The organism is Microbacterium sp. NPDC064584 (assembly GCF_040687315.1).
Taxonomy (GTDB): domain Bacteria; phylum Actinomycetota; class Actinomycetes; order Actinomycetales; family Microbacteriaceae; genus Microbacterium; species Microbacterium lacus.
Genome location: NZ_JBFBMZ010000009.1, coordinates 1 through 55,968 on the forward strand (window position 1 = coordinate 1; position 55,968 = coordinate 55,968).

The 55,968-nt window shown below is 69.3% G+C and carries 57 protein-coding genes (1 of these 57 only partly in view); 36 read left to right on the forward strand and 21 right to left on the reverse strand.

Features of this window, described 5'->3' with window-relative positions; translation table 11 throughout:
• A partial coding sequence (locus tag AB0P18_RS12830) for a hypothetical protein (RefSeq protein ID WP_363360341.1) occupies positions 1-197 on the reverse strand: 197 nt, incomplete at its 3' end.
• Positions 198-423: 226 nt separating this feature from the next.
• On the opposite strand from AB0P18_RS12830, the gene AB0P18_RS12835 reads away from it, so the two are divergent.
• The 12 genes from AB0P18_RS12835 (at position 424) to AB0P18_RS12890 (ending at position 11,777) form a co-directional block, all read left to right on the forward strand.
• The gene (locus AB0P18_RS12835) at positions 424-1,455 is read left to right on the forward strand and encodes a zinc-dependent alcohol dehydrogenase family protein (protein WP_363360342.1); all 1,032 of its coding nucleotides are present in this window, start codon (positions 424-426) and stop codon (positions 1,453-1,455) included.
• On the forward strand, positions 1,452-2,111 hold the full coding sequence (locus tag AB0P18_RS12840; protein ID WP_363360343.1) for a DUF2291 family protein: 660 nt from the start codon (positions 1,452-1,454) through the stop codon (positions 2,109-2,111). Before AB0P18_RS12835 ends, AB0P18_RS12840 begins: the two co-directional genes overlap by 4 nt.
• On the forward strand, positions 2,108-3,637 hold the full coding sequence (locus tag AB0P18_RS12845) for a sugar ABC transporter ATP-binding protein (RefSeq protein WP_363360344.1): 1,530 nt from the start codon (positions 2,108-2,110) through the stop codon (positions 3,635-3,637). The genes AB0P18_RS12840 and AB0P18_RS12845 overlap by 4 nt, the downstream gene beginning before the upstream one ends.
• 19 nt (positions 3,638-3,656) lie before the next feature.
• The gene (locus AB0P18_RS12850) at positions 3,657-4,778 is read left to right on the forward strand and encodes an ABC transporter permease (RefSeq protein ID WP_363360345.1); all 1,122 of its coding nucleotides are present in this window, start codon (positions 3,657-3,659) and stop codon (positions 4,776-4,778) included.
• Positions 4,779-4,835: 57 nt separating this feature from the next.
• A complete protein-coding gene (locus AB0P18_RS12855; protein ID WP_363360346.1) occupies positions 4,836-5,840 on the forward strand; it encodes a D-ribose ABC transporter substrate-binding protein in 1,005 nt (334 codons plus the stop codon).
• A gap of 103 nt (positions 5,841-5,943) precedes the next feature.
• Complete coding sequence (locus tag AB0P18_RS12860) at positions 5,944-7,683, forward strand: dihydroxyacetone kinase family protein (protein WP_363360347.1); 1,740 nt, start codon at positions 5,944-5,946, stop codon at positions 7,681-7,683.
• Positions 7,680-8,153: a ribose-5-phosphate isomerase gene (locus AB0P18_RS12865; protein WP_363360348.1), complete on the forward strand. Its 474-nt coding sequence runs from the start codon at positions 7,680-7,682 to the stop codon at positions 8,151-8,153. Before AB0P18_RS12860 ends, AB0P18_RS12865 begins: the two co-directional genes overlap by 4 nt.
• On the forward strand, positions 8,146-8,946 hold the full coding sequence (locus AB0P18_RS12870) for a triose-phosphate isomerase family protein (RefSeq protein ID WP_363360349.1): 801 nt from the start codon (positions 8,146-8,148) through the stop codon (positions 8,944-8,946). Before AB0P18_RS12865 ends, AB0P18_RS12870 begins: the two co-directional genes overlap by 8 nt.
• A gap of 16 nt (positions 8,947-8,962) precedes the next feature.
• Complete coding sequence (locus tag AB0P18_RS12875) at positions 8,963-9,787, forward strand: DeoR/GlpR family DNA-binding transcription regulator (protein WP_363360350.1); 825 nt, start codon at positions 8,963-8,965, stop codon at positions 9,785-9,787.
• Positions 9,784-10,626, forward strand: a complete 843-nt coding sequence (locus AB0P18_RS12880) for a PfkB family carbohydrate kinase (RefSeq protein ID WP_363360351.1) — start codon at positions 9,784-9,786, stop codon at positions 10,624-10,626. The genes AB0P18_RS12875 and AB0P18_RS12880 overlap by 4 nt, the downstream gene beginning before the upstream one ends.
• A 180-nt stretch (positions 10,627-10,806) precedes the next feature.
• Positions 10,807-11,424 carry an LLM class flavin-dependent oxidoreductase gene (locus AB0P18_RS12885; RefSeq protein ID WP_363360482.1) on the forward strand — a complete coding sequence of 206 codons (618 nt, stop codon included), beginning with the start codon at positions 10,807-10,809 and terminating at the stop codon, positions 11,422-11,424.
• Between the two features lie 209 nt (positions 11,425-11,633).
• Positions 11,634-11,777, forward strand: a complete 144-nt coding sequence (locus AB0P18_RS12890) for a hypothetical protein (protein ID WP_363360352.1) — start codon at positions 11,634-11,636, stop codon at positions 11,775-11,777.
• Positions 11,778-11,831: 54 nt separating this feature from the next.
• On the opposite strand, the gene AB0P18_RS12895 is transcribed toward AB0P18_RS12890, so the two are convergent.
• Positions 11,832-12,773: a LysR family transcriptional regulator gene (locus AB0P18_RS12895; RefSeq protein ID WP_363360353.1), complete on the reverse strand. Its 942-nt coding sequence runs from the start codon at positions 12,771-12,773 to the stop codon at positions 11,832-11,834.
• 126 nt (positions 12,774-12,899) lie between these two features.
• Between AB0P18_RS12895 and AB0P18_RS12900 the strand changes: the two genes are divergently transcribed.
• Both AB0P18_RS12900 and AB0P18_RS12905 read left to right on the forward strand, forming a co-directional pair.
• Complete coding sequence (locus AB0P18_RS12900) at positions 12,900-13,892, forward strand: putative oxygenase MesX (RefSeq protein ID WP_363360354.1); 993 nt, start codon at positions 12,900-12,902, stop codon at positions 13,890-13,892.
• 20 nt (positions 13,893-13,912) lie between these two features.
• The gene (locus tag AB0P18_RS12905; RefSeq protein ID WP_363360355.1) at positions 13,913-14,950 is read left to right on the forward strand and encodes a methionine synthase; all 1,038 of its coding nucleotides are present in this window, start codon (positions 13,913-13,915) and stop codon (positions 14,948-14,950) included.
• Between the two features lie 17 nt (positions 14,951-14,967).
• On the opposite strand, the gene AB0P18_RS12910 is transcribed toward AB0P18_RS12905, so the two are convergent.
• On the reverse strand, positions 14,968-15,288 hold the full coding sequence (locus tag AB0P18_RS12910) for a hypothetical protein (RefSeq protein ID WP_363360356.1): 321 nt from the start codon (positions 15,286-15,288) through the stop codon (positions 14,968-14,970).
• Positions 15,289-15,374: 86 nt separating this feature from the next.
• Here AB0P18_RS12910 and treS point away from each other — a divergent pair, with 86 nt between their 5' ends.
• Complete coding sequence (gene treS, locus AB0P18_RS12915; protein WP_363360357.1) at positions 15,375-17,663, forward strand: maltose alpha-D-glucosyltransferase; 2,289 nt, start codon at positions 15,375-15,377, stop codon at positions 17,661-17,663.
• Position 17,664: 1 nt separating this feature from the next.
• On the opposite strand, the gene AB0P18_RS12920 is transcribed toward treS, so the two are convergent.
• From AB0P18_RS12920 to AB0P18_RS12945, 6 genes are all read right to left on the reverse strand, one after another.
• Entirely contained in the window at positions 17,665-18,903 is a 1,239-nt protein-coding gene (locus AB0P18_RS12920; RefSeq protein WP_363360358.1) for a hypothetical protein, read from the reverse strand.
• A gap of 2 nt (positions 18,904-18,905) precedes the next feature.
• The gene (locus AB0P18_RS12925) at positions 18,906-19,367 is read right to left on the reverse strand and encodes a BLUF domain-containing protein (protein ID WP_344055738.1); all 462 of its coding nucleotides are present in this window, start codon (positions 19,365-19,367) and stop codon (positions 18,906-18,908) included.
• Positions 19,364-19,582 carry a hypothetical protein gene (locus AB0P18_RS12930; protein ID WP_344055737.1) on the reverse strand — a complete coding sequence of 73 codons (219 nt, stop codon included), beginning with the start codon at positions 19,580-19,582 and terminating at the stop codon, positions 19,364-19,366. Before AB0P18_RS12930 ends, AB0P18_RS12925 begins: the two co-directional genes overlap by 4 nt.
• A complete protein-coding gene (locus AB0P18_RS12935; protein ID WP_363360359.1) occupies positions 19,582-20,778 on the reverse strand; it encodes an FAD/NAD(P)-binding oxidoreductase in 1,197 nt (398 codons plus the stop codon). Before AB0P18_RS12935 ends, AB0P18_RS12930 begins: the two co-directional genes overlap by 1 nt.
• Before the next feature lie 224 nt (positions 20,779-21,002).
• Positions 21,003-22,109, reverse strand: coding sequence for an alcohol dehydrogenase catalytic domain-containing protein (locus AB0P18_RS12940; protein ID WP_363360360.1), 1,107 nt, complete (start codon positions 22,107-22,109; stop codon positions 21,003-21,005).
• 34 nt (positions 22,110-22,143) lie between these two features.
• Positions 22,144-22,749 (reverse strand): TetR family transcriptional regulator, encoded by a 606-nt coding sequence (locus AB0P18_RS12945; RefSeq protein ID WP_344055734.1) that lies wholly within the window; start codon positions 22,747-22,749, stop codon positions 22,144-22,146.
• Positions 22,750-22,842: 93 nt separating this feature from the next.
• On the opposite strand from AB0P18_RS12945, the gene AB0P18_RS12950 reads away from it, so the two are divergent.
• From AB0P18_RS12950 to AB0P18_RS12970, 5 genes are all read left to right on the forward strand, one after another.
• On the forward strand, positions 22,843-23,616 hold the full coding sequence (locus AB0P18_RS12950) for an APC family permease (RefSeq protein ID WP_363360361.1): 774 nt from the start codon (positions 22,843-22,845) through the stop codon (positions 23,614-23,616).
• An 81-nt stretch (positions 23,617-23,697) separates the two neighbouring features.
• Positions 23,698-24,285, forward strand: a complete 588-nt coding sequence (locus AB0P18_RS12955) for an amino acid permease (RefSeq protein WP_363360483.1) — start codon at positions 23,698-23,700, stop codon at positions 24,283-24,285.
• Positions 24,285-25,994: an amidohydrolase gene (locus tag AB0P18_RS12960; RefSeq protein WP_363360362.1), complete on the forward strand. Its 1,710-nt coding sequence runs from the start codon at positions 24,285-24,287 to the stop codon at positions 25,992-25,994. Before AB0P18_RS12955 ends, AB0P18_RS12960 begins: the two co-directional genes overlap by 1 nt.
• Before the next feature lie 92 nt (positions 25,995-26,086).
• The gene (locus AB0P18_RS12965) at positions 26,087-26,893 is read left to right on the forward strand and encodes an MTAP family purine nucleoside phosphorylase (RefSeq protein WP_363360363.1); all 807 of its coding nucleotides are present in this window, start codon (positions 26,087-26,089) and stop codon (positions 26,891-26,893) included.
• Positions 26,890-27,936 (forward strand): NAD-dependent epimerase/dehydratase family protein, encoded by a 1,047-nt coding sequence (locus AB0P18_RS12970; protein ID WP_363360364.1) that lies wholly within the window; start codon positions 26,890-26,892, stop codon positions 27,934-27,936. The genes AB0P18_RS12965 and AB0P18_RS12970 overlap by 4 nt, the downstream gene beginning before the upstream one ends.
• 1 nt (position 27,937) lies before the next feature.
• Here AB0P18_RS12970 and AB0P18_RS12975 read toward each other — a convergent pair whose 3' ends face one another.
• On the reverse strand, positions 27,938-29,113 hold the full coding sequence (locus AB0P18_RS12975) for a HAMP domain-containing sensor histidine kinase (protein ID WP_344055729.1): 1,176 nt from the start codon (positions 29,111-29,113) through the stop codon (positions 27,938-27,940).
• A complete protein-coding gene (locus AB0P18_RS12980) occupies positions 29,110-29,844 on the reverse strand; it encodes a response regulator transcription factor (protein ID WP_363360365.1) in 735 nt (244 codons plus the stop codon). The genes AB0P18_RS12975 and AB0P18_RS12980 overlap by 4 nt, the downstream gene beginning before the upstream one ends.
• A 111-nt stretch (positions 29,845-29,955) precedes the next feature.
• Here AB0P18_RS12980 and AB0P18_RS12985 point away from each other — a divergent pair, with 111 nt between their 5' ends.
• Genes AB0P18_RS12985 through AB0P18_RS12995 form a run of 3 tightly spaced genes read left to right on the forward strand, consistent with a single transcriptional unit; the run spans position 29,956 to position 31,900 of the window.
• Positions 29,956-30,615: a glycosyltransferase family 2 protein gene (locus AB0P18_RS12985; RefSeq protein ID WP_344055727.1), complete on the forward strand. Its 660-nt coding sequence runs from the start codon at positions 29,956-29,958 to the stop codon at positions 30,613-30,615.
• A complete protein-coding gene (locus AB0P18_RS12990) occupies positions 30,612-31,226 on the forward strand; it encodes a DUF2064 domain-containing protein (protein ID WP_363360366.1) in 615 nt (204 codons plus the stop codon). The genes AB0P18_RS12985 and AB0P18_RS12990 overlap by 4 nt, the downstream gene beginning before the upstream one ends.
• The gene (locus AB0P18_RS12995) at positions 31,223-31,900 is read left to right on the forward strand and encodes a methyltransferase domain-containing protein (RefSeq protein WP_344055725.1); all 678 of its coding nucleotides are present in this window, start codon (positions 31,223-31,225) and stop codon (positions 31,898-31,900) included. The genes AB0P18_RS12990 and AB0P18_RS12995 overlap by 4 nt, the downstream gene beginning before the upstream one ends.
• A gap of 41 nt (positions 31,901-31,941) precedes the next feature.
• Here AB0P18_RS12995 and AB0P18_RS13000 read toward each other — a convergent pair whose 3' ends face one another.
• Complete coding sequence (locus AB0P18_RS13000) at positions 31,942-32,367, reverse strand: hypothetical protein (RefSeq protein WP_363360368.1); 426 nt, start codon at positions 32,365-32,367, stop codon at positions 31,942-31,944.
• Between the two features lie 47 nt (positions 32,368-32,414).
• Positions 32,415-33,656, reverse strand: coding sequence for a molybdopterin-dependent oxidoreductase (locus tag AB0P18_RS13005; RefSeq protein WP_363360369.1), 1,242 nt, complete (start codon positions 33,654-33,656; stop codon positions 32,415-32,417).
• Between the two features lie 196 nt (positions 33,657-33,852).
• Here AB0P18_RS13005 and AB0P18_RS13010 point away from each other — a divergent pair, with 196 nt between their 5' ends.
• From AB0P18_RS13010 to AB0P18_RS13030, 5 genes are all read left to right on the forward strand, one after another.
• Complete coding sequence (locus AB0P18_RS13010) at positions 33,853-35,214, forward strand: hypothetical protein (protein ID WP_363360370.1); 1,362 nt, start codon at positions 33,853-33,855, stop codon at positions 35,212-35,214.
• Positions 35,215-35,303: 89 nt separating this feature from the next.
• Positions 35,304-36,020 (forward strand): flavodoxin family protein, encoded by a 717-nt coding sequence (locus tag AB0P18_RS13015; protein WP_363360371.1) that lies wholly within the window; start codon positions 35,304-35,306, stop codon positions 36,018-36,020.
• Positions 36,021-36,098: 78 nt separating this feature from the next.
• Positions 36,099-36,638 (forward strand): DNA starvation/stationary phase protection protein, encoded by a 540-nt coding sequence (locus AB0P18_RS13020; RefSeq protein ID WP_363360372.1) that lies wholly within the window; start codon positions 36,099-36,101, stop codon positions 36,636-36,638.
• Between the two features lie 78 nt (positions 36,639-36,716).
• Complete coding sequence (locus tag AB0P18_RS13025; RefSeq protein WP_363360373.1) at positions 36,717-37,607, forward strand: SDR family oxidoreductase; 891 nt, start codon at positions 36,717-36,719, stop codon at positions 37,605-37,607.
• A 7-nt stretch (positions 37,608-37,614) separates the two neighbouring features.
• Positions 37,615-39,444 carry a glycoside hydrolase family 15 protein gene (locus AB0P18_RS13030; protein ID WP_363360374.1) on the forward strand — a complete coding sequence of 610 codons (1,830 nt, stop codon included), beginning with the start codon at positions 37,615-37,617 and terminating at the stop codon, positions 39,442-39,444.
• 12 nt (positions 39,445-39,456) lie between these two features.
• On the opposite strand, the gene AB0P18_RS13035 is transcribed toward AB0P18_RS13030, so the two are convergent.
• From AB0P18_RS13035 to AB0P18_RS13070, 8 genes are all read right to left on the reverse strand, one after another.
• Complete coding sequence (locus AB0P18_RS13035) at positions 39,457-40,587, reverse strand: GMC oxidoreductase (protein ID WP_363360375.1); 1,131 nt, start codon at positions 40,585-40,587, stop codon at positions 39,457-39,459.
• Entirely contained in the window at positions 40,584-41,021 is a 438-nt protein-coding gene (locus AB0P18_RS13040; protein ID WP_363360376.1) for a hypothetical protein, read from the reverse strand. Before AB0P18_RS13040 ends, AB0P18_RS13035 begins: the two co-directional genes overlap by 4 nt.
• On the reverse strand, positions 41,018-42,400 hold the full coding sequence (locus AB0P18_RS13045) for an alpha/beta hydrolase (RefSeq protein WP_363360377.1): 1,383 nt from the start codon (positions 42,398-42,400) through the stop codon (positions 41,018-41,020). Before AB0P18_RS13045 ends, AB0P18_RS13040 begins: the two co-directional genes overlap by 4 nt.
• Positions 42,397-43,293: an SDR family oxidoreductase gene (locus AB0P18_RS13050; protein WP_363360378.1), complete on the reverse strand. Its 897-nt coding sequence runs from the start codon at positions 43,291-43,293 to the stop codon at positions 42,397-42,399. The genes AB0P18_RS13045 and AB0P18_RS13050 overlap by 4 nt, the downstream gene beginning before the upstream one ends.
• A gap of 138 nt (positions 43,294-43,431) precedes the next feature.
• The gene (locus AB0P18_RS13055; protein ID WP_363360379.1) at positions 43,432-44,847 is read right to left on the reverse strand and encodes an MFS transporter; all 1,416 of its coding nucleotides are present in this window, start codon (positions 44,845-44,847) and stop codon (positions 43,432-43,434) included.
• Between the two features lie 74 nt (positions 44,848-44,921).
• Complete coding sequence (locus AB0P18_RS13060; RefSeq protein WP_363360380.1) at positions 44,922-45,470, reverse strand: TetR/AcrR family transcriptional regulator; 549 nt, start codon at positions 45,468-45,470, stop codon at positions 44,922-44,924.
• A gap of 83 nt (positions 45,471-45,553) precedes the next feature.
• Entirely contained in the window at positions 45,554-46,393 is an 840-nt protein-coding gene (locus AB0P18_RS13065) for a hypothetical protein (RefSeq protein ID WP_363360381.1), read from the reverse strand.
• 86 nt (positions 46,394-46,479) lie between these two features.
• Positions 46,480-47,865 (reverse strand): HNH endonuclease, encoded by a 1,386-nt coding sequence (locus tag AB0P18_RS13070; RefSeq protein ID WP_363360382.1) that lies wholly within the window; start codon positions 47,863-47,865, stop codon positions 46,480-46,482.
• A 262-nt stretch (positions 47,866-48,127) separates the two neighbouring features.
• Here AB0P18_RS13070 and AB0P18_RS13075 point away from each other — a divergent pair, with 262 nt between their 5' ends.
• The 8 genes from AB0P18_RS13075 to AB0P18_RS13110 form a co-directional block, all read left to right on the forward strand.
• A complete protein-coding gene (locus AB0P18_RS13075) occupies positions 48,128-48,400 on the forward strand; it encodes a Rho termination factor N-terminal domain-containing protein (RefSeq protein ID WP_363360383.1) in 273 nt (90 codons plus the stop codon).
• Positions 48,401-48,602: 202 nt separating this feature from the next.
• Entirely contained in the window at positions 48,603-50,078 is a 1,476-nt protein-coding gene (locus tag AB0P18_RS13080; protein WP_363360384.1) for a glycoside hydrolase family 32 protein, read from the forward strand.
• 67 nt (positions 50,079-50,145) lie between these two features.
• On the forward strand, positions 50,146-51,483 hold the full coding sequence (locus tag AB0P18_RS13085) for an extracellular solute-binding protein (protein ID WP_363360385.1): 1,338 nt from the start codon (positions 50,146-50,148) through the stop codon (positions 51,481-51,483).
• A 70-nt stretch (positions 51,484-51,553) separates the two neighbouring features.
• Positions 51,554-52,435 carry a sugar ABC transporter permease gene (locus AB0P18_RS13090; protein WP_363360484.1) on the forward strand — a complete coding sequence of 294 codons (882 nt, stop codon included), beginning with the start codon at positions 51,554-51,556 and terminating at the stop codon, positions 52,433-52,435.
• A gap of 26 nt (positions 52,436-52,461) precedes the next feature.
• The gene (locus AB0P18_RS13095; RefSeq protein ID WP_363360485.1) at positions 52,462-53,343 is read left to right on the forward strand and encodes a carbohydrate ABC transporter permease; all 882 of its coding nucleotides are present in this window, start codon (positions 52,462-52,464) and stop codon (positions 53,341-53,343) included.
• A complete protein-coding gene (locus AB0P18_RS13100) occupies positions 53,340-54,359 on the forward strand; it encodes a LacI family DNA-binding transcriptional regulator (RefSeq protein WP_363360386.1) in 1,020 nt (339 codons plus the stop codon). The genes AB0P18_RS13095 and AB0P18_RS13100 overlap by 4 nt, the downstream gene beginning before the upstream one ends.
• A gap of 40 nt (positions 54,360-54,399) precedes the next feature.
• On the forward strand, positions 54,400-55,629 hold the full coding sequence (locus AB0P18_RS13105) for a glycoside hydrolase family 32 protein (RefSeq protein WP_363360387.1): 1,230 nt from the start codon (positions 54,400-54,402) through the stop codon (positions 55,627-55,629).
• Positions 55,630-55,638: 9 nt separating this feature from the next.
• Positions 55,639-55,968: the 5' portion of a carbohydrate kinase gene (locus tag AB0P18_RS13110; RefSeq protein WP_363360388.1), read on the forward strand. 657 nt of this gene lie beyond the right edge of the window; only the first 330 of its 987 coding nucleotides appear in the window; it begins with the start codon at positions 55,639-55,641; the stop codon falls past the right edge of the window.

The following is a 55,968-nucleotide window of genomic DNA, read 5'->3' on the forward strand; positions in this document are numbered from 1 at the left end:
AACCGGTCGCGCCCGGGCCAATGCACGTCGTTCGGGTCGTGCCGCAGCACGCGCTGGTAGAGCAGGTAGGCGGCCGGGGCGAGGCTCATCGCCGTACCCGGGTGACCGTTGCCGACCTTCTCGACCGCGTCCGCCGCCAGCACGCGAGCGGTGTCCACCGCGCGCCGATCGATTTCATCCCAACGCAGATCCGACACCGGGCCGCCTCTCCTTCGAAGTTCCGCAATGAGTCTGTTGACATCGCTGCGCCATGTACTTATGGTGAATCTAACGTGATCAGAATGCAAGATCACATAAAGATAACATGAGGGTCTACCTCGACATCGGGCCACGGACTCGCGCGACGCCGCGCGACGACGACGGATCCGAGAGCTGAGACTTGAGATCGATGCCGCCGACGACGCGGCGCGAAGGGATGCAACGATGCGCGCAGTGGTATTCACATCCGAGGGCGAACTCGCCCTGGAGGAGCGGCCCACCCCTGTCCCGGGATACAAGGAGATCCTGATCGAGACTGCGGCCGTGGGCATCTGCGGCACCGACACGCACGTCTTCGACGGCGAGTTCGAAGGCACCATCTTCCCGCTCGTTCCCGGCCACGAGGCCACCGGAACGATCATCGCCCTCGGCGAGGGCGTGAACAGCGGGGTGTTCGACTTCGCGGTCGGCGATCACGTCGCGGTGAACCCGAGCACCACGTGCGGCGAGTGCGAGTTCTGTCTCAACGGCCACGCGAACCTGTGCCGCTTCTGGAACGGTCTGGGCGTCGTCGCGTCGGACGGCGCGTCGCAGCAGTACTTCACCGCCCCCGCCGCCAACGTCTACAAGCTCAAGCCGGAGACCGACCTGTACGAGGCGGCGCTCATCGAGCCCCTCGCCTGCGCGATCCGCGGTTGGGACGTGCTGCCCCGACGGCTGGGCGACCACGTGCTCGTCTACGGCGCCGGAACGATGGGCCTTCTGATGGCGCAGCTCGCATCTCGCGCCGGAGCGTCGACCGTCACGATCGTCGACCTCAACGCCGAGCGGCTCAAGACGGCAGAAGAGTGCGGAATCGCGTTCCGCCACACCTCCGCCGATGACGCCGCGCGTGAGAAGTGGGATGTCGTGATCGACTGCACCGGCAACATCCGTGCCATCGAAGACGCCCTGACCCGTGTCAAGCCGGCAGGCTTCTTCCAGGACTTCGGCGTCGCTCCCTCGGACCGGACCGCTCAGTTCTCCCCCTTCCGGGTCTACCGCGACGAGATCTCGATCGTCGGCACCATGGCTGTGCTCAACTCGTTCGGTCGGGCCGTAGAGCTGTTCGAAGCCGGCGCGATCAACGCGAAGGCCATGATCAGCCACTCGTTCACCCTCGATGACTACTCGCAGGCGCTCGAAATGTTCCGTCGCGGCGAGGGGCGCAAGCTGCAGATCCGTCCGAACGACGCCGAATCCAAGGTGCTCCTGTGACCGCGGCGGCAGCGACGAAGCCTCGTGGCAAGAAGCTCGGCCGGGGCGCCAAGCGCGGTATCTGGATCGGGGTCATCGCGCTCGTCGTGCTGGGCGTCGTGCTGGGCACCAAGGTCGTCCCGAGCGGCGATCCGCTTGCCCAGGGCAACGTCGAGTTCGACCCGGCCACCTTCGGGGCCGAGAACTTCCCGACGGTGCAGGAAGGCATCATCGACCGTGCGGTCGACGCCGCCACTCTCGCGGACGCCATCGCTGCCGACCCCGAAGCCGCGGCTGCCGAGTACGCCAGTGAGAGCTCGGGCGGCCCGGTCTACAGCGTCACCTTCACCGGCGTCGTCGGCGAAGGGCAGTCGGGCATCTACGAAGTACAGGTCGACGGTGTTCCCGATGATCTCCTCATCCGCGTCCAGACCGGCCCTGCCATCAACGGCACCGAGTTGCGCGACGCCACGGGAGAGATCGTGTTCGGCCAGTTCACGAACCAGATCGAATATCAGAACGCTGCAGCAGCCCTCAATGAGGAACTCAAGACGCAGGTTCTCGCCGACGTGGACACGGCGTCGCTCACTGGTCGCACGATCGAGGTCACGGGCGCGTTCACCCTCGTGAATCCGGCGGCGTGGCTCGTCACTCCCGTGGAGCTGTCGGTCCGATGAGCGGCGACGGAAACTTTGACGAGGTGGTGCTCGAGGCGCGCAACATCGTCAAGACCTACGGCGGCACGCGCGCCCTCAAAGGTGTGAACTTCGAGATCCGAAAGGGCACCGTCACGACTTTGTTCGGCGAGAACGGCGCCGGCAAGTCGACGCTCATGAAGATCCTGTCGGGAGTTGAGCAGCCGACCTCGGGTGAGATCGTGCTCGACGGCGAACCGGTTGTCTTCGCCTCGACGAACGATGCCCGCGATCGCGGGATCTCGATCATCCACCAGGAGCTGAGTCTCGCGCCGAACCTGTCGGTGAGGGACAACATCTTCATGGGACGCGAGCTCACAGGCGCGTTCGGCGTGGACTACGCCGAAGAGGCCCGGCAGGCGCGGTCGCTCCTCGCCGAGCTGCAGCTCCCGATCGATCCGGACACGCTCGTGGCCGACCTGCGGGTCGGACAGCAGCAGATCATCGAGATCGCCCGCGCGCTGTCGGCGAACTCGCGGATCCTCATCATGGACGAGCCGACGTCGGCCCTGGCGGCGGCCGAGGTCGAAGTGCTGTTCGGCGTCATTCGCGACCTCCTGGCTCGTGGCGTCGCGATCGTCTACATCTCGCACCACCTCGAGGAGGCGCTCGAAGTCACCGACCACGCGGTCGTTCTGCGGGACGGCACCATGACTGCGCGCGGTGAGCGCAGCGGGATCGACCTGGAGTGGATCGTGCGGAACATGGTCGGGGAGAACTTCGACCTGGGCTCGCCACCCGGGGGATACGAGTTCGGCGAGGTAGCCCTGCGTGTGAAGGAGCTCACCGTGCTCGACCCCGAGAACCCCGAACGGGCGATCGTGAGCGGGCTGAACCTCGATGTGCGCGCCGGCGAGATCGTGTGCATCTACGGTCTTATGGGCGCGGGACGCACCGAGCTGCTGGAGGCGATCGCCGGCAAGGAGGTCGTCGCCTCGGGAGACATCCTCCTCGAGGGACGTTCGATCCTCGGCGACTCCATCGCTGAGCGCATCTCGTCCGGTGTCGGCCTCGTTCCCGAGGACCGCCAGCGTGACGGGCTTGTGCAGACCTTCGACGTCGGAACGAACCTCACGCTCGCGAGTCTCGACGAAAGCCTCGTGCGCGGAGTCATTTCCCGTCGGCTCGAGAAGGCGCGGTCCAGGGAACTCATCACGTCCGTCACGGTCAAGACGCCGGGACCGGAACTCCCGATCGGCGCGCTGTCGGGAGGCAACCAGCAGAAGGTCGTGATCGGCAAGATCGTCGCGACCAATCCGCGCGTCATGCTGCTGGACGAACCGAGCCGCGGCATCGACGTCGGGGCCAAAGGCGAGGTGTTCCGGCTCCTCGCCGAGCGGGCCCGGCAGGGTCTCGCGGTCGTGTACTCGACCTCCGAGGTCGGCGAATGCCTGAGCATCGCCCACCGCATCATCGTGATGCGTCGCGGCCGGATCTCGGCCGAGTTCACTCCCGATGCCACCAAAGACATGATCATGGCCGCCTCTGGCGAGGCCGTGGCCGCCTGACTCCAGAACGGATCGGACAATGACGACGACCACCACCAACACCATCATCGAGAACAAGAAGCAGTTCTCGATCGCGAAGCTCCTCCTCGAAGGACGTGCGTTCCTCGCGCTGATCCTCATCGTCGTGGTGTTCTCGCTGCTCTCGCCCAACTACCTGACGGTCGAGAACGTTCTAATCATGGCCTCGCACGTGGCGATCTATGCGCTCCTGGGGCTCGGCATGCTCATGGTGATCCTCAATGGAGGCATCGACCTGTCGGTCGGGTCCACGCTCGGGTTCTCCGCGGTGATCGCCGGCTTCCTTCTGCAGGGCGTGCCGATCAACATCTTCGGCATCACGCTCTTCCCGAGCGTGCCGGTGGTGGTGCTGCTCTCTTGCGGGGTCGGCGCGGCGGTCGGGTTGGTCAACGGCATCCTGATCTCCAAGTTCAAAGTCGCACCGTTCGTCGCGACGCTCGGCATGCTCTACGTCGTGCGCGGCCTCGCACTGCTGATGACGAACGGCCTCACGATCAACGACCTCGCCGGCGACCCCGAGCTCGGCAACACCGGCTTCGACTGGCTCGGGTTCAACCGCATCCTCGGCATCCCGATCGGCGTGATCATCATGGGGATCGTGGCGCTGATCCTCGGCTTCGTGCTCGGTCGCACCAAGTTCGGTCGCTGGCTGTACGCGTCGGGCGGCAACGAGCGAGCAGCCGAGCTGTCAGGTGTGCCGGTGCGCAAGGTCAAGGTCTGGGTCTACGTGATCTCGGGCATCTGCGCCTCGATCGCGGGACTGATCCTCGCATCGACCCTCACCAGCGCGAGCCCCACTGCCGGAAACACGTACGAGCTCACGGCGATCGCCGCGGTCGTCATCGGCGGTGCGGCCCTCACGGGTGGGCGGGGCAACGTGCGCGGGACTCTGCTCGGGGCGTTCGTCATCGGATTCCTCGGGGACGGACTGGTCATCGTCGGAGTGTCTGCCTATTGGCAGATGGTGCTCATCGGCTCGGTCATCGTCCTCGCGGTCCTGCTGAACACGCTCCAGTACGGGCGGCGCCGCAAGGCACCCGCCCCCTCCGCTCCCGCGCCGAAAGCAGGGGCACCCACCCAGACGTCGGGACAGGACGCGACGGCTCCGGCCGCCTCCTCCTGACCGCGAAACTCGGCATCGAAGAACGCTGCCGAACACCCAAGAAAGGACACACATCACATGGTGCGCAAGAAGGCTCTGGCTGCTATCGCAGCAACAGGCGCGCTGGTCCTCGCTCTCACGGCGTGCGCCGGCGGCGCGGGCAGCGGATCCGAGTCCAGCGACAGTGGCGATGGCGGCGGCAGCGGTGAGGCCGGCGGGCTCATCACGATCATCGTCAACGACCCGGCGAACCCCTACTGGAAGACCGAAGGCGACGTCGCCGAGGCGGCGGCGAAGGAACTCGGCTACGACGCCGTAGTCGGAGCCCACAAGGGCGACACGAACACCGAGAACACGCTGATCGACACCGCTATCTCGAACAACTCCGTCGCCATCATCCTCGACCCGGCCAACGCCGACGGCTCGATCGCGGCAGTGAAGAAGGCGAACGCCGCGAACATCCCGGTGTTCCTGGTCAACGCCGAGATCAACGAGTCCGGACTCGCCAAGGCGCAGCTGGTGTCGAACAATGCGCAGGGCGCGGCGATCGGTGCGCAGGAATGGGTCACGCAGATGGCCGAGGCGGGCAACTACATCGAGCTCTTCGGTGCCCCGTCGGACAACAATGCGCAGACGCGCTCGAACGGGTTCTCGACCGTGATCAGCCAGTACCCCGATCTCGTCGAGGTCGGCGAGGAGGTCGCGAACTGGGACCGCACCGAAGGCCGCAACAAGACACAGGCCCTCATGCAGGCCAACCCCGACATCAAGGGTGTGATCTCGGGCAACGACGAGATGGCGCTCGGTGCCATCGCAGCTCTGAAGGAAGCCGGCAAGCTCGAGGGCGTCATCGTGGGTGGGTTCGACGGAAACCCCGACGCGGTCGAGGCCGTGACCAATGGAGAGATGGCGTACACGGTCCTGCAGCCGGTCGCGGTCTTCTCGAAGGAAGCCGTCGTGCTCGCCGACGAATTCATCCGTACGGGGAAGGCGCCCGAGACCGAGAAGCAGTCGTTCGACTGCATTCTCATCACCAAGGAGAACGTCGCGCAGATGACGGGCCCCTTCACCTACTCCGGCTGAGCACCGGAGCACACAGGCGGCGCCTCGCGCCGCGATGACGGGGGCGGATGCCCAACGGCGTCCGCCCCCGTCCCACCCACCCCAGACTTCGGAGAGAACTCCCATGAGCTACGTCCTCAACGATCCCGCCGACTTCGCAGACGAATCGGCCGACGGCTTCGTCGCGGTCCATAGGTCCCTCGTCCGACGCGTGCCGGGCGGGGTCGCCCGCTCGACGGCGACCGCCGCAGGGCAGGTCGCGGTGGTCATCGGCGGCGGTTCGGGCCACTATCCGGCCTTCGCCGGCCTCGTCGGTCAGGGCCTGGCCCACGGTGCGGCCATGGGCAATGTCTTCGCTTCGCCCAGCGCCCAGCAGGTGTACTCGGTCGCGAAGTCCGTCGCGACGGAGGCGGGCGTGCTGCTCAGCTACGGCAACTACGCCGGCGACGTGCTCAATTTCGATCAGGCGCAGGCCCGACTCATCGCCGAAGGCATCCCATGCCGCACGGTTCGCGTCACCGACGACATCTACAGCGGCCAGCGCGACGAGCGCGCGAAGCGACGCGGAGTCGCCGGCGATCTCGCCGTCTTCCGCGCCGCCGCGTGGGCGGCTGAACGGGGTCTCGATCTGGATGCCGTCGCGGAGATCGCCGATCGCGCCAACGAGCGCACCCGTTCCTTCGGCGTCGCCTTTACGGGCTGCACCCTTCCCGGAGCGATTGAGCCGCTGTTCACCATCCCCGCAGGTCAGATGGGCGTCGGGATGGGCATCCACGGGGAGCCCGGCATCGATGTCCGCCCCCTCGCCCGCGCCGACGAGCTCGGCCGATTGTTCGTCCAAGGTCTCCTGGAAGAAGTGCCCGACGGCGTCGCCTCCATCCGTGGCGCGCGCGTCGCCGTGATCCTCAACGGACTCGGTGCTGTCAAGTCCGAAGAGCTGTTCGTCATCTACGCCACCGTCTCACGTGAGCTCGAGGACGCGGGCGTCGTCGTCGTCGAACCCGAGGTCGGCGAGTATGCCACAAGCTTCGAGATGGCGGGGGTGTCGCTGACCCTGTTCTGGCTCGACGAGGACCTCGAGGCGGCCTGGGCGTCACCCGCGTACACCCCTGCGTATCGCAAGGGAGCCGTCGCGGCAGGCACGGATCTGATGGGCGATGTGGTCGCAGACGAGACCGCCCACGCGATCCCGGCAGCATCCGACGAGTCCGTCACGGCTGCCGCGACCGTGCTCTCCGTCGTGCAGGCGATCAGAGACGTGATCGATCTGAATGCCGACGACCTCGGCCGCCTCGACGCCATCGCCGGCGACGGCGACCACGGCATCGGCATGCAGCGCGGCGCGCGCGCCGCTGCCGAAGCTGCACACCGTGCACAGACGGCAGGTGCCGGAGCCGGGACGGTGCTGGCGCTCGCGGGCGACGCCTGGGCGCTGCGCGCCGGCGGTACGTCGGGCGCCTTGTGGGGCGCGGGCCTGCGCTCCGCGGGCGAGAGCATCGGCGACACCACGGCTCCGGACGGGAGCGCCTTGGCCGACGCGGTGGAGGCCGCCAGGGCCATGGTCCAGGCCTACGGCAAGGCCGAACTGGGCGACAAAACCCTCGTCGACGCCCTCGTGCCGTTCGTCGAAAGCCTGCGTCGTCGTGTCGACGGAGGCACGCCGACCGTCGAGGCCTGGAACGCCGCTGCGGCGGACGCCACGTCGGCGGCCGCCGCGACAAGCGACCTCGTGCCTCGACTCGGGCGCGCCCGTCCGCACGTCCAGAAGAGTCTCGGCACGCCCGACCCGGGAGCCGTGTCGTTCGCGCTCGCGATGACCGCTGCGGGCCAGGTGCTCGCGGCAACAGGAGAGGAGCGGTCATGACCCGCCAGTGGAGGATCGTCGTCGGTTCGGACGACGCCGGATTCGAATACAAGGAGGCCCTCAAGGCCGATCTCCTCGGCGACCCCCGCGTCGCCGAAGTCGTGGACGTGGGGGTGGATGACAACGGGCATACGCCGTATCCGCGCATCGCGATCGCTGCCGCCGAACGCGTCCGCGACGGCCTTTCCGACCGCGCCCTCCTCGTCTGCGGTACGGGTCTCGGTGTGGCGATCGCCGCGAACAAGGTCCCGGGCGTCCGCGCGGTCACTGCGCATGACAGCTTCAGCGTCGAGCGCAGCGTGCTCAGCAACAACGCGCAGGTGCTGACGTTGGGTCAGCGTGTGGTGGGACTCGAGCTCGCCCGCCGCCTCGCGCGGGAATGGCTGGGATACGAGTTCGACGAGACCTCGGCATCCGCGGACAAGGTCGCGGAGATGATCTCGTACGAGCAGACGGGTAGCTGTGGGTGAGGCGCAGCATCCCGCGCCCGAGCCGCGCTCGGTGCCGACCCTGCTCGGAGTGAGCCTGAAGCTCTATCTCGATATCGGCGCGAGCGAAGCCTGGGCGCGGGGGGTCGCCGCGATCGCAGGACGTCATCCCGCTGTCGTGGATGGATCGGTGCAGGTGTTCGTGCTGCCGTCGCTTCCCGCGCTGCCTGCGGTGCGGCAGGCTCTCGCCGGTACGAAGGTCGCCGTCGGGGCACAGGATCTCCACTGGGAGGATCGCGGGCCCTTCACCGGCGCGATCAGCGGCGTCGACCTGAGAGATGCGGGCTGCACCTTCGTGGAAGTCGGACACGCGGAGCGCCGTACTCTGTTCGGCGAGACAGACGACATCGTCGCCCGCAAGCTGGCCGCAGCCATGCGCAACTCGCTCACTCCGGTGCTCTGCATCGGTGAGGAGAACGAGGGTCCGGCCGAGGATGCCGTCCTCACCAGCACCGCTCAGCTCGCGTCCGCACTCGACGGCCTCGACGACGCAGTGCGCGGGGATCTGGTTGTCGCGTACGAGCCCGTCTGGGCGATCGGCAGGCCCAAGCCGGCGAACGCCGCGCATGTCTCCCGCGTCGTCGCCGCCTTGCGCGAGATGCTCGATCGGAACCCAAGAATCGCCAGGTCGTGGGTAATCTACGGGGGGAGTGCCCAGGCTGGTTCCCTGAACGAACTGGGCCGCGGCGTCGACGGCCTCTTCATGGGTCGCTTCGCCCATAACCCGATCGACCTCGCGCGGATGGTAGACGAAGCCGCGCTCCTGACGACGTGACGACGGAGGACCTGACATGACGGCGATGCGTGATGATCCGGTCGTCGCCGGCGATGCGAGACAGGGCCGGCAAGCCCAGCGCCAGCGTGCGATCACCGAAGCGGTCATGTCAGAGGGTGCCGTGCGCATCGAGGAGCTCGCGGCCCGGTTCGACATCAGCGTCATGACCGTCCACCGTGATCTCGACGAACTCGAAGGGCGTGGTCTGCTGCGCAAGAGCAGAGGCGTGGCCACGGCCCTTTCGTCGGCGCTCGTCGAGTCCAGCGACGTGTACAGAGCGAGCAGGCAGCTCGTCGAGAAGGAAGCGATCGCTCACGCAGCGCTCGACTTCATCGAGCCGGGGCAGGCGATCATGCTCGACGACTCCACGACGACGCTTCATCTCGTCCCTCACCTGGCTGCGAAGAAGCCGCTCACGGTCATCACCAACACCCTGACGATCATGGAGGAGCTGCGGTCCGCGAACGGCATCACGATGCTCGGGCTCGGCGGCCAGTACTACAACTGGTGCAGCGCGTACATGGGACGCATCACGACGACCACGATCGCGAACCTCCGTGCGGACCTGCTCGTGATGTCGACCTCCGCGATCTCGGACGACGTCGCGTTCCACCAGACGCAGGAGACCGTTGACGTCAAGCGCGCGATGTTCGAGTCATCGAGCCGTCGCATCCTTCTGGCCGATCACACCAAGTTCGAGCGGCGCGCGTTGCACGCGATGTTGCCCTTGGCGCAATTCGACACCGTGATCGTCGACACCGGAATCGATCCTGTGCACCTCGCTCGCTTGCGGGAGAAGGGCGTCAACGTCGTCGTCGCTCGCCGGGCATCGCGCCAGTGACCGCGCCGATCCTGACCGTCGTCGGGGCGACGAACGCGGACCACGTCGTGCGAGTCCAACGGATGCCGCGGCCGGGCGAGACCGTCGCCGACGGTGTGCTCGTCACCCAGGCGGGAGGGAAGGGCGCCAATCAAGCGGTCGCCGCGGCACGCCTCGGTGCTCGAGCGCGATTGGTGAGCGCCGTCGGTGCAGACGCGGCCGGTATCGACCTCCTGTCCGGACTGCGGGCGTCCGGAGTCGACACCGACGGTGTGCAGGTCGTGGATGACGCCACAGGCACGGCCATCGTCGTGGTGGATTCGACCGGCGAGAACTCCATCGTCGTCTGCCGCGGCGCCAACGGTCGAATCGATCCCTCTGCGGTGCGGATCGAGCACGGGTCGGCGATGCTCGCCCAACTCGAGGTCGACAGTGAGATCGTCGAGACGGCTGCGCTCGCTTGCACGGGTCTCGTGGTGCTCAACCCGTCTCCCGCGCAACCGCTCTCGGCGCGGGTGCGCGAGCGTGTCGACCTCTTCATCGTCAACGAAGGGGAGTACGACGCGCTCGCGGAGATCCATACCGCGCCGCTTGTTGCGCTGACTCTCGGAGCGGAGGGCGCCCGCATTCTTCGCCGCGGCCGTCTCGTCGCTTCCGCGCCGTCGGTCGCCGCCCGCGTGGTGAGCACGGTCGGCGCAGGCGACGCGTTCGCTGCCGCCTTGACTGTGGCGCTCTTGCGCGGCATCGCGCACGAGGAAGCCCTCCGTGCTGCCTGCCGGGTCGGCGCCGCGGCCGTTGCCGATCCGCGGTCCCAACCCATGCTGGACCGACTGCAGGGTTACCTCGATCCCGCGAGCTGACACTCCGTCTCCGATACCTCGAGTGGTGGGCGAGGGCGCATTCCCCCGGGTATCGCGTTGCGAGACGTCGGGAGGGATCCCGCCGCACGGGCATCACGCAGGCGATCGTTGCTGCGAACCCGAACGCCTCACCCGGCTGCGCTATTGCGGATCGATAACGACGACATCTGAGGCTTACCCATCCGGCATCCATTGATGCTCGCGAAACAGGCCGCCAGCATCGACGTTCTCAGCGGAGGGCGGCTCATTCTGGGAGTCGCCACAGGCGACCGGCCGGAGGAGTACCCCGCCTTCGATGCGGACTTCGAGGAACGCGGACGCACATATCGCGAGTCCGTCGCTCGGATGCGTGCAGCGTGGGTCGGCGGGAGTTCAGGTGGCCGTATTCTGCCGGAACTCACGCATGGCTCCGTCCCGCTCGTCGCCGTGGGTCGTGGTCAGCAGACCACCGAGTGGGCCGCGCAGAACATGGACGGTTACGTCACCTATCACCGGCCGGGGCCTGCCATGGCCGGCGTCGTTTCGAAGTGGAATGCGTCCACGCCACCCGGCGAGCGAAAGCCGGTCATCACCACGATGCTGGTGGATCTCGAGGAGGATCCGCACACACCGCTCGAGCCGATCCGCTTCGGTGCGAGAAGTGGCCGCCACGCCCTCCGTGAGTATCTGCTCGAGCTTCAGAAAGCGGGCGTCGCGCACGTGGCGCTGAACTTCCGACCGAGCCGACGCCCCGTGGAAGACGTTCTCGTCGAGATCGCGGAATCCCTTCTCCCTGCCTTCGATCACTCGGCGGATTGATCGTCAACTGACCGATATCAGTTTGAGCAAGTCCTTCACGGAAGCCTGCGGGCAGGTGCTCCGATCCTGCTGGATGGCGAGCTCCTCGCATCGCTCCCGTCGCCCACCCGGATGCGAACCGACCCGATCAGTCACCAATAGGGGAATCGCCGCGATGATGTTGCCAGCGGACGTCCGACGCGAGAAAAGATTGCGAGCGCGGCTATGTCATGTCGCTCGAGACCTTATGGAATCTCGCCGCGCATTGGTACGAGGGGCGGCTGGGCACCCCTTACGTCCGGCGGGAGCCCATCGCGGCGACCGACTACTTCCGCAGTGACGGACTGAGCGGCCCGTTCTGGGGACTGGACTGACCCGGAAGGTCGCCGATCGCCCGCAGCGCTCGCTGTGAAGCGAGGGCGCGCGGATCAGCCGATCAACGTCACCCCGAAATCGGCCACGACCGATCGAAGTTCGGCGAGGTAGCGCTGTGCCTGCTCGGTGAGGGGGATCGCGGAGTGGCCGATCCAGCCGATCTCGATGGACTCTTCGACCTCGAGCGGGATCGCGGTGATCTCGGGATCGAGGTCGTCGCTGATGATTCCGGTCGAGATCGTGTACCCGTCGAGGCCGATCATGAGGTTGAAGATCGTCGCCCGGTCGGAGACCCGGATCTCCTGCCTGCTCGAGAGCGTCGAGAGGATCTCCTCGGCGAAGTAAAAGGAGTTGTTCGCTCCCTGATCGAAGGTGAGCCGCGGCAGGTCGGCGAGATCGGCGAGTGTGACCCGATCTCGAGTCGTGAGCGGGTTCTTCCGGGAGATGAAGATGTGCGGCTCGGCGAGGAAGAGCGGTCGGAACGCGAGCCCGGAGTCGCGCAGCAGCTTGTCGATCACCCTCCGGTTGAAGTCGTTCCGGTACAGGATGCCGAGTTCGCTGCGGAGTGTGCGGACATCCTCGATGATGTCCCACGTCCGGGTCTCGCGCAGGGAGAATTCGTACTCCGCCGCACCGCTGGATCGCACCATCCTCACGAACGCGTCGACGACGAACGAGTAGTGCTGCGCGGAGACCCCGAGCAGGCGCCGCGACGGGGGCCGGCCCAGATAGCGCTGTTCGAGGAGGGAGACCTGCTCGATCACCTGCCGGGCGTATCCGAGGAACTCCGCACCGTCCGCGGTGAGCGTGACCCCGCGCGCGGAGCGCAGGAGCAAGGACCGACCCACGCGGGACTCGAGGTCCTTCATCGCTGCGGACATCGTCGGCTGCGAGACGTAGAGCAGGTCGGCTGCGGCGCTGATGGACCCTTCCGCCGCGACCTCGATGAAGTATCCGAGCTGCTGGAGGGTGATGCCGTTCGATCCGCGAGCCATAGGCAGAGACTATATGCAGGCATAGCGCGGGCGAGTTACCCGATGGGACGCCTCTGACTGCACGATGGGACGCATCGACTCCCCTCAGGCCGAGCCCGGCCGATCAGCCACTGGATTGGCCCGCTCATGGCGACCGCTCTCACCTTCCGCATCACCACGACGCGCTTCGATGCCGACTACGCACCATCCGACAGTTCCCGGCTCACGACGAATTTCGCCAACCTGGCGCGAGGGCGGGAACGGCAGCAGAATCTGCGCAACGCGCTGATGATGATCGACCGCCGGTTCAACGATCTTGCTTCGTGGGACAACCCGGACGGTGATCGGTACACCCTCGAACTCGACATCGTCTCGGTGGGCGTGCAGCTGACGGACGACAGCGAGGAGCCGGAGTTCCCGCTGCTGGAGATGCTGGACATCCAGATCGTGGACCAGGTCACCGGCATCCGCCGGCACGGGATCGTGGGGAACAACTTCTCGTCCTACGTCCGCGACTTCGACTTCAGCATCCTGCTGCCGGCTGTCAACGAGCAATCGGCCGAGTTCGCGACGCCGCGAGACTTCGGCGAGCTGCACGGCAAGCTGTTCCAGCACTTCCTGGACTCTCCGGCGTACCGCGAGCGCTTCGTGCTCCCTCCCGTCATCTGCATCAGCGTCTCGACGAGCAGAACCTATTCTCAGACCGACAATCGCCATCCGATCCTCGGGGTCGAGTACCGTCAGGACGCCTTCTCGCTGACCGACGAGTACTTCGCCAAGATGGGCCTTCGGGTCCGGTACTTCATGCCCCCCGGCAGCGTCGCTCCGCTCGCGTTCTACTTCCGCGGTGATCTGCTCAACGACTATTCCCCTCTGCAGCTGATCGGGACGATCAGCACGATGGAGACGTTCCAGAAGATCTACCGGCCGGAGATCTACAACGCCAGCGCTGCCGCTCCGGCCGTGTACCGTCCACGCTTGGAGCATCAGGACTTCGCGCGGGTGCCGATCACGTACGACCGGGCGGAGCGCAGTCAGCTCGCGGTCAAGCAGGGGAAGTACGCGGAAGAGCACTTTCTGAAGCCGCACGGGAGAGCGCTCGAGCAGTGGGCGACCGGCCGGCCCGTCCCCGTCGCATGACCTCCGAAGGATCGTCCGCCATGACCACGCTTCTGCCCACCTCCATCGTCGGCAGTCTGCCGAAGCCGTCCTGGCTCGCGCAGCCCGAGACCCTCTGGTCGCCGTGGAAGCTGGAGGGCGACGCGCTCGCCGAGGGCAAGCAGGATGCGCTGCGCATCGCCGTCCACGAGCAGCAGCGCGCCGGCATCCACGTCATCAGCGACGGCGAGCAGACGCGCCAGCACTTCGTCACGACCTTCATCGAGCATCTGAGTGGGGTCGATTTCGAGCAGCGCGAGACGGTGCGGATCCGCAACCGGTATGACGCGAGCGTACCGACCGTCGTCGGTGCCGTCGGCCGCGAGAAGCCCGTGTTCGTCGATGACGCCGCGTTCCTTCGCACCCAGACCGATCAGCCCATCAAGTGGGCGCTTCCGGGCCCGATGACGATGATCGACACCCTGTACGACCGGCATTACAAGAGTCGCGAGAAGCTCGCATGGGAGTTCGCGACGATCCTCAATCAGGAGGCGAGAGAACTCGAAGCGGCGGGGGTCGACATCATCCAATTCGACGAGCCCGCGTTCAATGTGTTCTTCGACGACGTCCGGGACTGGGGTGTCGCGACACTCGAGCGCGCCGCGGAAGGACTGCGGGCCAAAACCGTCGTGCACATCTGCTACGGCTACGGCATCAAGGCGAACACCGACTGGAAGGCGACGCTCGGCTCGGAGTGGCGGCAGTACGAGGAGACCTTCCCGCTTCTGCAGCGGTCCGCGATCGACGTCGTCTCGCTGGAGAGCCACCATTCCCACGTCCCGATGGAGCTCGTCGAGCTCATCCGCGGAAAGAAGGTCATGCTCGGCGCGATCGACGTCGCCAGCACCACGATCGAGACCCCGGAGGAGGTCGCCGACACGATCCGGAAGGCGCTCGCGTACGTCGACGCCGGCGACCTCGTCCCCAGCACGAACTGCGGGATGGCGCCCTTGCCTCGGGATGTCGCGCTCGGCAAGCTTGCCGCGCTGAGCGAAGGTGCCCGGATCGTCCGCGACGAACTGACTCCGCCGACCGGCTGAAATCGTTGATCGCTGGATCAGCCGACGTCGGAGCTGTACCAGTACGTCACCGACGCGCGCCTCTCCGACGCGGATGCCGCACTCCTCATCCCGGATCTCGCGGGCCCGGTCGAGGCGACCGCGCTCGGGAACGTGCTCGTGCAGGCCCGCGCGCACGGCTGGCTGGGCGAGGGCGCTTCGCTCGCGACGATGCGCGCGCACGTCGCGCGGGCCTTCCGCCGGCGAGGTTCGACCCGCGCGGATGAGCGGGATCGGGCGGTGAGAGAGCGGATGCGCTCGAACAGGTCGTCCCCGGCGACCTGACCGCCCTTGAGTAGCAGCTCCAGGCCGTCGGTCATCGTGCGGGCCTGAGCCTCCACTTAATCCCTCCGCCGCGCGGACGCCAGCCCTCGCGTCTGTGCGCCGGATTCCGTAGCGTCGAGGCATGGCGCGCGACGAGTATCGACCCGAAGAGCTCTACACCGGTCCGATCGATCTTCCCCTGCAGCAGATCGTCGACGACGAGGCAGGCGAAGCCGACAAGCCCGAGATCAGCTACGACGAGCAGCGCTATCCCGCCCGCCCGCGCCGCCTCCGCCCGCGCGACGTGGTCGGCGGCCGGGTGCGCCGCAACACGACCGACCCGCGCACCGCGAACGGCTCGAACCCGTCCTACATCGAGTGGCTCGTCCGGCAGTCGATGCTGAAGGACGCCGATGTGCTCGCCCGCCAGCTGTCGGGCCAGCCCTCGATGTGGCGGAACCCCTACGCCCGGCCCGACGCGCGGCGCGCGATCGCGACGAGCGACGTGTGGTTCACGGCGTACCCCATCTCGCTCATCACCCGCCCGGGCCAGTCCTTCCTCTCGGCGCTCGGCGCGGAAGAGCTGTGGGCCGCGTTCGACCGGGTGGGTATCACCGCGATCCACACCGGACCGGTCAAGCGCGCGGGCGGCATCGCCGGCTGGCTGGACACCCCGAGCGTGGACGGTCACTTCGACCGCATCAGCACCGCGATCGACCCCGCGTTCGGCACCGAGGACGAGTTCCGCGCGCTGTGCGACGTCGCCGACAGCCACGGCGGCAGCGTGATCGACGACATCGTGCCGGGCCACACGGGCAAGGGCGCCGACTTCCGCCTCGCCGAGATGGGCTTCAAGGACTACCCCGGCATCTACCACATGGTCGAGATCCAGCCGGAGGATTGGATGCTGCTGCCGGACGTGCCCGACGGCACCGACAGCGTGAACCTCGACGCGGCGACGGAAGCCGAACTCGCGGACCGGGGCTACATCATCGGCGCCCTGCAGCGCGTCATCTTCTACACGCCGGGGGTCAAGGAGACGAACTGGAGTGCGACGGCTCCGGTCCTCGGCCCCGACGGCGTCACGCGGCGCTGGGTCTACCTGCACTACTTCAAGCAGGGGCAGCCCTCGATCAACTGGCTCGACCCCACGTTCGCGGGCATGCGCCTCGTGATCGGCGACGCCCTGCATTCGCTCGGCGAGCTGGGAACGAGCGCACTGCGCCTGGACGCCAACGGATTCCTCGGCGTGGAGGTGAGTGCCGGGGGCCTGCCCGCCTGGTCGGAGGGGCACCCGCTCTCACACGCGGCGAACCACATCATCGCGGGGATGGTGCGCAAGGTCGGTGGCTTCACGTTCCAGGAGCTCAACCTCACGATGGAGGACATCCGCGACACCGCGGCGGTCGGGGCCGACCTGTCCTACGATTTCGTCGGCCGCCCGGGCTACCACCACGCCCTCGCGACCGGCCAGACCGAGTTCCTCCGCCTCGCCCTCACATCCTCGCTCGCGCTGGGCGTCGCTCCCGTGCAGCTGGTGCACGGTCTGCAGAATCACGACGAGCTCACGTACGAACTCGTGCACTGGGCGACGCGTCACGCCGATGAGCTGTACCGATTCCGTGGCGACGAGATCTCGGGCCGCGATCTCGCCGAAGTCGTGCGCGCCGAGCTCACCGAGAGCCTGACCGGGACGGCGGACTACAACCGGGTGTTCACGCAGAACGGCATCGCGTGCACGACGACCTCGCTCATCGCCGCGGCGCGGGGTGTCGAACGGCTCGAGGACATCACCGAGGCCGAGATCCCGGCGATCCGTGACGCCCACCTTCTCCTCTGCGCCTACAACGCGTGGCAGCCCGGGGTGTTCGCGCTGTCCGGCTGGGACCTGGTGGGGATGCTCACCGTTCCGGCGACCGACGTGCGCGATCTGATCGCGGCCGGCGACACCCGTTGGATCGAGCGGGGCGCCCACGACCTCCTCGACGTGGCGCCCGAGGCGACCCGTTCGGCCGCGGGGATGCCGCGCGGGCGTTCGCTCTACGGATCTCTGCCGGCGCAGTTGTCCGACCCCGATTCGTTCGCGTCCCGCCTGTCCTCCATCATCGCGCTGAGACGCGAGCACGCGATCGCGACCGCGACGCAGATCGACATCCCCGAGGTCGCCCATGCCGGGATGCTGGTCCTCGTGCACCGCCTCGACGACGGCGATGCCGATTCCGACGCCGCGACGCAGGTCACGGTCTTCAACTTCTCGGCGGAACCGACGGACGGGACGGTCCGATCGGAGCACCTCACGCCGGGCAGTGCGGTGGTGGACGTATCCACCGGCGCGGCGATCGGCCGGGTCGATGACCTGAACAGCTTCACGGTCTCGCTGCCGGGATACGGGGCGGCGTTCCTCCTGCTCGAAGCCGACGAGCAGGGCTGACTCAGGAGAGCGCGGCGTCGATCCCGGCGAGGGGGACGGGCAGCCAGTCCGGACGATTCCGGGCTTCGTAGATCGCTTCGTAGACCGCCTTGTCCAGCACGAGGGCCCGAAGGACGACATCGTCCAGTTCGACGGCGCCCTGCGCACGCGTGTAGGCATCGAGGAACGCGGCGCGGCACGCGGCCGCCCAGAGCGCGGCGTCATCGCGGCCGCCGACGGCGCCGGCGTAGTCGAACGACCTGAGCATGCCGGCGACGTCGCGGGTGGCGAGGTCCGGGATCGCACGCTCCGCCATCGGACGCAGGGGCTCGCCCTCGAAGTCGATGATGCGCCAGCCGTCCTCCGGAACGGCGAGCGCCTGCCCGAGGTGGAGGTCGCCGTGGATGCGCTGCAGCCGCGGCCACGGTCGCGCGAGCGCGTCGTCGTACGCGGAGGCGATCGCGTCGGCGCGCGCTGCGACGGCGGGCACCTCGCTCATCGCGATCGACAGGCGTCGGCGCCAGGCGACCTCGGTCGCGCCGACGGACTCTGCATCCGCCGGCATCGTCTCGAGGTGGGTGCGGAGGGCGCCGTGGACGCCGGCGACGGCCGCCCCGAGTTCACCGGAGGCGCGTGTGAAGTCGGTGTCCGCCCGCGCGGCCGCCAGGGCGATCGACCAGCCGTCCCGCACTCCGGGCAGGAACTCCTGCGCGAATCCGAGAGTGCCGTGCGCGGTGCCGCCCGGACGGCCGATATCCGGCCACTGCGCGTCCAGGTTCCCGAAGAAGCGCGGGACATACGGCGATCCGGCGTCGCTCAGCACACGCTGGACGGTCACATCGGGGTTCTCCCCGTGATGCAGGGTGCGGAAGAGCTTCAGGATGATCGTGGGTCGGTCGTCCTCCTCGAACACGATCGACGTGTTCGACTGCTCTCCCGTCAGCACACGCGATCCACGCACGCGCTCGACGTCGACTCCCATGTCGGCGAGCAGACCGATCGTGAACGGCGGATGCTGCGCCGCATCGATCAGGGGCCCGGAGGCGTCGGACGCGACGGTCTCGGCATCCGTGCCCGCTGCGGGTCGGGCGAGCGGGACGTGGTACAGCGTCGGCCGGGAACCCGCGTCGTCCATGACGAGGTAGCGGACGGCCTCCCGGGCGGGCTGGGCGTCGAGGATCCTCAGGCGCGGGTCGTGGCTCTTGCCCGCGAACCAGCGCTGACGCGACACCCACGCGCTCAGATCCGCGGTGAAAGACATGCTCAGCGGGCTTCCGACGCCCTGCTCCGCACGCGGAAGAGCATGCTGAGCTCCCGGGTGGCTCTCACGACGCCGTCCGGGTCATCCGCGTCGTCGAGGTCGTCGAACGTGCTGCGGAACCCGGGTGGCGGGGGTGCATCCGACAGAGACGTCGGCTGATAGGCCATCGTCCAGTCCCCGAATTGCCGGTGCGACGGGTGGCCCTCGTTCAGGATGCGCGGTGACGTGTGGCGGGGATCCCGCTCGATCTTCGCGTAGAGGGCGCGCACCTCCGCCTCGGGTCCTTCGAGGAACTGCACGAATCGACCGCTGCGGTACAGCAGCAGGCCGCTGATGCCCTTCGACTCGTTGAGCACGCGGCACTGGCTCAGCAGTTCGGCGAGGTCGGCGTCGCCGAACGTCGAGGCGGCGTTGCTCGCGTACACCAGGGAGTACAGACCCGCTTCGGGTGCGGCATCCGTCATGGTCGTTCCCCCTGCGCCGCCGCTTCCAGTACCGTCCGCATCGCTTCGGGCAGATCGGCGCACGTGCGGATCGGCTGCGTGTGCGCGTCCATCGCCGCGAAGCGCCCGTCCGGCAGCGTGTCGATGCAGCCCAGGAACGCGCCCTCGAGGCTGCCCACGTAGAACCCGTCGTCGACGCGCGCCCACGTCGCGTCGGCGATATCGGCACCGGTCATCATGCTCGTCCTTTCAGGATCAGGTTCCAGTAGACCCACGGGAGGATGTGCCGGTCCACGAGGAACGAGAGGCGGCGCGCCCGATACAGGCTTTTCCAGCCGGGTACGGTCGGTGCCAGGCGCCCACGCCCGTCGAACTCGGCGAACACGAGCGCGCGTCTGCTGACGGTGATGGGGCAGACCGAGTACCCGTCGTACCGGGCGGTCGGCGACTGCGCGCGCAGAGCCGCGCGGATGTTCGTCGTCACCACTTTCGCCTGCGGGCGGATGCCGCCGCCCGAGCGCAGGGTGTCCACGGTCGCCGCGTCGCCGACGGCCCACACGTTCGCGAACCGGCGCGAGCGGAGCGTGCCGGGGTCGTTGTCGACGAACCCGTGGGGGTCCGCCGGATCGGAGAGGCCGGATGCGGCGATGAACGCCGGCGGTGACTGCGGCGGGGCGGCGTGCAGCAGATCGTAGGCGAGCACCTCGGTCCGGCCGTCCTGTTCGATCACGACCTCACCCGTGCGCACCTCGCGAACGCGGGCGGAGAAGCGCGACTCGATGCCGTAGGCGTCGAGCGCGCGTTGGAGCTCGCTGCTGATCGCCGGGATGCCGAAGGCGGCGGGCTCGGGGGAGAGGAAGACGACGCGGATGCCGGCGAGGACTCCGCGCGCACGCCACCAGTCGCACGCGAGGTACATCGGCTTCTGCGAGACGCCGGCGGCCGAGGCGGGTTCGGGCTGCTGGACGAAGACGACCGTTCCGCCGCGGACGTCGCGCAGCGCGTGCGAGGCCTTCGCGGCGAGATCGAGCGTGTAGCTCGAGACGCCGTCCGGGCGCTTCATCGCGTCCTCGAGTCCGGGGACGGCGTCGTGGCGGGTTTCCAGCCCCACCGCGATCACCAGGTGCTCGTAGCCGACCCGGTCACCCGATTCCAGTTCGACGGACGAGTCGTTCGGATGCACCCGGACGACGCGATCGCGGATCCACGCGACCCCGCGCGGCGTGACGGATGCCTGCGGGCGTCCCGCCTGCGACGCCCGAGCGAGGCCCCCGGCGATGTACGACTGCAGGGGCGCGAACACGTGCTGCTCGCGCGGCTCGATCACCGCGATGTCCTGGATGCCGGCCCGGCGCAGGCGACCCGCGACCGAGAGCCCTCCGTTTCCGCCGCCGATGATCAGGACGCGATGGCGGCGGGCAGGAGAAGGCATGCTTCCACTCCACACGGCCGCGCGGCGGATCGCAAAGGGTTGACACGGGTGTCCCGGAGAACCACAGCGCGCTCGGTGGGCGGTCCGTGCTGCTTCCGCCGCACGGATGCCGCGCAACGTGCCCACCGAGCCGGCCGGGACCGCATTCGGTGGGCGCGTTCTGCGGTATCGGGCTTGTGGATGCCGCGCAACGTGCCCACCGAGCCGTCGCGTGGAACCGGCCCTCAGCCCATCGTGATGATCTGGCGCGTCGCCCGACCTTCGCTGAGCTCGTCCATCGCTTCGTTGATCTGGGCGAGGGGCACGGAGGACGAGATGAGGCGCTCGACGGGGAGTCGTCCGTTGCGCCACCACTGGACGAAGCGCGGGATGTCGCGCGCGGGGACGGCGGAGCCGAGATAGCTGCCCGTGATCGTGCGGGCGCCGGCGACGAGGTCGAGCGGTGAGACCGCGGCTCGTGCGTCCGGGTGGGGGAGGCCGACCGTGACCATGGCTCCGCCGATCGCGGTCAGTGCGAGCGCCGTCTCGAACGCACGGGCGCTTCCGGCGGCCTCCAGGACGCCGTCTCCGCTGATCCCGGCGGCGATCGCGTCAGCGGGGGAGTAGACCGCGTGGGCGCCGAGCGCGAGCGCGGCCTCGAGCTTCGCGGGTGCGGCATCCACTCCCACGACCTCGACGCCGTCGTGCGCCAGCGCGGTGAGCAGGCCTGCCATACCGACCCCGCCGAGGCCGACGACGATGACGCGCCGGCACGGCGCGGGGCGCACCACGTTGACGATCGCGCCTCCGCCGGTCAGGACGGCGCAGCCCATCAGCGCGGCGACGTCTGCGGGCACGCCGTCGCCGACGGCGACCAGGCTGCTGCGGTGCAGGACGGCGTGGGTCGCGAATCCGGAGACGCCGAGGTGGTGCGCGATCGGCTCGCCCCGGCGGGTGAGGCGGCGACCGCCGCCGAGGAGCTCGCCCGCGCCGTTCGCGGCGCTCCCGTTGCGGCAGGGCACCCGTCCATAGGTCGCGCACTCGGGGCAGGAACCACAGCGCGGGAGGAAGCTCGCCACGACGGCATCCCCCGGTCGGAGGTCGTGCACGTCGTCGCCGACGGCTTCGACCACACCCGCGGCCTCGTGTCCGAGCAGCATGGGGAGCGGCCGCGGGCGGTCGCCGTTGACGACCGAGAGGTCGGAGTGACAGACGCCGGCCGCCTCGACGCGGATGAGCACCTCGGACGCGCCGGGGGCCTCGAGCTCGATGTCCTCGACCACGAGCGGGCGGGATGCCGAATACGGCCGCTTCGCACCAGAGCGCTCGAGCACTGCTCCCGTCACACGCATGTCGTCCTCCTTCGTTTTCGCGGCCCGACCGCTGTCACGACGCGACCACCGGGCATCCCAGGTCGGCCGCGACGGCGCGCATCGCCGAGGCCGCGGCCTCCACGGTCATCAAGGCATTTCCGCCGACGATGTGCAGCCCGTACGCGTCCTCGAGCGCCACGAACGTCATCGCGAGTGTCTCATCGTCCAGGCGCGGGGCGAACGCTCCTGTCGCGCGACCCCGCGAGACGATGCCGCGGTAGGTCGCCAGCTGGCGGAGGTACAGCGCCTGCACGAGCTCGTCGTGCGCCGACGCATCGCCGGCGAGCGCGTCGAACTGGTAGAGCAGGCCCATCAGCGCATCGTCCGGCCCGGTCGGCAGACCCGCCGCGATCGCGACTGCGAGCTGCACACGCGGATCCTCGATCTCTGCCAGGGCCGCGTCGCGCGCGGTGCAGAACCGCTCGATGCCTGCCGCGTGCGCTTCACGCAGCAGCGCGTCGAGATCGTCGTAGTAATAGAGGACGGCACCGCGCGTGAGGCCGGCGCGCTGCGCGACGTCGGTGAGGGAGAGCGCCCGCAGGCCGCGCTCGGCGCCCACGGCGAGCGTCGCGTCGATCAGCGATGCGCGCCGGCCTTCTTGACGACGAGGACGAGCCATTCCTTGACACTAATGCAAAAGAATGTCAGGCTCACGATCATTCTTTAACGATCGTGTCAAAGAATCACTCCCCGCCGACGCAAAGGAGCGATCGTGTCCCCTCACACCGACACCGGCGACCACGCACCCCTGGACACCGCGACCCTCACCACGCACGGTGCGAGCCTGTCCCGCTCGCTCGGGCTGGGAGGCAACGTGCTCATCACGCTCTCGGGCATCTCCCCGGCATCCAGCGTGTTCATCCTCGGCGGCGCCGCGCTCGCCGTCTACGGCACCGGGGTGTTCTGGGGATTCCTCCTCGCCGGTGTGATCAGCATCCTGGTCGGCTTCTGCTACGCCGAACTCGGGTCGCGGCATCCGATCGCCGGCGGCGACTACACGCTGGTCAGCCGCGTCCTCGGTCCGGCGGCAGGATCCGCGGTCTTCTTCATCAGCCTGGTGAGCCTCCCGCTCATCATCGCGATCTTCGCCCTGGGCGTGGCGGACTACCTCGGCGTCGCGATCGCAGGTCTGGATCCGCTGTGGACCGCGCTCATCGTGATCGTCCTCACCACGATCACGGCGTGCTTCAACATCCGCACGAACGCCTGGGTGACCGGTGTCTTCCTGTTCATCGAGATGGCGGCGCTCGCGCTGCTGGCGCTCCTGGGCTTCATCCACGTCGAGAGGCCCATCACCGCGCTGCTGCAGCCGAATTCCTCGACACCGCGACCGGCGGCCTCGCGCCGCTGGGGATCGCCGGGCTCGTGCTGGCCGTCACGCAGGGGATCTTCTCGTACAACGGCTACGGCGGGGCGATCTACTTCGCCGAAGAGACCCGGAACGCCCGTCGCACGATCGCCCGTGCGGTGCTGTGGAGCGCGCTGATCACCGTGATCGCCGAGCTCGTGCCGCTCACCGCGGATCCTGCTGGGAGCGAGCTCCCTGCCCGAGCTGTTCGGCGCGGCGCTGCCGGTCGAGCACTTCCTCGCCGAGCGGTCCGGGCCCGTGATCACGATCTTCGTCCTCGTCGCGATCGCGTTCGCGATCATCAACGCCATCATCGCGATCGCGCTGCAGTCCGGCCGGCTGCTGTTCGCCGCCGCCCGCGATCAGGCGATGCCCGCCGCGCTGGCCCGACCCCTCTCGCGCATCTCGACGCGCACCCGGATGCCGATCACGGCCACCCTGACGGTGGGCGTGATCTCGCTCGCGGCGTGTTTCGTGTCGTTGGATGTGCTGCTGAACGCCACGGGCTCGACCCTCGCGTTCAGCTACGGCTTCATCGCGGTGGCCGCGCTCGTCGCCCGTCGCACGCGGTCCGGCGATGCGCCGGGGATCTACCGGATGCCCGCATGGCCGGTCGCGCCCGTCGTGGCGATCCTGGCGATCGCGACGATCTTCGTGATCGGCATCCTCGATCCGGCGCAGTGGCTGAGTCTCGGCATCGCCGCGAGCATCGTCGCGGCCGGATTCCTCTACTACCTGGTCTATCTCCGCACGAACCCCGCCACCGCCCACCTGCTCTCGGGAACCGACGACGAGGAGACCCTCTGATGCTCGACCTGCTCATCACCGGCGCCCGTGTGCGCACGTTCGCTCCCGATGCCCCCTTCGCCGAAGCGATCGGCGTCGTAAGCGACCGGATCGCCTACGTGGGTGATGCCGCCCAGGCTCCCGCGGCGCAGCGCGTCATCGAGGCGGACGGGCGGCTGGTCACCCCGGGCATCGTGGACAGCCACAATCACCTGCTGCTCGGGTTCGACGAGGACGCCGTGAGCCTGGAGGGCGCTCATGATCTCGTCGAGGTGCGGCGGCGCATCGCGGACTTCGCGGCGCGGCGGCCCGAGCTGGCATGGGTGTGCGCCGAGAACGCGGTGTACTCGATCGTCGAGAACCGCCGTCCGAATCTCCGCGACCTCGACGGCCTGACCGATCGGCCCGTCTTCGTCACGACGTACGACCAGCACTCGGTGTGGCTGAACCGCGTGGCACTGGATGTGCTCGGCATCTCCCGCGGCGGCGACATCGCCTGGGGTCGGCCGGAACGGGATGCCGAGACCGGCGAGCCGACCGGCTGGGTGACCGACTTCTACACGAGCGCGATGACCGCCGCGGGACTCGCCGAGCTCCAGCGCGACATCCCGATGTACTCCCCGGAGCGCCGCTACCGGAAGATCCTGGCGAGCATGCGGATGGCGACCTCGGTCGGGATCACGACCGTGGTCGAGCCGCAGGTGCCGCTAGCGGAGCTGCCGCTGTTCGAGCGCGCGCTCGCTGCGGGGGAGCTGTCCTCGCGCGTGATCGCGGCCCTGTTCCATCCGGTGGGCGCGGACGGGGCGTTCCGTCGCACCCTGCGCGACACCATCGACCGCTTCCCCGCGGACCCGCGGCTGAGCGTCGGCCCCGTGAAGCTGTACGCCGACGACGTGATCGAGCCCCACACCGCGCTCATGCTCGAGGACTACGCGAACCGCGCGGGGCGTCGTGGCCGGCCCAGCTACCCGGGCCGCGAACTCGTCGACATCATCACCGAACTGGACAGGCTGGGCCTGCAGACCCACACGCACGCGACGGGGGATGCCGGCATCCGGCTCGCCCTCGACGCGATCGAGAACGCGGCACGGGCCAACGGCACGCGCGATCGCCGCCACGGCGTCGTGCACGTCGAGTGCCTGCATCCCGACGACCTCCCCCGGTTCCGGCAGCTCGGCGTGACGGCGGCGATGCAGCCGCGGCACTGCTCACCCGACCTGGTCGCGGGCACATGGATGGACAACGTCGGCGAGGAGCGCTGGGATCGGGCATGGCGGTTCCGGAGCCTCCTCGACGACGGCGCGACCGTGGCGTTCTCCAGCGACTGGCAGGTGGGGGAGATGGATCCGCTCGTCGGGATGTACTCGGCGGCCACACGCGCGGGCCTGGACGGCTCGGACGCGTGGACGGCCTCGGAGCGCGTCGGAATCGATCGCGCGCTGGAGGCGTACACCGTGCACGGCGCACGCGCCTGGCATCGGGAGAGAGAGATCGGCCGCCTCGCGCCGGGGATGCTCGCGGACATCGTCATGTGGTCGGGCGACCTCCTTGCGCACGAGCACGACCCGTCGCGACTGCTCGGCGAGCACGCCGAGGTCACGCTCGTCGGCGGACGCGTCGAGCACTCGCGGGGTGCGGTGACGGATGCCGTCGGCGCGGTCCTCGATGATCCGGCAGGTTCTGCGCCCGCCGCCGACCCGCACGCGCACGAGGCGGCGCACGCGCGATAAGCGCACTCCTTCGCGGGCTCCGACCGCGATCGGTCATCGAACCGTAAGGATCGCGGCTGTGCCGCGGCACGACGCGGTGGCACTGTCGAAGAGTGGACAACACCTCTTCTCCAGCCGTCGCCGTCATCGGTGGGTCGGGTCTCTACGAGCTCTTCGACGGTCCGTCCGAGCGCGTCGAGGTCGCGACGCCTTTCGGCGACACCGTCGTCCTCACCTCGGGAGAGCTCGGCGGTCGGGAGATCCTGTTCCTTCCGCGGCACGGAGCCGACCACTCCGTTCCGCCCCACCTGATCCCCGCGCGCTCGACGATCTGGGCGCTCGCCTCGCTCGGGGTGCGCGCGCTGATCTCGACCGCCGCCGTCGGGTCCCTGAACCCGGCTCTTCCGGTCGGCACGATCGCGGTGCCCGATCAGCTCGTGGACCGGACGTGGGGTCGGCGGGATTCGTACTTCGACGGCTCCACGGTGCGTCACCTGCCCTTCTCCGATCCGTTCGGGTCCCGTCTGCGCGAGCTCGCGCTGCAGTCGTGTCCGGAGCTCGTGGACGGCGCGACCGTGCTCGTGATCCAGGGGCCGAGGTTCTCCACCCGCGCCGAGTCGATGATCAACCGCACCGCCGGAATCGACCTCGTCAACATGACCCTCTACCCCGAAGCGGCGCTCGCCGCGGAGCTGGGGATCGACATGGTGGCGCTGTGCCTGGTGACCGACGTGGACAGCGGCGAGACGGCGGAGGAGGCCGTGACCGCGGAGACGGTCTTCGCCCGCCTGGCCGAGGCGCGACCCCGATTGATCTCGGCGATCGCACGGATCGCGGCGTCCGTCCCGCGGGACTACGTCGCGCGTGAGCTGATCGACCGGGATGCGGTCGCCGGGGTGATGGCGGGCCGCAGCCGGTGAGCGTGCTGCTGGTCACCGGGGGAGCGGGCTTCATCGGCTCGCGCGTCGCGTCGGCGGCGCTCGCAGAGGGATGGACCGTTCGCGTGCTGGACTCCCTGTCGCCGGAGGTCCACGCCTCCGCGCCGGCGGCCGTCGCCGGAGTCGAGTTCGTCCGCGGCGACGTCACGGACCCCGCCGCGCTCGATGCCGCTCTGGACGGCGTCGAGGTGGTGAGCCACCAGGCGGCGAAAGTGGGCATGGGCGTGGACGTGTCCGACGCGCCCGCCTACATGCGGATCAACGTCGTGGGCACCGGAGAGCTGATCGCCGCCCTGCGCCGCGCGGACGTTCGCCGGCTGGTCCTGGCCTCGTCGATGGTGGTCTACGGCGAGGGTCGGTACGCCGGGCCGCGCGGCCTCGTGCGGCCGGGGCCGCGGCACGAGGCGGACCTGCGTGCCGGGATGTTCGAGCCGCGCGACCCGGAGACGGGCGAGTCCCTGATGCCGGAGATGACGCGCGAGGATGCGCCGCTGGACCCACGCAGCCTCTACGCCGTCTCCAAGCTCGCGCAGGAGCAGCTCGTCAGGGTATGGGCGGCCGAGACCGGTGGGCGTGCGGCGATGCTCCGCTACCACAACGTCTACGGCCCCGGCATGCCGCGCGACACGCCCTATGCCGGGGTCGCGGCGATCTTTCGGTCCGCGCTGGAGCGCGGCGACGCGCCGCGGGTGTTCGAGGACGGCGGTCAACGGCGCGACTTCATCCACGTCGATGACATCGCCGGGGCGAACATCGCGGCGCTCGAGTGGACCGCGGGCGCCGGTTCGGATGCACGGGCGTTCAACATCGGATCCGGCGTGGTGACCACGATCCTCGACGTCGCCGACCAGCTCTCCCGCGCACACGGCGGCCCCGCTCCTGTGGTGACCGGGCAGTATCGCGCCGGCGATGTCCGTCACATCACGGCCGACTCCGCTCGCGCGCGTGCGGAACTCGGGTGGATGCCGACGGTGAGCGTCGCCGACGGGATGCGGGAGTTCGCCCGGGCGCCGCTGCGCGGCTGAGTCAGGCGAAGGACTCCTCGCGACCGTGCGTGACGCTCGGCAGGATCAGGTCGAAGCGGCATCCGCCCGCGACGTTCTGGACGGTCACCTCGCCCTGGTGCGCCGTGGCGATGCCGCGGACGATCGCAAGGCCGAGTCCCGCACCGCTGGAGCGCAATGGGCCGCTGATGCTGTGCGGATGCTGCTCGGGGGTCCGCGCCGGGACTCCGCGCCAGCCCGGGTCGAACACGCGATGCAGGTCGTCCTCGTCGATTCCGCCGCCCGTGTCGATCACGGTGACCGAGGCGCGTCCTTCGACGACCGATGCGGCGACGGTGATGGGCGAGCCGGCGGGGGTGTGCTGAATCGCGTTGAGCAGGAGATTGGATATCGCCCGGGACAGCTCCCGCGGATCGGCGTGGACGACGGCGTCGTTGTCCAGTCCCGCCTCGATCCGGATCTCGTGGCCCTGGGAGACGGGTCGCAACTCCGCGACCGTGTCCGAGATGACGTCGTACAGGGACACGTCCTGCAGGCTCAGCCGGAGGGTTCCCGAGTCGATCTTGGACAGCTCGAACAGGTCGTCCACCATGGCGGACAGCCGGGAGACCTGCTCGCGCATCTGCCGGTGGTAGCGCTGCGGATCCGTGGCCAGGTCGTCCTCGAGCGCTTCGGCCATCGACATGATCCCCGCCAGCGGCGTGCGCAGGTCGTGGGCGATCCACGCGACCAGTTCCCGCCGCGACTCCTCGATGCGGTGCTCGCGCTCGCGCGACTCGGCGAGCTTCGTGCTCATGGCCACCAGCTCGGCGGCCAGCGCCCGGAACTCCGCGCCGGACTGCGGCCCGACGGCATCCACGCGCTCCCCGGCGCCGATGCTGCGCGCCGCGTGCGAGAGCGACCGGGTGTTGCGCACCACGACCAGGCCGAGGACCGCCACCAGGGCGAGCGAGACGGCGCCGGAGAGCACCGCGACGTTCACGGCGACGGTCAGATCGTGCGCGGAGATGAACATGAGCCACGACGCACCGACCATGCTCGCGATCACCGCGAGCACTGCGGCAAAGACGAGCACGCACACCTGGACGGCGAGCGAGGACCGGCGCAGCACGAACAGCGCGGCGACGGCGACGCCGCCGATCGCCAGGGTGATCGCGAGCGACAGGCCCGCCACCTGCAGGAGGTCAGGCCAGCTCATGCGTCTGCCCGTCCGATGTCCAGTCGGTAGCCCACGCCCCACACCGTCGTCAGCAAGGTCGGCTGCGTGGGATCGGGCTCGATCTTCTCGCGCAGCCGGCGCACGTGCACGGTGACCGTCGAGAGGTCTCCGTACGTCCACCCCCACACCGAGGTCAAGAGCTCGTCACGACTGAACGCCTGGCGCGGGTGCTTCACGAGGAACGAGAGCAGATCGAACTCCCTGACCGTCAGCGGCAGCAGCACACCGTTCATCTTCGCCACGCGCGCAGCCGGGTCGATGTGGAACGGACCGCGGTCCAGGGCCGATTCGGGGGCGTGCTCGCCGAGGGAGCGGCGCAGGACGGACTGCACGCGCAGCACCAGCTCACGCGGCGAGAAGGGCTTGGTGAGATAGTCGTCGGCGCCCGCCTCGAAGCCGCGGATCCTCTCCTCCTCGCTCCCGAGGGCGGTCAGCAGGATGATCGGGGTCGAGCTCGTGGCCCGGATGCGGCGACATGCCTCGATCCCGTCGATGCCCGGCAGCATCCGGTCCAGGACGATGAGGTCGGGTGAGATGCGGGCCTCGGCCTCGATCGCCTCGAAGCCGTCGGCGACGCGGTCGACCACGAACCCGGACGAACGCAGGTACTGCCCGACGACCTCCGCGACGGTCGGGTCGTCATCGACGACGAGGATCCGACGATCGATGAGGTCCTCGTTGCCCAGCGTGCGCGAGGGTTCTGCGATCACATGCACACAGTACGCCTCGCGCCCGGCCGCGACTCCGGGTCCTCCGCAGTCGTCCGCGTTCCGTAAGACTTTCCCGGAGACGGCGACCGACCGCGAGCCTACGTTCAGAGCATGGCCGATGTCGATCTCGTGCTCCCGTGTCTGAATGAGGCGGCGGCGCTGCCCTGGGTGCTCGAGCGTGTCCCGGCGAACGTCCGTGCGATCGTGGTCGACAACGGATCCACCGACGGGTCCGCGGACGTCGCGAGGGCCGCGGGCGCCACGGTGATCACGGAGTCCCGGCGCGGGTTCGGTGCGGCCGTGTCGGCGGGAGTGGAGGCAGCCCGGGCCCCGCTGATCGCCGTCTGCGACGCAGACGCCTCGCTGGATCCCGCCGAGCTGCCGCGGCTGCTTGCTCTGCTCGACGACGGCGCCGATCTCGTCCTCGGCCGTCGCATCCCCACGAAGCGGTCGGCGTGGCCCGCGCACGCCCGCATCGCCAACGGAGTCCTCTCCCGACGGATCGGACGGCTCACCGGGGTCCGGGTCACCGACATCGGACCGATGCGCGTCGCACGCACCGATGCTCTGCGTGGACTCGATCTCCGCGACCGCCGCAGCGGATATCCCCTCGAGATGGTGCTGCGTGCAGCGGCGGCCGGCTGGCGCATCGTCGAGACCGAGGTCGCCTACACCCCGCGGATCGGGCGGTCGAAAGTGACCGGGACCGTGCGCGGAACGCTCACCGCCGTGCACGACATGAACCGCATCCTGCGGGAGGCGCGGGCGTGACGGCGCTGGTGGTGGTCGCCAAGGCGTGCATTCCGGGCAGGGTCAAGACCAGGCTGAGTCCGCCGTTCTCGCTCGAGGAGGCAGCCGAGATCGCTGCGGCCAGCCTCGCCGACACGTTGGCGACCGTCGCATCGCTCGCCGCCCGGCGCATCCTCTACTTCGACGGCGAGCCGGACGGCACATGCCCGGCCGGCTTCGAGGTGATCCCGCAGCGGCAGGGGAGCTTGGACGAACGCATCGCCGCGCTCTTCGACATCCTCGACGAGCCCACACTCCTGATCGGCATGGACACCCCGCAGGTGAGGGTCGCGGACCTCGTCTGGCCCGTCGAGACGGATGCCGTCATCGGCATGGCTGCGGACGGCGGGTTCTGGATGCTGGGCATGCGTCAGCCGTGCGGCGATGTCGTGCGGGGTGTGCCGATGTCGCGCGCCGACACCGGGGCTCTGCAGCGCGCCGCGCTCGAGCGCGCAGGACTTTCGGTGAGGGAGGCGTCGGTGCTGCGTGACGTCGACGAGGCCGCTGACGCGCAGGAGGTGGCGGCGCTTGTCCCGCAGTCGCGATTCGCGCGCGCCGTCGCCGCCGCGTCGGCACGCCGGAGCGCCGCATGAGCGCCGTGGTCGCCTTCGGGGCGGGGGGAGACGAGCCGTACGCGCTCCTGCTGCGCGCGGCCGAGGGTGGCCGGCTCGCGCTGCGGAGGGTGGGTGATGCGTCTCCGACGCTGCACGTGGATGTCACGGAGTGGCGGGCCCCGGCCAACGTCACCGATCGCGATGTCCTCACCGGGCTCTCCGGGCCGCTCCTGGACGTCGGCTGCGGCCCGGGCCGCATGGTGCGCGCCGCCGAAGAGATCGGGCTCGCCGCACTGGGCGTCGACATCTCCGCGCACGCCGCACGCCATGCGGCGGCCGACGGCACGCCGGTGCTGCGTCGTTCGGTCTTCGAGCGGCTGCCTCTGGAAGGCAGCTGGGCGAGCATCCTGCTCATGGACGGGAACATCGGGATCGGGGGTGACCCGCGGACCCTCCTCGAGCGGTGCGGCGAGCTCCTCGCGCCGGGCGGTGTGGTCCTGGTGGAGGTCGACCGGGACCCCGAACTTGACGAGAGCGCGGTCTACACCGCCGTCGCCGAGGACGGACGGGAAAGCGGCGTCTTCCCCTGGGCGCGCATCGGAGCCGTGCCGCTCGTGCGACTCGCCCTCGAATGCGGGTTCATCGCCGCCGGTGCCTGGGCGGCAGGCGACCGCCGCTTCGTCCAGGTGCGCACACCCGGCCGCGCCCGCTGAATCAGGGGCAGCGCCGCCGCCTGCTCAGCGCCGCCGCCTGCTCAGCGCCGCCGCCTGCTGATCGCCGCCTGGAGCACGCTCGCTCCGACGGCGGCCAGCAGCAGAGCGATGAGCAGGATCGCCAGGTTCAGGCCGTAGTCCAGCGGCAGGACGCTCGGATTGGCCGTCCCGATCGCCTGCTTCGCGATCTCGGGCGCGACCAGAAGCGCCAGGAGACCGCCGGTGGCCACCGCTGCCTGGAAGAGCAGGATCGTGCCATGCGGCACGTGACCCTCCGCCCGGCGGCCGGCGACCGCCAGCGCGAAGACCGCCCCGGCGATGACGACATCGTGCACCACGAGGACGAGGACGAGCCACGTGAGGATGGCCGGGTACTGGCGGGGCGGAATGTCGTTGATCAGTACGAGGCATCCGACGAGCATGGTGAGGATGCCGAGCCCGATGAGGATCGCGCGGACGTCATCCACCGTGAGCCTCCACGTGCGGGGCGCCCGCGACGGCGGGGACGCGGGCGTCACGTGATCACCTCGATCGTGCTGAGCCACTTGGTCTGCAACACGCCGGGTCTGCCTGGGGCGATGAGGCGAGCCGGGAAGCCGTGGTCGATGTCGAGCTCCTCGCCGAAGAGCTCGAGGGCGACGAGCGTGAGAGGGTCGCGCGCGAACTCGGGTTGCATCTGGGTGACGGCGAAACCGCCGCGCGTCTGCAGGCTCGTGATCCGCAGGTGCGCGTCGCCGGCGGCTCCCACCGAGTCCAGCAGATCGCGCAGGCGCGGTCCCCGCCACGCAGCGTCCTGACTCCACCCCTCCACGCACGCGATCGGCAGGACGGCGTCATGCTGGGGCATCGCGCGCAGACGCGAGCGCGTGTAGACCTCCCGCACCGGTCCGTTGACGACCGTCAGGGTCCAGTCCGGGGCCGTCGCGCTCTCGAGGACACCCGCGGCCTCCGCAGTGCGATTGACGGGGAGCATCTGCGGGCCGACCCCGCGTCGGCGCGGCGCGAAGACGTTGAACGGTTCGAACACACGGAACGACTGACCGGCCGTCGTGGTCACGACGAGCCCGGTCGCGACCGCCACGGTCGTGAGGAATCCTCGGCGGGTCTGGTCGGCCGCGCGAGGTTCGCGCACCGCAGGGCTCCGGTCGATCCAGGCGAACAGCCGCCCGGTGACCCCGTGGTCCGGGCCCCAGCCGGTCCGTCGCTGCAACTCGTCGGGCACCTCGGATCCGGCATCCGGATCGGGCTGCGTCTCGAGAGTCGCCTCGGCATCCCTTCTGCGCCAGAAGCGGGCGATGACGGGGAGCTTGACGCCGATGTGGACCGCGAGCGAGCCGACGACGATCCAGGACAGGGCGTAATGCGTCAACCGGAAGGAGAAGCCGAAGATCGCATAGAGCTGATACGTGTTGAGCAAGCCGGTCGTGATCAGCATGAGCGAGGCGGCGACGAACACCGCGATCGAGACGCGCTCGAGGAAGTGAGCGAGCGAGCGCACCGGCGGGTGCTGGAAGAGCTCGGGGAAGACCGCGAAGAGCTTGGCGAACAACAGCGGGAAGCACGCGATCCCCGCGGTGATGTGCACGCCCTGCGTGACCTGGTAGATCCACACCGGCCGGGTGGGAAACGTCACCCACGGAAGCGGGTTCTGCAGCAGATGGCTGTACAGCCCCGTGCCGAAGCAGATCAGGAACGCCACCGCGAGGAGACGCCCGATCACCACGGCCATGCGCGGGGTGCGTGCCGGGGAAGCCACCGCATGTCTGGTGCGATGCAGAATCCGCTGCAGTCTGGCTGTGAGAAGCACGTCGATCACCCCCTGTCGTGCCGACTGTAGGGTGCCGAGGTCGACCGGGACGGCCTCGAGATATGACGAACCGGGGACATCTGATGTCCTGACTCCGTAATGTCTTGCCTCGGCGGCGGGAGTGGGCGGTCCCTAGCCTCGGAGGGTGACCACCGACCCGTTCACCGCGCCCCGCACCCGCTCCCGCAGGCGCGTCGCGGCGCCGTGGATCGGCCTCGGGGCTGCGGTCGTGCTCATGATCGCGGCCATGCTCTACCCGGTGCTTTCCGGGGTGAACGTGCACGTCCGGTGGTTCCCGCCGCTGCACGCCGAATGGATGCCGCGCGTGGGGCCCGGAACGATCGCGGCCCTGGTTCTCGGGGCGCTGGCCGTGCGCTATGCCGTCGTCCTGTCTGCGCGGATCTCGTGGCGCGTGCTGCTGGTCGCGGCGTTCGGCGGTGCCCTGCTGTGGATGCTGAGCCTTGCCGCCGTCGACGGCGCGAACGGGATCGGCGTCATCCTCGACACGTCCTACGAGTACTTGCGCACGGCACGCGAGGTGACCGACGTCGGGGCGCTGCTGCGCGAGTACATCGCTCACATCCCGCTGGACTCGGTGGACAACTGGCCGGTGCACATCGCCGGCCACCCGCCGGGCGCCGTCCTGGTCTTCGTGCTGCTCGTGAGGCTGGGGCTGGGCAGCGGGCTCGCCGCAGGACTCGTGGTCACCGTCGTGGCCGCGACGATTCCGGTCGCTGTCCTCCTGGTGCTGAAGAGACTGGGCGCCGAAGCCGCTGCCCGGAAGGCGGCGCCGTTCCTCGTCTTCGGCCCGGCGGCGATCTGGATGTCGGTGTCCGCCGACGCGCTGTTCGGCGCCTTCGCCGCGTGGGGCCTGTGCGCCCTGGCGTGGGCGTCGACCTCGCGATCGCCCGTCGTGACGGCCGTGTGGGCGATCGTGGCGGGACTCGTCCTCGGCTACTGCGTGATGCTCTCGTACGGGCTTCCGCTGCTCGGGGTGCTCGCGGTGACGATCCTGATCGTCTGTCGGCGGTGGGCGCCGCTGCCCTGGGCGGTCGGCGCAGCGGTCCTCGTGGTGCTCGTGTTCGCCGCAGGCGGTTTCGTCTGGTGGGATGCGTACCCCGTCCTCGTGGAGCGGTACTGGGCGGGTGTCGCGAGCAACCGGCCCTTCGGATACTGGGTGTGGGCGAATCTGGCCGCGCTGGCCTTCAGCGCCGGGCCACTGGTGGGGGCCGGGGTCGCCGTCGTCCTGACCCGCCTGCGGGGCGTGCGCTCGGCCGTCCGCGACGATCTGGTCGTCGTCTCCCTCGTCACGGCTGCGGTGATCACCGTGATGCTCGCCGATCTGTCCCAGATGAGCAAAGCGGAAGTCGAACGGATCTGGCTGCCGTTCGTGCCGTGGCTCCTGGTCGGCACCGCCCTGCTGTCCGCCCGCTGGCGTCAGTGGGGGCTCACCGGGCAGATCGTCTTCGCGATCGCGGTGCAGCATCTGCTCGCCACGGGCTGGTGAGCGCGGCATCCGTCTGCAGTTCGTCACATCACGGGGATGCGCTCGCCCGGCTCCGCTGATGGGATGGGACCAGGACGAATGGAGCGACCATGAGTGAGACGACCGCCGACTACAGCGACCTCAGAGCGGTCTACATCAACTGCACGCTGAAGCGCTCACCGGAGGTGAGCAACACCCAGGGGCTCATGGACCGCAGCATCGAGCTGATGAGGTCGCAGGGGGTCGAGGTGACCTCGATCCGCCTGATCGATCACGACGTCGCCACCGGCGTCTATCCCGACATGCGCGACCACGGGTGGTCGGTCGACGCGTGGCCGGACGAAATCTGGCCGCTGGTCGATGCCGCCGACATCCTCGTCATCGGCGGCCCGCTGTGGCTCGGTGACAACGCCAGCGTCACCCGCCGTCTGATCGAGCGTCTTTACGCGATGAGCGGGCTGTTCAACGACAAGGGCCAATACGTCTACTACGGCAAGGTGGGCGGCACGCTCATCACCGGCAACGAGGACGGCATCAAGCACGCGGCGATGGCGAACCTCTACAGTCTGCAGCACATCGGGTTCACCATCCCGCCGGCAGCGGATGCCGGCTGGATCGGCGAAGTCGGGCCCGGGCCCAGCTACCTCGACGAGGGGTCCGGGGGACCCGAGAACGACTTCACCAACCGCAACACGACGTTCATGACCTGGAATCTGCTGCACCTCGCACGAATGCTGAAAGACGCCGGGGGGATCCCGGCGTACGGCAACCTGCGGAAGGCGTGGAACGACGGGGAGCGCTTCGGGTTCAACCCCGAATACCGGTGAACGTTCCGTCCGGTACCACTCGCCTCCACGGTGTGCAATCCCCCGGGCGTCGGGCCGGGCACCCGTAGGTTTGTCCACATGGCGACCACCACGACGACGAAGAACAAGCGCAAGGCCGATCACGGCGCCCGTCTCACCGACGAGCAGAATGCCGAGAGCGGCTTCAGCGCGTCCGAGACCCTGAGCGAGAACCTGCAGAAGGTGCTCGTCGACCTCATCGAGCTCGCCTCGCAGGGCAAGCAGGCGCACTGGAACGTAGTGGGCACGAACTTCCGCGACACCCACCTGGCGCTCGACGAGATCATCGAGGCGGCGCGCGAGTTCGCCGACACGATCGCAGAGCGGATGCGCGCGCTCCACGCCCTCCCCGACGGGCGCAGCGACACGGTGGCGGAGTCCACGTCGCTGCCCGAATTCCCGCAGGGCGAGATCGCGACCACGAAGGTCATCGACCTCATCACGGTCCGTCTCGAGGACACCGTGTCGACGTGCCGTGAGGTGCACGACGCCGTCGACGAGGAAGACCCGACGAGCGCCGACATCCTGCACGCCGTCATCGAGAAGCTCGAGCAGTTCGCGTGGATGATCAGCGCCGAGAACCGGGTTCCGCGCAGCTGATCCACCCCCGCATCACCCCCGACGCCCCATTCCGATCGAAAGGGGGCGCGCTGTCCAGCGTGCCCGAACGGTGACGACATGACCGATATGTACGCGATGCAGGACCCGAACACGCAGTTCCCCCGGCCGCCGTTCCCGCCCCAGCAGCAGGACGGACCGGGTGACATCCACAAGATGGATCCGGCGCCCGATCACGGCGAGACCTCCTACGTCGGCTTCGGCCGGCTCCCGGGTCGCCGGGCGCTGATCACCGGTGCGGACTCCGGCATCGGCCGCGCGGTCGCGATCGCCTACGCCCGCGAGGGTGCGGACGTCGCGCTCTCGTACCTCCCGGAAGAACAGACGCAGGCCGAAGAGGTCGCCGAGCTCGTCCGGGCGGAGGGTCGGAAAGCGATCCTGCTTCCCGGAGACCTGCAGCAGGAGCAATACAACATCGACATCGTCGACAAGACGGTGGCCGAGCTCGGCGGGCTGGACATCCTCGTGATCAACGCCGGCGCGATGCCGACGGTCGACAGCATCGACGACTTCGAGACCGCGACCCTCGACGAGGTGCTCAAGGTCAACATCTACCCGCTGTTCTGGATGACAAAGGCGGCATCCCCGCACCTGAAGCCGGGCTCGGCCATCATCGCGACCTCCAGCATCCAGGGCTTCGACCCCTCGCCGTCGCTGGCCGAGTACGCGGTGTCGAAAGCGGGGATCGCGAACTGGGTCCGCGCGACGGCGCAGCAGCTCATCGAGCGCGGCATCCGCGTGAACGGCGTCGCTCCGGGACCGATCTGGACCCCGCTGCAGCCGGCGTTCGTGCCGACCGAGAAGATCGAGAGCTTCGGCGAGCAGACTCCGATCGGGCGTGCCGGTCAGCCGGTCGAGCTCGCGCCGGCCTACGTCTTCCTCGCGTCGCAGGAGTCCAGCTACGTCCTCGGAGAGGTCATCGCCGTCACCGGCGGCATGACCCTGACCTGATCGCCGGATGCCGTCACACGGGCACGCCGCCCACCCTTCGCCGTCCGACCGCACCGATCTGCGCACCTACGCGGCGATCGGTGACGGTCGGACCGTGGCGCTCATCGCCGCCGACGGCGGCATCGACTGGATGCCGATGCCCAACCTCGACTCGACACCGGTGTTCGCGCGGATCATCGACGACGAGAACGGCGGCTGCCTGGAACTCGCCCCGGAGGGCGCGTACTCCGTGCGGCGCAGCTACGTCGGCGCCACCAACGTGCTGCGGACGACGTTCACGACGCAGACCGGTTCGGCGCGCGTGACCGATGCGCTCGTCACCGGTGTCGCCGGGCGACTGCCGTGGGCGCAGCTCGTCCGGCGGATCGAGGGCGTGAGCGGCGAGGTGCGCTTCCGCTGGGCGGTCCGACCGGGGACCCGTCTGCGGACCGCGTCGCCGTGGGTGCAGAAGCACGGTGGCACACAGCTGCTGCAGGTGGGTTCGACCACGCTCGCCGTGCTCGGAGACGGGGTCGGCGCCATGCGGGCCGGCGGCGACGAATTCCCGTTCCCCGCCGTTCGGGGGACGTTCGTGACGGGCGCCGGGTCGCGCCACGTGCTGGGAGTGGTCTCCACGCACGACGAGCCCTTGCACGTCCCCGACATCGCGCACCTGGACGCGAGTCTGGACCGCACGATCGCGGGCTGGCGGGAGTGGTCCCGGGAGTTCTCGTACGAGGGGCCATGGGCGGACACCGTGCAGCGCAGCGCCCTCGCGCTCAAGCTCCTGGTCTACGCCCCCACCGGGGCGATCGCCGCCGCGGCCACGACCTCGCTCCCCGAGAATCCCGACGGAGGCAAGAACTGGGACTACCGGTTCGCGTGGGTGCGCGACCTCGCGTACACCGCGCACGCCCTCGTCCGCTTCGGGCTGCGGGAGGAGACCCACGCCGCGATCTCCTGGCTGATCAGGACCATCCGGCGACACGACGGTCAGCTCGGCGTCATGTACACCCTCCGCGGCGACGCCGTCGACGGCACGACGGAGTACGACGCGCCCGGATGGCGCGGCATCGGACCGGTCGTCTCGGGAAACCCCGCGCACGATCAGCTGCAGCTGGGGGTCTACGGCGACCTCTTCGCCGTCTGCCGGACCTATGTGGATGCCGGAAACGTGCTCGACGCCGACACCGGGCGGCTCCTCGCCCGCCTGGCGGACGAGACGTGCGACCTGTGGCGCAACCGGGACTCGGGCATGTGGGAGCTGCCGGAGCTCGAGCACTACACCTCGTCGAAGATGGGATGCTGGCAGGCGTTGCGCGATGCCGTGCACCTGGCCGAGGTCGGCGCGATCATGGGATCGAGCGAGCGGTGGGAGGCGGAGCGCGATCGGATCGCGCTGTGGGTCCGTGAGGAGTGCTGGTCCGAGGATCTCGGCGCGTACACGATGATGCCCGGCTCCCCGCGCCTGGATACCTCGGTGCTCCTGCATGCCGAGAGCGGTTTCGACCGCGGCGAGCGGATGTCGCGCACGATCGACGCGCTGACCGACGCGCTCGGGGAAGGCGCGCTGATCTACCGCTATACGGGCATGGCGGATGAGGAGCACACGTTCGTCGCGTCGGCCTTCTGGCGGGCGGGGGCACTCGCGTGCGTCGGTCGGCACGATGAGGCCATCGCCGCGATGGACGAGCTGGTCGGCCACGCGAACGACGTCGGGATCTACAGCGAGATGATCGCCGCGGACGACGGCGCCTTCTGGGGAAATCTTCCTCAGGCGCTGAGCCACCTCGCGGTCATCAGTGCCGCGCTCACGATCACCGATGTCACGCCGGCCCGGAAGCTCGCCGGTCACTGACCTCGCGCCCGGTCAGGGCTGCGGGGCCAGCATCCGCTCCGCCGTCCGCAGCGCGAGCGCGACCTGCGTCAGCGCGGGGTTCGCGATCAGGGCGCTCGGGAAGGTCGAGTTGTCGGCGATCCAGAGGTTGTCGATGTCGTGGCTGCGCCCGTAGCGGTCGACGACCCCGTCACTCGGGTCATCGCTCATCCGGCACGTGCCGAGGGTGTGCGCGGTGCGCTCGAGCACGCGCGTCGCTGTGGCGCCTGCCGCCTCGAGGATGCGGGTCATCACCGCGACCGCGTGACGTGACAGCGCCTTCTCGTTGTCCGCGGCGGTGAACGAAACCCGTGCGCGCGGCACCCCGAATCGGTCGATCTCGTCGCTCAGCTCGAGGAGGTTGTCCTCGCTCGGCAGGCACTCGCCGTTGATCCCGAGTCCGGCGGTGAAGCGGGCGGCCTCCAGAGCGGACATGAGCTCGTCGCCCCACAGCCCACCCCCGCGCACCAGGCTCGTCGCATACGTGAGCGGCATGACTCCGAGACTCTGGATCAGATAGCCGCCCGCGAAGTCCGCGTCGGTGGGGCGCAGGAAGTCCTCGGTGATCAATGAGGACGGATAGCCCCGATAGCTGCGCTGCGGGGTGTCGAACGTGCCCCACACCTGCGTGGCGGGGTGCGCGAGGAAGTTCCGGCCGACCTGCCCGCTGGAATTCGCGAGGGTGTTGTGCAGCAGCAGACGCGGCGTCTCCACCCCACCGGCGGCGAGCACGAGCGCGCGGCACGACTGGCGCACGTCGGTGTCCCCCTGGCGGTACACCGCTGCGGTCACCCGGCCTGCGGCATCCGTTTCGATCGTGTGGACGAACGCGTCGGCACGGATCTCGGCGCCGGACCGGATCGCGGCGGGCAGGTAGGTCGTGCCCATTGAAGCCTTCGCTCCCGTGCGGCAGCCCTGGTGACAGGTCCCGCACGAGATGCATGCCCCACGGGTCTGCCCGTGCTCGTGACGCTCGCGGGTCAGCACGGCGGCGGGCGCATCCGTCGCGCGGATGCCGAGCGCGGAGCATCCGTCGGCCATCCGGTCGGCCGACGCGTTGCGTGCCGCGGGCGGATACGCGTAGCGACGCGACGGATCCCACGGATAGGCGGCTGGGCCGCTCACCCCGAGGTCGGCTTCGGCGCGGAGCAGGAAGGGAGCGAGCTCGTCGAGTGAGAGCGGCCAGTCGCGACCCTGACCGGACGGGTTCGCAGGCGCAGCTGACCGGCATCGGGGCGCGGGGTGAAGGCGCCCCAGTGCAGCGTCGAGCCGCCGACTCCGCGGCCGGAGTTGTTCGGGCCGAACGCGGTCGGATCTTCGCCGGCGGAGAGTCGCTCGTCCATCCAGTTGATCTCGGCGGCGTCGGTCTCATCGGGCGTGTGCAGGACCGGATCGAAGAACGGGCCGGCCTCGAGGGCGACCACGTCGAGCCCGGCGGCGGCGAGCTCGGCGAGCACCGGCGCGCCGCCTGCGCCGGTGCCGACCACGACAACGTCGACCTCGGTGCCGGGCGCGAAGCGCCGCATGTCCGTGGTGTCGATCGCGAGCTGCCCGATCATGCGGCGCCCTCGCGGTCTTTCTCTTCCGACCCGAGTTCGGCGGGCTCCCACGCCGAGCGTGCACCGGCGCCCAGCACCGTGAAGCCCAGCGGCTGAGGTCCTCCGCGTGAGGCGAACACGTCGTACCCGGTGTGGGCGAGAGAGGCGGGATGCGCGAGCCAGTGCCGCACCAGGTCGACCCGGACGTCTTCGAACCATGCCTGCAGCTGGGTGGCCGACAAGGCGGAGCCTCCGGGGGTGCTCGTGCCCGATACGAGGGCCTCGACCGTCGCGCGCGCGCTCGCCGCTGCCTCTTCTTCGAGCGCGTCGAGCGCGAGTCGGGCGGCGATCGCGTCCGGGGGCAGGTCCGCGGGGCGCCACCCGTCTCCGTCGCCGGCGGCGAGCTGTCGGTCGAGCCGCGCAGCGAGGTCGATCCGTCCGCCCGTGGGCTGCGGCACGACGACGTCAGCGAGGAGTCGCAGGGTATTCAGCTGGTGAGGGGTCAGCGCGCGCGGGGCATACGACGGGTCGTCGGCGATCGCCCGGGTTGCCAGTGCGGCGCGGACTCTCGGCTCGATGCGCGGGGAGGCGATCAACCGGGACCACTCGTCGGGAACGAGTGGGGCGGATGCCGACACCTCGGCGATCAGGTCGGCGATCGCTGCCGCGACCTCTGTGGGTCGTTCCTGCGCGATGAGGTGACCGGTGTCCGGCAGGCGCCGGAACCGCGCCCGGGGGAAAGTCGGGGAGGCCAAGCGCGGCTGGGCGTCGGCGCCCAGATCATCATCGTCCTCGCCGCCGAGCACGATCGCGGGAAGGTCCAGGGAGCCCACCTCGCCCGTGAGGTCGGCGCGGCTTCCCGTCTCGAGCCACGCGCGCCAGGCGGCCGTGGCCGTGTGTCGCACGTCGGCGATCACCCGATCGGCCCGATCCGTGCGAAGCGGTCGGGCGGTGTTCGCGTCGAGGAACCCGCGGGCGTCGCCCGCGCTGATCGGGCCGTCTGCGGCCCAGCCGAGCATCTCGGTGCGTTTGGATTCGGACATCGGCTCGGGAAGGGTCGGTGACGGCGCGAGGAGGACGAGCCCGGTGAGTCCGAACACCGGAGCCTTACCCGAGAGCGCGCGCCGCGCGACGAGGGCGGCGACCTTGCCGCCCATGCTGTGCCCGAGGAGCACCCAGCGCGGGCTCCCGTCGCGGGCGATCGCCGCCAGGACGTGATCGGCCATCTCAGGGAGCGAGATACCGGGGACGTCCACCGCGTCGCCGAAGCCCGGGAGGTCGATCGCGACCAGGCGGATGCCGTCGGCGAGGTGTTCGCGGACGGCATCGAACCAGGCGCCGCTGCCGCCGAGACCGTGCAGGGCGTAGACGGTGGCGGCCGCCTGTTCGTCACGGGTCACGGGGTGACCATGCCGCCGTTGACATTGAGTGTCTCGCCCGAGACGTAGCTCGATTCGGCCGATGCCAGGAAGACGAAGGCCGGTGCGATCTCCGCCGGCTGGCCGGCCCGCTTGTACTCGTTCTCCTCGTCGAAGGCAGCCATCTGCTCGTCGGAGACGCCGTCCGAGACCTGCAGTGCGGTCCAGGTCGGGCCGGGAGCCACGACGTTGACGCGGATGCCGCGCGGCGCGAGCTGCTGCGCGAGTCCCTTCGAGAGGTTGTTGATCGCGGCTTTCGTCGCGGCGTAGTCCAGGCGGTCCGGCGCCGGGACGTAGGCCTCGAGGGAGGCCGTGTTGATGATGGTCGCGCCGGGCTGCAGATGGGGGAGCGCCGCCTTGATGAGCCAGAACGGTGCGAAGACGTTCGTGCGGAACGTCGCCTCGAACTGTTCGTCGCTGAGATCCTCGACGCGCTGCACCGTGACCTGCTTGCCGGCGTTGTTCACCAGGATGTCCAGACCGCCCAGGTGCGCGACGGCTTCCGCCACGATCTCGGCGCACCGGGTGCGATCCGAGATGTCCGCGACGATCGCGGCACCTGTGCGGCCCGCCGCGGTGATCTCGCTCAGGATGTGCTCGGCATCCGGCTGCTCCCCGTCGAGGTGCACGATGACGACGTCCGCCCCTTCCCGGGCGAAGGCGATCGCCGTCGCGCCGCCGATGCCCGAATCCCCGCCGGTGATGAGGGCACGGCGGCCCGCCAGGCGGCCGGTGCCTCGGTACGTCTTCTCCCCGAGGTCCGGCACCGGCGTCATCCGCGCCTGGATGCCCGGCTCCGGCTGGTGCTGAACGGGAGGATCCACCCGTGCATAACGCGTCACCGGATCGTCGAACGTGTACTGGTCGTGCGGCATGTGTCGCTCCCCTTGCCGGCATCGGCGGCCGGCGTGACGATTGGGATGCTACGCGCGCTCTCGACGGTCGAGGGTGGCTGGCGCCGGAGGTTCCCGACGGTGTAAGGGACGCCCACGGCTGAGGTCTGCCCGGCGGACTCAGGCGGTCTTCACACGTGCGGATCCGGCAAGCAGGACGGCCGCTGCAGCGGCGAGGCAGAACGCCGCTGCCCCCAGGAACAGCCAGGAGAATCCCGCCGTGAGGGCCGCACCGCTCGACGGCGCCCTCTCTGCGACCGCGGACGTCCTCGCCGAGGCGAGGGCGGCGAGGAGGGTCAGGCCGAGCGCTCCGCCGATCTGCTGACTCGTGTTCACGAGACCGCCGGCGAGTCCGGATTCTCCGCCGTCGACGCCGTCCACCGCGAGTTGGGTCGCGGTGACGAGAGCGCCGCCGATGCCCATGCCGATGAGCAGGGTCGGTCCGAGCAGGTGCGCCGCGAACGACGCATCGGCCGGTGCGAACGCGAGCCAGGCGATGCCCGCCGCCAGCACGAGCAAGGCTCCGATGAGAGTGGGACGTGTTCCGAGCCGCGTGATCGACAACGGGACGAGGCCCGCCGTGACGACCAGGATGCCGGCGAGCGGCAGCTGGCTGAGGCCCGCCTGCAGCGCGTCGTAGCCGAGCACCGCCTGCAAGTACACCGAGAGTGCGAAGAAGAGGGCGACAACCGCGCCGCCGACGAGCAGCACGACGATGTTGCCGACGGCGAGGTTGCGGTTGGCGAAGACGGCGGCCGGCACGAGGGGGTGCGGCGTCCGTCGCTCGATCGCGATGAATGCCGCGCCGAGCAGGAGCGCGCCGATCGCGAGGGCGAGGGGGAGTGGACCAAAGCCGGTGCGCTCGACGGCGCTGAGTGCGGCGACGACGGCGACCAGTGCACCCGTGATCGTCACCGCTCCGCGGATGTCGAGAGGCACGCGAACGGATGCCGCATCACGGGAGATGAGGACCGGCACGGCCGCGAGCACGATCACGCCGACCGGGACGTTGACGAAGAAGACCCACTGCCAGCCCCACGTGGCGGTCAGAACTCCTCCGAGAAGCACGCCGGCGACCGAGCCGATACCCGCCACCCCGCCCCACACACCGAGCGCGCGTGCGCGGTCCTGCGGCGCGGGGAACAGCTGGGTCAGCAGGGCGAGGGCCGCTGGTGCGAGAAGGGCGGCCGACGCGCCCTGCAGCGCGCGTGCTCCGAGCAGCATTCCTCCCGAGAGTGAGAGGCCCGCCAGAACCGACGCGACCACGAACCCGGCGGTACCGATCAGGAACAGGCGGCGGTGGCCGAATCGATCGGATAGTCGACCGCCGAGCAGGAGAAGACTGCCGAAGGGCAGCACGTACGCCGTGATGACCCAGGCGAGGGATGCGGTGCCGAGTCCGAGCTGCTCTCCCAGCGCGGGCAGTGCGATGTTCACGATCGACGCATCCAGCACGACGAGGAACTGCGCCAGGGCGAGCACGGTGAGCGCGAGCCAACGATGTGTCGTGCGGATGGGATGGACGACAGTGGTCATGATCTTCCTTTCTGAGAGAGTGACTGATCAATCACTCTTTTGGACATGCGAAGAGGGGTGGGTCGATGGGGGTGTCAGGGGTGTCGGATGCCGCGCGTGAGAGCGGATGCCCAGGATGCGGGGACGGCGTCGAGGTCCAGTGTGACGATCAGATGGCACAGCTGACCGAAGGCGATGAACTGCTGGACCTCCTCATCGGTGCACCGCGATCGCTCCTGCGCGAAGGATGTCACGTTCGAGAGGCCTTCGCGCATCGCGCTGCGGATCTCGGTGACGTCCGCGACGGACTGCGCGTGCACCTGGAGCAGCAGGAGGTCGCGATCCGCGATGAGCTCGGCGTAGGCGTCGCCCATCGCGTCGAGGATTGCGGCGGAGTCGTCGGATCCTGCGGCGTCGGCGCCGCTCGCGAGCGCGCCGAGAATCTGGTCGAAGCATTCGTCGAGTGCGGCGACGAAGAGCAGCTCCTTGGTGGAGTAGAGCTTCGAGACGTAGGAGGCGGAGATGCCGGCGACCGCGGCCACGTCGGCGATCGTGGTGCCGCGATAGCCGCCGCGCGCGAAGGCGCGGACCGCGGCCGACGTGACGAGCGGTCGACGCGACTCGGCGGTGGAGAGGGGGCTCATAGGAGTGAGTGTACGACCACTCACTCAGATGAGCAAGAAGAGGACGCGTCGGGGCGACAGTCTGCCGGCCCGCTCTCCGGCCGTCAGGCCGTCGGGTTCTTGCGGCGCTGAGCGAGAACGATCCACACGACGATGCCCGCCGCGATCAGCACGACGAGGGCGATGATGACCCAGAAGAGCACGGGCGACATCCCGTCCGAGGCGGGTTCCGGGCTCACCGTCGGCGTCGGGGTGGCGGTGGGCGACGGTGCGGCGCTGGCGGTCACCGTCGTGGTGCCGAGCACCGTCTCACCGTCTCCGACCGCGATCGTCACGCTGCCCGCCTTCGACGGCGTGAAGCTGATCGTGGCCTGCCCGTCGCTCACCGGTGCTGTGGCGCTGGACTGACCGCCCGGCTCGAACGTGCCCGCCGCGGTGTCGTCCAGCCCGAAGCTGGCTTGCTCGAGACCGCCGAGTCCGGTGACGGTGATCGTCGTGGCCGTGCCGACGGCCACGGATGCCGGGCTCGCGGTCACCTCGACCGTTGAGCCTCCGCCGCCCGTGATCGTGATCTCGACGGTGCCGAGGACGGTCTCGCCGTTTCCGACCGCGACGGTCACCGTCCCCTCGGCGAGACCGCTGAAGGTGGCGGTGGCTGTTCCGTCCGACACCGGCGCCTGATAGCTCGTCTCCGCGTTCTCGGTGAACTGGCCGAGGCTGTTGTCGCTCAAGCCGAAGCTCGCCTCCTCGAGACCGCCGAGTCCGGACGCCGTGATCGTCGTGGTGTCGCCCACGGCGATCGTCGTCTCGCTCGCGGCGACCTGCGGGGTGGAGGACGCGTACGCCGGTGCCGCGGCCAGAACGAGCGTGGCTGCTGCGGCGGCGATGAGCGCCCCGAAGGTGCGCGTGCGCAGCGAAGGGTGGTGAACAGGAGAAGGGCGCATTTCGGTCTCTTTCTCGGGATCCACGTTCGCGGCAAGTGCCGTGCAGGTTCAGTCTGGCCGAGGTGCTCCTGCCGCGCACAGAAATCTCAGAACGGCGGAGGTGACTCGGCGACGGCGGCGACGAACCGCACCGTATGGGCGGGTGGATGCTCGTGTCCCGTGACGCCGAGCGGGCTGGTCCACTCCAGGACGCCTCCGGGGAGTTGTCGGACCTTCCAGGGGGTGAACTGCTTCATCGAGTGGTGCCGCTGACAGAGATGGGCGAGGTTGCCGACGTCGGTCGTGCCGCCGCGCGCCCAGTCGACGGTGTGGTCGACCTCGCACCGGATCGCGGGTATCCGGCATCCGGGAAAGCGGCAGTGCCCGTCCCGAGCCTTCAGATGTCGGTCCATCGCGGCGGTGCGCTGGTAGGTGTCGGTGTGGAGGACGACACCGGTGACGGGGTGGATGATGACGCGCTCCCACGGACCCCGCGCCTGCGCAGCGAGGGTACGAGCGGCCTCTGCATCGATGGGGCAGTGTCCGACGAGGTCGGCGGGGGCGTCGGCGCCGAGAAGAACGGTCGCGGGAATCGTGATCTGCACGTGAGCGCGGATCGCGCCGAGGGAGCCGGGCCCGTCGTCGGAGCGGGTCGCGTCGATCGCCGGCATCCCTGTGAGCAGCAGGTCGCAGAGGAGGTCCGCGCGAAGCTGATCCATCGTGCGTGTATCGGACCTGATCACCTCCAGTCGAGCCCGCTCCCGATCGGCATCCGCTCCGTCCTCACCGGCGAGCTCGCGCAGCCGCGCGGCAGTTGACGAACGGGCGTCGGCGATCTGGCGCGCTTGCCGGGTCAGGCGGTCTTCGATCCCGACGGCGAGCACGGTCGGGACTGTCGCGATCACGTCGGACATGCCCTCGCCCACGGCGATCGTCCGCACTCGACGCGACTCCGCCGCAGCGGCGTGCCGCTCGGTCAGCGTGTCGGGATGCAGGTCGGCCGCCAGCATCTCCAGCCGTGGGCGTACGCGGGACGGAATGTCGGTCGTGCAGATCTCCACAGCTGCGGTGTCGAAGGCGGAGAGCGCATCCAAGGGAAGAGCGGCACCGGCGTGGGTGATCTCCCGAATGTGCCGGGATGTGATCTGCGCTGTCTCCCACGCCGCCATGGCCGCCGGATAGTTCTCGACCAGCATGAGTGCCTCGCCGATCTGTGCCTGCATCGCTCGATCCGAGCGTCGAGCGGGACCGGCGACCTCGGCCGCGATGCCCCGCAGTGCCATGTCGCGCACGGCGATCCGGCGATCCTGCTCCGCCGTCTGCCGCAGGGCGACCTGGCCGGCCCGGGCCAAGAGGCGAACCCTTCTGACTTCGACGGCTGCGAGCTCGCGCTCGGTCGACTCGATGCCATTCACGACCGCCGCCAGCTCGGCCACGTCGGCGTCGCTGAAGCCCACCGGTCCGATCCCGCCGACGCGATCATTCGAAGACATGTTCGAATCATTCCACGGGCCTCCGACATTCGAGCCCGACCCCGGAAGGCCTGTGCGCGGGAGGCGCTCCGGCCGCATGATCCAGCATTGCGAGCCCGTCGGTGGAGCGGCGGAGGCGGCGGGAAGCGCGAGGGTGGACGCTCCTGAACGCCGCGGGCGCGTCCAACGCCGGGTCCGAAGCGGGCTGATCGACGCTTGTCAACCCGCTCGGCTTCGCGGGCACGCGGTGGTTGCCTGAAAAGAGCTGACGGAAGGGGCGATCATGCCGCGTGGGAAAGACTCCCGACTCAAGGATCCCGAGATGTACGAGGCGCTGCGCCGGGACGGTGCGTCCAAAGAGAAGGCGGCCCGCATCTCCAACGCCGCCGGTGGCACGAAGGCCGGCCGATCCCAGGTCGGGCGCAAGGGCGGGGAGTCCGGCGACTACGAGGACTGGACCGTGCCCGAGCTGAGGAAGCGCGCGAAAGAGCTCGGCCTCTCCGGCTACTCGCGCATGCGCAAGTCCGCTCTGATCACCCTGCTCCGCACCCACTGACCCCGTTCCTGCGGCGCTGAGTGTCCAGGACACGCCGCGTCCGGCATCCAGCATGCGGCGTGTCTTGGACACTCGACGGGTTGGCCGGAGGCATGCGCGTACAGAGACGTGATTAACCGCTTGACCACATCGTCAGCGCCCTGATACCGTCATGCATAACCGGTTAACCATCCGGTGACGGACCGTCAGCGACGAGGTGTTCATGGATCAGCGAGGCTTCTACCGGCCCGAGGGCGCGTGGGTGGGGGATGTCATCCCGTTCCAGGAGGACGGGGTCTTCCACCTCTTCTACCTGTACGAATCGCGCCGCACTCCGAAAGACGGGATGCCGTGGCACCGGCTCGACAGCGACGACCTCGTCGCGTTCCGTGAGACCGGCCCCGCGATCGCCTCCGCCGGCCCGGACGCGCCGGACTTCAACATCTACACGGGCAGCATCGTCCTCGATGAGAAGGGCGTGCACCACGCCTTCTACACCGGACAGAGCCCCGAACGCCGCGGCGCGGACGGCCTCGCGCTTCAGCTCGTGATGCACGCGACCAGCCGCGACGGCATGGCGACGTGGCAGCGGCACCCCGCCGACACCTTCGGCGCGACCGCCGGCTACGAGACGGCGGACTGGCGCGACCCGTTCGTGTTCCGGGATGCCGAGGCCGGCATCTGGCGCATGCTGATCACCGCCCGTCACGCCGACGGGCCCGATCGGCGCCGCGGCGTGATCGCCCAGTGCACGTCCACCGACCTGCGCACCTGGACCCCGGCCGCACCGTTCTGGGACCCGCGTCGCTACGTCGCGCACGAATGCCCCGAGGTGTTCGAATGGAACGGGTGGTGGTACCTCGTCTACTCCGAGTTCAGCGAATCCTTCACGACGCGGTACCGCATGTCGCGGAGCCTGCACGGACCGTGGATCGTCCCCGAGGACGACTCCCTGGACGGTCGTGCGTATTACGCCGCGAAGTCCGCCGCCCGTGACGGCCGCCGTTTCTTCTTCGGGTGGATCGCCTCCCGCGAGGGCGGCGTCGACGACGGCGCGTGGCAGTGGGCCGGCACGCTTTCCGTGCTGGAGGCCGAGCAGCGCGCCGACGGGACGCTGCGCTTCCACCCCCCGCGCGAGTTCGCCGACACGTTCGGCGAGCCCGAACCCGGCCTCGCTGCCGGAACGATCCTCCGGGCGCTCGACGGCTATGCCGATGCTCTCGTCCCGGTCGAGGCGCCGCGCGCCTTCCGCGTGCGCGCCCGCTTCGACATCGCGCCCCATACGACCGAGTGCGGCATCCTGCTGCGGGCGAGCGCGGACGGCGACGAAGGATACGTCCTCCGCCTCGAGCCGCGCCGCGGGCGCCTGGTGTTCGACCGCTGGCCGCGCCTGCGCACCGGCACCGAACAGTGGCAGATCTCCGGAGACGTGCCCCATGCGGTCGAGCTCGAGCGGTCGGCCCGCATCGATCCGGGGGAGCACACCCTCGAGGTGATCGTCGACGGCGACCTGTGCGTCGCGACGCTCGATGACGCGGTCGTCCTCAGCACCCGACTCTACGACCGGCCGGCCGGCCGGGTCGGGGCGTTCGTCGGCGAAGGCTCCGTCGTCGTCACCGAATTCACCGTCCACTCGCCGCTGACGGATGCCGAGGACTCGGCATCCGTCACGGCCGAACTCATCGCCGCACCCGCATGACCCACCCGAAACCGACCTCGATTCCTGTTCCTCACCCGCCCGCGACACAATCAATGGAGATCACGCAATGTACATCCCACAGCGCACCGCGACCCTCGCCGCCTTCGCTCTGGCCGCATCCCTCGTCATGACGGGCTGCGCCGGATCGTCGGGCGGTGCCGACCCGACCGACGTCAACCCCGACGGGGAGGTGAAGCCGCGCGAGATCTCGTGGCTGCTCTCCCGGCCGGCGGACGGCGGGGTCATCACCGCGATGCAGCAGATCGCCGACGAGTACGCCGCCGATCACCCCGGCTTCGCGCTCAACCTGATCACGACCCCCGACCGGCCGTCGTACATCCAGAAGTACGAGACGCTCGCCGCGGCGAACAAGCTGCCCGAGCTGTTCGACACCGATGCGACGCCGTTCGCGCAGAAGCTCGCCGCCCAGGGGAAGATGGTCGACGTCGACCTGCTGCTCGAGGACCTCGGGCTCGCGGACGACTACCGCGAGGCGGCGCTGAACTATCAGCGCTTCGACGACGGGTCGCTCTACATGGTGCCGTTCGAGTTCCAGCTCGAGTTCTTCTGGTACAACAAGGCCCTGTTCGAGCAGGCGGGGGTGCCGATCCCCGCAACGCTCGACGACTTCGCCGGCACGTGCGAGGCCCTGCGGGCCGAGGGCATCACCCCGATCGCGCTCGACGGACAGGACCAGTGGCCGCTCGAGCGCTACATGGCGTACTACCCGTTCCGTCTCGCCGGCCCCGAGTACGTGCAGAAGCTCAAGACGGGGGATGCGTCCTTCGGTGATGAGCCCGGTCGCGCGGCCGCCGAGTGGCTGTCCGGCCTCGGCAAGGCAGGCTGCTTCCAGGAGGGCTTCTCCTCGACCGGCTACGCAGACGCGCAGGCGCTGTTCACCTCCGGCAAGGCCGCGATGTACAACATCGGCACGTGGGAGCTCGGCAACCTCGCCACCGATGCGCTGGATGCCGGCGTCCGAGACTCCGTCGACTACTTCACCCTCCCCACGATCGAGGGTGCCGTCACCGACGACAACGAATACGTGACGCCCTCCGGCATCGGCATGGCCGTGAACGCCCAGACCTACGACCCGCTCGTGCGCGACTTCCTCGCTTTCGCCCTCGAGCGCTACCCCGAGGTCTACACCGCGTCCGGTGCCCTGTCGCCGACGAGTGGCGTCGACCCGGTGATCCCCGACAACGCGACCCCGCTGTACGGCCGCGCGGTCGAGCAGTCCGCCGAAGTGGGCCCCGCGATCGCGATGCCGTGGGACACGCAGCTGGATCCCGCGACGAACACGCGGCTCCAGCAGGAGCTCACGCTCCTCGTGCAGGGTGACATCACTCCGGACGAGTTCATCGAGACGATGGATGCCTCCCTCAAGGAGAACGTCGGTGACTGACATCGCCGAAGCCGGGGTGCGCGCGGTCCGTCCGCGCGCCCCTCGGCGCCGCCCGGCGATGAGGTCGTCGATGCTGCCGCGCCGCTCGGCGCTGTCGGTCATCGTCTTCCTCGTCCCGCCGCTCCTGTTGTACGGCATCGCCGTGCTCCTGCCGATCCTGCAGTCGCTCGTGCTCAGCGTCTTCCGCTGGGACGGCATCACCGACATGGTCTTCGTCGGCTTCGACAACTACATCAAGATGTTCACCCGCGACGACGTCTTCTGGACGGCGTTCGGCAACGCGCTGGGCTACCTCGCGATCTGCCTGGTGCTGCAGCTGGGCGGCGCGCTCGCCGTGGCGGGGCTCCTCACCGCGCTGCCGCGGGCCCGAGAGCTCGTCAAGACGCTGTACCTGCTGCCGGCAGTCATCTCGACCGTGGCGATCGCGTTCCTGTTCGTGCGCATCTACTCGCTCGAGCCGGTCGGCCTGCTGAACCAGCTGCTGGCCTGGGTCGGACTCGAGGGGATGCAGACCGCCTGGCTGTCGAACGTCCAGACGGTCCTCGCGGCCGTCTCGATCCCCGAGGGCTGGCGCTTCACGGGGCTGTACATGCTCATCATCTACGCGGCCCTCATCGCGGTGCCCAAAGAGCTGGAGGAGGCCGCGCGCCTGGACGGCGCGTCGTGGTGGCAGATCTTCTGGCGCATCCGGTTCCCCTACATCCGGCCCGTTTGGATCACGACGACGATCATGGCGACCACTTTCGCGCTGCGCGGTTTCGACATCCCCTACCTGCTCACGAACGGCGGTCCCGGACAGGCGTCCGAGCTGCTCACCACCTACATGTACAAGACCGCGTTCGTGCACACGGACTACGGCTATGCGAGCGCGATCTCGGTCTTCATCGTGGTCGAGTGCCTCGTCGCGGTCGGCCTGATCATCGCGCTGCTTCGTCGAAGGGACGACTCATGACCGCCCCCGTCCTGGACCGCCCGATCATGACCGACACCGCGTCGACTCCCGACCGCCCGCCGCGCAGCGCCGGCTCGTACCGGCTGCGCGTGCAGCGCACGCTCCTGGCCGTCACGGTCGTCCTGATCGTCATCGTGCAGGTGTACCCGCTGCTGTGGCTGTTCCTCACGAGCTTCCGCACGGCATCCGATTTCGCCGGAGGCAACCCCTTCGCCTTCCCGTCGGAGTTCACTCTCGACAACTACGCGCGTGCGTTCTCGACCGGCAACCTGTGGCTCAACATCCTCAACAGCCTGATCGTGACGCTCGGCGCGAGCGCGCTCATCGTGATCGCCGGGATGATGGCCGCCTACGCACTGCAGGTGCTGGGCTTCCGCTTCAGCAACCTCGTGCGGGCGCTGTTCCTCCTCGGCATCATCGTGCCGGTGCAGATCGCGCTCGTGCCCCTGTTCATCGACTACGCGCAGGTCGGCCTCCTGGACACGCACCTGTCGATGATCGTGCCGCTCGCCGCGTTCTCGCTGCCGATGGCGATCTACCTGTTCTCGTCGTTCTACGAGTACATCCCCCGCGAGATGTACGAAGCGGCGTCGCTGGACGGCGCGGGTCCGTATCGGATCTTCGGGCAGATCACCTTCCCGCTGTCTGCCAACACGATCATCACGGTCGTCCTGGTCAACAGCATCTTCATCTGGAACGACTTCATCTTCGCGAACACGTTCGTGCTCTCCGACGGATTGAAGACGATCCCGCTCGGCCTGCAAAACTACATCGGAGCGATGGGCAATACGGACTGGACAGCGACGTTCGCCGCCGTCTGCGTGACGGTGACGCCGCTGCTGCTGGTCTTCCTCGTCCTGAACAAGGCCATGATCAACGGACTGGAGAGCGGGGCTACCAAGGGATGAGCTCTACCGGGCACGGCAGGAACGGACCTGCCGTCACGATGCGCGATGTCGCCAAAGCCGCCGGGGTCTCGGTGGCGACCGTCTCGCACGTCGTGAACGACAAGCCCGGTGCCCGCATCGGGGACGACGCGCGTCGGCGCGTTCAGGATGCCGTCCTCGAGCTCGGATATCGCCCGAACGCCCTGGCGAAGACCCTCTCGCAAGGTGGATCCCGCTTCATCGGACTCGTCGCCGACGCGATCGCGACGACCCCGTTCGCCGGCCAGATCATCCACGGTGCGCAGGACGAGGCGTGGAAGCACGGCTACGTCCTGCTCGTCGCCAACACCGAGGGCGATCCCGTGGTCGAGAAGGACGTGATCGCGATGATGCTCGAGCACCAGGTGCACGGCATCCTCTACTCCACCTGGTATCACCGCGAGATCGTCGTACCCGAGATCCTCCAGCAGACCGACGCCGTCCTGGTCGACTGCTTCTCCGCGGACGGCGCGCTGCCGGCCGTGGTGCCCGATGAACGCCAGGGCGGCAGAACCGCGACCGAGCAGCTGCTGGCCGCAGGCCACCGGCGCATCGCGTTCATCAACACCACGACGCCGTCGCCCGCGCGCTCCGACCGACTGGCCGGATATCGCGACGCGCTCGAGGCGGCCGGTGTCGAGTTCGACACGCGCCTGGTGCTCGAGGCGGAGCCGCAGCAGGAAGGCGGGTACGCCGCGGCGGAGGCGATCGTCGCCTCGGGCGTCACGGCGGTGTTCTGCCACAACGACCGCGTCGCGATGGGCCTCTACGACGGCCTCCGCGAGCGCGGAGTCCGCATCCCGGCCGACATCGCCGTCATCGGATTCGACAACCAGGACGTGATCGCCGCGCACCTCCGTCCGCCGCTGTCCACGGTGGCCCTCCCGCACTACGAGCTCGGTGCCGCGGGGGTGCGGGTGCTACTCGGCATCGACCCGGCCGGTGAGGGCCCGACGCTCGTCGCCTGCCCGCCGGTCCTGCGCGCGTCCATCGGCTGATCCCGGTTCCCGGCCGACGCCCATGAGAAAGAATCGAACCATGCGCCCGCACTTCCACTTCACGCCGCAGTCCGGCTGGATCAACGATCCGCACGGCATCACCTACCGCGACGGCGGGTACGACACGTTCTTCCAGTACGTCCCCGGCCAGACCGTCTGGGGTCCGAACTGCCACTGGGGCCACGCGCGCGGCCGCGACCTGTTCTCCCTCGAAGAGCTGCCCGTCGCGATCGCGCCGGGTGAGGGCGACGGTGGCATCTGGACGGGATCTCTCGTCACCGGGGCCGACGGGAAGACGCGCGTCTTCTACACCTCCACGTCCGAGCCCGACATCGGGATCGGCCGCGTCCGCATCGCGACTCCCGATGACGCGAAGTGGATCTCCTGGTCCAAGGGCGACTTCGTCGTCGACGCTCCGGCGGGGCTCGACCTCATCGCGTACCGCGACCCGTTCCTGCGGCAGGACTCCGACGGCTGGCGGATGTTCGTCGGCGCGGGCGACCGCGCCGGCACGGCGATGGCCCTCAGCTACCGCTCGGACGACCTGCAGGAGTGGACCTACGAGGGCGTCGCCCTCGAGCGGTCCTCCGCCGAAACGGCGGATGTGTGGATGGGAGCCCTCTGGGAGTGCCCCCAGATCATCGACGTCGACGGACGCGCGGTCATGGTGTCCTCGATCTGGCAGGCGGACGTCCTCTACTACTCCGGCTACGCGATCGGCACGTATGAAGCCGGCCGCTTCGTCGCCGAGCGCTGGGGCCGTCTGACCTGGGGCGACAGCTACTACGCGCCGTCCTTCTTCCGCGACGAGCAGGACCGGCCCTGCCTCGTGTTCTGGATGCGGGGGATCGAGGACCTCGATGCCGGCTGGGCCGGTGCCCACAGCATCCCGTACATCCTCTCCATTGAGGGCGACGTGCTCGTCGCCACGCCGCACCCCGACATCGAGCAGTACCGGGAGCCCGGCGCGACCGGACTCGCCGCGGACATCACGTGGACGCCCGACGCGGCCGGTCTGCGACTGACGTCGGGTGGCGAGGACGCGGCGACGCTGGAGCTGAGCGGCGCGGGGGAGCTGACCGTCCGCATCGGCGATGCCGTGCACGCCTTCCCCGCGGCGGGGGAGGTCCGCGTGATCGTCGACGGGCCGGTGCTCGAGGTGGTCAGCCGCAGGGGACTGTTCGGTGCACCGATCGCGCCTCGTGGCGACACGCTGACCGTGACCGCCGGTGACGACTCGGACGTGACCGTGCATCCCCTCGCGCGGTAGCGTCGCGTCATGACCTCGCACAACGATGATGCCGTCGGCGCCTCGAACAACGGCATCCTGGTGATCGGTGAGGCCCTCATCGACATCGTGGTCACCGCAGACGGTTCCGAACCCGTCGAGCACGTGGGCGGGTCCCCGGCGAACGTCGCGCTCGCACTCGGCCGTCTCGGCGACCGTGTCAGTGTGCTGACCGCGATCGCCGATGACGACCGCGGCCGGCGCATCGCCGATCACCTCCGCGCATCCGGGGTCGCCATGCATCCCTCCTCCTGGAGCCTCGACCGCACGTCCACGGCTCTGGCCCGCATCACCGCAGACGGCTCTGCGCGGTACGAGTTC

Bases quoted from the DNA above. Each gene is read 5' to 3' on its own strand.
- AB0P18_RS12835 (WP_363360342.1), top strand. From the start codon at position 424: ATGCGCGCAGTGGTATTCACATCCGAGGGCGAACTCGCCCTGGAGGAG.
- AB0P18_RS12845 (WP_363360344.1), top strand. From the start codon at position 2,108: ATGAGCGGCGACGGAAACTTTGACGAGGTGGTGCTCGAGGCGCGCAAC.
- AB0P18_RS12850 (WP_363360345.1), top strand. From the start codon at position 3,657: ATGACGACGACCACCACCAACACCATCATCGAGAACAAGAAGCAGTTC.
- AB0P18_RS12855 (WP_363360346.1), top strand. From the start codon at position 4,836: ATGGTGCGCAAGAAGGCTCTGGCTGCTATCGCAGCAACAGGCGCGCTG.
- AB0P18_RS12860 (WP_363360347.1), top strand. From the start codon at position 5,944: ATGAGCTACGTCCTCAACGATCCCGCCGACTTCGCAGACGAATCGGCC.
- AB0P18_RS12865 (WP_363360348.1), top strand. From the start codon at position 7,680: ATGACCCGCCAGTGGAGGATCGTCGTCGGTTCGGACGACGCCGGATTC.
- AB0P18_RS12875 (WP_363360350.1), top strand. From the start codon at position 8,963: ATGACGGCGATGCGTGATGATCCGGTCGTCGCCGGCGATGCGAGACAG.
- AB0P18_RS12890 (WP_363360352.1), top strand. From the start codon at position 11,634: ATGTCGCTCGAGACCTTATGGAATCTCGCCGCGCATTGGTACGAGGGG.
- AB0P18_RS12895 (WP_363360353.1), bottom strand. From the start codon at position 12,773: ATGGCTCGCGGATCGAACGGCATCACCCTCCAGCAGCTCGGATACTTC.
- AB0P18_RS12900 (WP_363360354.1), top strand. From the start codon at position 12,900: ATGGCGACCGCTCTCACCTTCCGCATCACCACGACGCGCTTCGATGCC.
- AB0P18_RS12905 (WP_363360355.1), top strand. From the start codon at position 13,913: ATGACCACGCTTCTGCCCACCTCCATCGTCGGCAGTCTGCCGAAGCCG.
- AB0P18_RS12910 (WP_363360356.1), bottom strand. From the start codon at position 15,288: ATGACCGACGGCCTGGAGCTGCTACTCAAGGGCGGTCAGGTCGCCGGG.
- treS (WP_363360357.1), top strand. From the start codon at position 15,375: ATGGCGCGCGACGAGTATCGACCCGAAGAGCTCTACACCGGTCCGATC.
- AB0P18_RS12920 (WP_363360358.1), bottom strand. From the start codon at position 18,903: ATGTCTTTCACCGCGGATCTGAGCGCGTGGGTGTCGCGTCAGCGCTGG.
- AB0P18_RS12925 (WP_344055738.1), bottom strand. From the start codon at position 19,367: ATGACGGATGCCGCACCCGAAGCGGGTCTGTACTCCCTGGTGTACGCG.
- AB0P18_RS12930 (WP_344055737.1), bottom strand. From the start codon at position 19,582: ATGACCGGTGCCGATATCGCCGACGCGACGTGGGCGCGCGTCGACGAC.
- AB0P18_RS12935 (WP_363360359.1), bottom strand. From the start codon at position 20,778: ATGCCTTCTCCTGCCCGCCGCCATCGCGTCCTGATCATCGGCGGCGGA.
- AB0P18_RS12940 (WP_363360360.1), bottom strand. From the start codon at position 22,109: ATGCGTGTGACGGGAGCAGTGCTCGAGCGCTCTGGTGCGAAGCGGCCG.
- AB0P18_RS12945 (WP_344055734.1), bottom strand. From the start codon at position 22,749: ATGGCTCGTCCTCGTCGTCAAGAAGGCCGGCGCGCATCGCTGATCGAC.
- AB0P18_RS12960 (WP_363360362.1), top strand. From the start codon at position 24,285: ATGCTCGACCTGCTCATCACCGGCGCCCGTGTGCGCACGTTCGCTCCC.
- AB0P18_RS12975 (WP_344055729.1), bottom strand. From the start codon at position 29,113: ATGAGCTGGCCTGACCTCCTGCAGGTGGCGGGCCTGTCGCTCGCGATC.
- AB0P18_RS12985 (WP_344055727.1), top strand. From the start codon at position 29,956: ATGGCCGATGTCGATCTCGTGCTCCCGTGTCTGAATGAGGCGGCGGCG.
- AB0P18_RS12995 (WP_344055725.1), top strand. From the start codon at position 31,223: ATGAGCGCCGTGGTCGCCTTCGGGGCGGGGGGAGACGAGCCGTACGCG.
- AB0P18_RS13015 (WP_363360371.1), top strand. From the start codon at position 35,304: ATGAGTGAGACGACCGCCGACTACAGCGACCTCAGAGCGGTCTACATC.
- AB0P18_RS13020 (WP_363360372.1), top strand. From the start codon at position 36,099: ATGGCGACCACCACGACGACGAAGAACAAGCGCAAGGCCGATCACGGC.
- AB0P18_RS13025 (WP_363360373.1), top strand. From the start codon at position 36,717: ATGACCGATATGTACGCGATGCAGGACCCGAACACGCAGTTCCCCCGG.
- AB0P18_RS13030 (WP_363360374.1), top strand. From the start codon at position 37,615: ATGCCGTCACACGGGCACGCCGCCCACCCTTCGCCGTCCGACCGCACC.
- AB0P18_RS13040 (WP_363360376.1), bottom strand. From the start codon at position 41,021: ATGATCGGGCAGCTCGCGATCGACACCACGGACATGCGGCGCTTCGCG.
- AB0P18_RS13050 (WP_363360378.1), bottom strand. From the start codon at position 43,293: ATGCCGCACGACCAGTACACGTTCGACGATCCGGTGACGCGTTATGCA.
- AB0P18_RS13055 (WP_363360379.1), bottom strand. From the start codon at position 44,847: ATGACCACTGTCGTCCATCCCATCCGCACGACACATCGTTGGCTCGCG.
- AB0P18_RS13060 (WP_363360380.1), bottom strand. From the start codon at position 45,470: ATGAGCCCCCTCTCCACCGCCGAGTCGCGTCGACCGCTCGTCACGTCG.
- AB0P18_RS13065 (WP_363360381.1), bottom strand. From the start codon at position 46,393: ATGCGCCCTTCTCCTGTTCACCACCCTTCGCTGCGCACGCGCACCTTC.
- AB0P18_RS13070 (WP_363360382.1), bottom strand. From the start codon at position 47,865: ATGTCTTCGAATGATCGCGTCGGCGGGATCGGACCGGTGGGCTTCAGC.
- AB0P18_RS13075 (WP_363360383.1), top strand. From the start codon at position 48,128: ATGCCGCGTGGGAAAGACTCCCGACTCAAGGATCCCGAGATGTACGAG.
- AB0P18_RS13080 (WP_363360384.1), top strand. From the start codon at position 48,603: ATGGATCAGCGAGGCTTCTACCGGCCCGAGGGCGCGTGGGTGGGGGAT.
- AB0P18_RS13085 (WP_363360385.1), top strand. From the start codon at position 50,146: ATGTACATCCCACAGCGCACCGCGACCCTCGCCGCCTTCGCTCTGGCC.
- AB0P18_RS13090 (WP_363360484.1), top strand. From the start codon at position 51,554: ATGCTGCCGCGCCGCTCGGCGCTGTCGGTCATCGTCTTCCTCGTCCCG.
- AB0P18_RS13095 (WP_363360485.1), top strand. From the start codon at position 52,462: ATGACCGACACCGCGTCGACTCCCGACCGCCCGCCGCGCAGCGCCGGC.
- AB0P18_RS13100 (WP_363360386.1), top strand. From the start codon at position 53,340: ATGAGCTCTACCGGGCACGGCAGGAACGGACCTGCCGTCACGATGCGC.
- AB0P18_RS13105 (WP_363360387.1), top strand. From the start codon at position 54,400: ATGCGCCCGCACTTCCACTTCACGCCGCAGTCCGGCTGGATCAACGAT.